Source organism: Erwinia sp. SLM-02 (genome assembly GCF_037450285.1).
In the GTDB taxonomy this organism is placed as follows: Bacteria; Pseudomonadota; Gammaproteobacteria; order Enterobacterales; family Enterobacteriaceae; genus Erwinia.
In genome coordinates, this window is record NZ_JAQISN010000001.1 from 509480 (window position 1) to 567150 (window position 57671).

A 57671-nucleotide genomic window follows, 5' to 3' on the forward strand; every position below is an offset into this window, starting at 1 on the left:
CTCAACTTCTCTGCCAACGACTACCTCGGGCTGAGCCATCACCCGCGCATCATTAACGCCTGGCAGCAGGGCGCGGTGAAGTACGGCGTCGGCGCGGGCGGATCGGGGCATATCACCGGTTTTCGCACGCCGCAGGCGGAGCTGGAGCCGCAGCTGGCCGACTGGCTGGGCTACCCGCGCGCACTGCTTTTTATCTCCGGGTTTGCCGCCAATCAGGCCGTGATAATGGCGCTGGCGGGCAAAGACGATCGCATTCTGGCCGACAGACTGAGCCACGCCTCCCTGCTGGAGGCGGCCAGCCACAGCCCGGCGGCGCTGCGGCGTTTTGCCCACAACCAGCCGGCGGCGCTGGCTACGCGGCTGGAAGGGCTATGCAGCGGTGAAACGCTGGTGGTGACGGAAGGGATTTTCAGTATGGACGGCGACAGCGCGCCGCTGGCGGCGCTGCACCGGCTGGCGCAGCAGCATAACGCCTGGCTGCTGGTGGATGATGCCCACGGCATCGGCGTCTGCGGGGAGCAGGGGCGCGGCAGCTGCTGGCAGCAGGGCGTTCGGCCAGAGCTGCAAATCATCACCTTTGGTAAAGCATTTGGCGTCAGCGGGGCGGCGCTGCTCTGCGACGACAGCACCGCCGAATTTATGCTGCAGTTTGCCCGCCATCTGATTTACAGCACCGCCATGCCGCCCGCGCAGGTCTGCGCGTTACAGGAGGCGCTCCGCTGTGTCCAGCAGGGCGACGACCTGCGCCAGCGCCTGCAGGAGAACATCGCCCGCTTTCGGGCCGGATGCACCGGTCTGCGGTGGGCGATGATGGATTCCGGCAGCGCGATTCAGCCGCTGCGGGTGGGGGAGGAAGGTGCCGCCGTGGATCTGGCTATGCGACTGCGGCTACAGGGGTGCTGGGTCAGTGCGATTCGTCCGCCAACCGTGCCGCCCGGTACGGCACGCCTGCGTATCACCCTGAGCGCGGCGCATTTGCCGGACGATATCGATCGCCTGCTGGAGGTGCTGCATGCAACAGGCGGTTGATAAACAGGCGGTTGCCGTGGCCTTTGGCCGCGCCGCGCCGGGCTATAACCAGCATGCCGAACTGCAGCGGCTGTGCGGGGAACGGCTGATGGCGCTGGCCCGTCACGGCCGCGGGATGCAGGTGCTGGATGCGGGCTGCGGCACGGGCTGGTTCAGCCAGCGCTGGCAGCAAAACGGCCACCGGGTTACCGCGCTGGATCTGTCAGAAGAGATGCTGCGCCAGGCGGAATTATCGGCGGTGGCGTCGGACTACCGGCTGGGGGATATCGAGGCGCTGCCGTTCGCGGACGCCAGCTTCGACCGTTGCTGGAGCAATCTGGCCGTGCAGTGGTGCAGCGATCTGCATCAGGGGCTGAGCGAGCTGCACCGGGTGACCCGCCCCGGGGGACAGGTGCTGTTTTCCACTCTTGAAGCCGGATCGCTGCACGAAATGGCCTCCGCATGGAAAACGCTGGGGGCCGGGGTTCCTCTCAATCCTCAGCTCACCGCCGGGGAGGTAGCTCAGGCCGGAACGGGTATGAATATGCAGCTGCACCGCCTGACGCTGACGCTGGCCTATCCCGATGCCCTGAGTGCGATACGTTCGCTGAAAGGGACCGGGGTGACCCATTTACATCGCGGTCGGGAAAGCACTTTTCTCAACCGGGAACGACGACAGCAGCTTGAGCAGGCGTGGAGCCGCGATGAGCGCGGCTACCTGCTGAGCTGGAAACTGATTTTAGGAGTGATTGAACGTGAGTAAACGCTGGTTTGTCACCGGAACCGATACGGAAATTGGTAAAACTATCGCCAGCTGTGCGCTGCTGCAGGCCGCCAGCGCGGCGGGTTTCCGCAGTGCGGGCTACAAACCGGTTGCGTCAGGCTGTGAAGCCACCGCCGAAGGGTTACGCAATGAGGATGCCCTGCTGCTTCAGCGGTTTTCCAGCGTCGCTTTACGCTACGAGATGGTCAATCCGCTGGCGTTTCTTGAGCCGACCTCGCCGCATATCGTCAGCGCGGAAGAGCAGCGCCCCATCGCCTTCAGCCAGCTTTCTGCCGGGCTGGAGTCGATAGCGCAGCGCGCTGACTGGGTGCTGACCGAGGGGGCCGGTGGCTGGTTTACGCCGCTGTCGGAGGAAAATACCTTTGCCGACTGGGTGGTGGAAGAGCAGCTGCCGGTGATTCTGGTGGTGGGGGTTAAGCTGGGCTGCATCAATCATGCTTTGTTGACCGCGCAGGCGGTTGAGGCCAGCGGACTGCCGCTGGTAGGCTGGATCGCCAACGGCATACAGCCCGCCGGTAAGCGCCACGCTGAATACATGACCACGCTGCGTCGGCTGCTGCCCTCGCCTTTACTGGGCGAGATCCCTCATCTGCCTGATGCAACGCAAAGGGCGCAGCTGGGACAGTATCTGTCGCTGCCCTAGCGGCAGATACCCCGACGCGAAGGCGCGAGAATAGCGCTGAGTAGCTGACGTCGCGCCGCTCAAATCAGGCCGTCAGCCAGGTATTGACCACGCCTTCATCCAGCAGCGCCATCTTACCGTGGGCGACGTTACGCCCGCGGTGCAGCAGCAGGAAGTAATCGGCCACCCGGCGGATAAACGACAGGCGCTGTTCCAGCAGAAGTATCGTCATGCCGAAATCATGGTTCAGCCGGTGGATCAGATTCCCCATTTCCTCTTCCAGCCATGGCGACATGCCTTCGGTGGGATCGTCGAGGATCAGCAGCTTCGGTTCCAGCACCAGCGCACGAGCCAGGGCCAGGTGCTGCTGCTGATCGAGGGGCAGTTCCCCGCTGCGCTGCTGCCGCAGTGAATAGAGCGCCGGAAACAGATCGTAGACCATGGTCGGGATCGCGCGGTGACGCTCCTGTCCGGCACCGGCCAGCAGGGCGATTTGCAGGTTCTCCTCCACACTGAGCTGGGAAAAAATCTGCCTGCCCTGCGGGACATAACCAATGCCCAGCGCGGCGCGGCGCTCCACCGGCTGCAGCAGCAAGTCCTGTGGTGGCAGATTGCCCTCCTGCCAGATCATAGAACCGCTGTTGATTGGCAAATGGCCCATAATGCAGTTAACCAGCGTGGTCTTTCCCATCCCCGGGCGACCAATAATGCCGGTGCAGGTACCGGGGGGAAGATCGAGGTCCACATCCCACAGAATATGGTTTTGCCCATAAAATTGATTGATTGAACGTAAACTCAGCATCTTGCATTCTCCTCCAGTCCGTATCCGATGACACCCGTGCCGCAGGCGATTTAGCTGGCGTCGTTATTAACAAGCAATTAACGGGCCATCTCTTGCGGATGACGAAAAAGGGAGATTAACGTCACGTTAACCGACCTATTTGTCAGAAACGTTAAACAATTTCTCGCGGTAACCAGCAGGCTGCACTTTGATAGTGCTCCCGGCTAATCATTCGTGGTGCAGCTGCTGCCTGAAATAGCATGGGCGGTAATAAGGCGGGCCGCTCTCATTGCTCAAAATTCCTTCGTGCCGTGCCGTATTCCGCATTTTCTTATCTAAAAAGGGTCGGTGAGGGGGTAAAAAAAAAGCAAAAAAAAATATTTAGCCGCGGTAATGAGCGATGGGGACGATTTATACACATCAGACGCTCCAAGCGCTGTAATCAGTTATCCACTATTCCTGTGGATAACCTTGTGCATTAGATTGTGAAAACTTGCGTAAGGCGAGAGCGGGCGCGGCTTCGGCTCTGATTGCTGAGAAACTCGACTTATTGTATAAGCTCAAACAAATCAGCACGTTAACTAAAATCAAGCAGCGTGAAATTCCGGAGAAGAATGGACCTCGCTTTTGATTGACGGAGCTTGACAAATATTAATATGCCAAAAGCCTTGGGGATAACCCCGCAACAGTTTATGCGCAGTCGTTTGCGCGGCGTCCTGCAAAAGTGCGACTTTGCCCGTTGAATTAGCAGTATGCAAAATGACTGTTAATTTATCCAGTGTTTTTAGCTGGAAAATTCGTGATGGCAGAGTAGAATTAGAGTCCGGTTCGCGCATATATCCATCAGGTAGCCTGCAAATGAGCAAAGTCTTTAAACTCAACTCCGATTTTAAACCCTCTGGCGATCAGCCGGAGGCGATCCGCCGTCTGGAAGAGGGGCTGGAAGATGGGCTTGCGCATCAGACGCTGCTCGGCGTCACCGGCTCAGGGAAAACCTTTACCGTTGCCAATGTGATTGCCGATCTCAATCGCCCCACCATGGTGCTGGCACCGAATAAAACCCTGGCGGCGCAGCTGTATGGCGAAATGAAGGAGTTTTTCCCCGATAATGCGGTGGAGTACTTTGTCTCCTATTACGATTATTACCAGCCGGAAGCCTACGTCCCCAGCTCTGATACCTTTATCGAGAAAGACGCCTCGGTTAACGAGCACATCGAGCAGATGCGTCTTTCGGCAACCAAAGCGCTGCTGGAACGGCGTGATGTAATCGTTGTGGCCTCGGTTTCAGCCATTTATGGCCTGGGCGATCCCGATCTCTATCTGAAAATGATGCTGCATCTGACGCGCGGCATGGTCATTGACCAGCGTGCGATCCTCCGGCGGCTGGCCGAACTGCAGTACGCCCGTAATGACCAGGCCTTCCAGCGCGGTACGTTCCGCGTGCGCGGTGAGGTGATTGATATTTTCCCGGCGGAGTCCGACGACTATGCGCTGCGCGTTGAACTGTTTGACGAAGAGGTGGAAAGGCTGTCGATTTTCGACCCGCTGACCGGGCAGATTACCTCGGTGATCCCGCGCTATACCATCTACCCGAAAACCCACTACGTCACGCCGCGCGAGCGCATCCTGCAGGCGATGGAAGAGATCAAAGTGGAACTGGCCGATCGCCGGCAGGTGCTGCTGGCCAACAATAAGCTGCTGGAAGAGCAGCGCATCAGCCAGCGCACCCAGTTCGACCTCGAAATGATGAACGAGCTGGGCTACTGCTCCGGGATTGAAAACTACTCGCGCTATCTTTCCGGGCGCGGCCCGGGCGAAGCGCCGCCGACGCTGTTTGACTATCTGCCCGCCGATGGCCTGCTGGTGATTGATGAGTCACACGTCACCATTCCGCAGATAGGTGGTATGTATCGCGGGGACCGGGCGCGAAAAGAGACGCTGGTAGAATACGGCTTCCGGCTGCCCTCGGCGCTGGATAACCGCCCGATGAAGTTTGAGGAGTTCGAAGCGCTGGCCCCGCAAACAATTTATGTTTCTGCCACCCCGGGCAATTACGAGCTGGAAAAATCCGGCGGTGATGTGATCGACCAGGTGGTCCGCCCGACCGGTCTGCTCGATCCCATCGTGGAAGTGCGCCCGGTTGGCACGCAGGTTGACGATCTGCTGTCGGAAATTCGTCAGCGGGTGGCCATCAACGAAAGGGTGCTGGTGACGGTGCTGACGAAACGGATGGCGGAAGATCTCACCGAATATCTGGAAGAGCACGGTGAGCGTGTGCGCTATCTGCACTCGGATATCGACACCGTTGAGCGCGTCGAAATCATTCGCGACCTGCGCCTCGGTAAGTTTGACGTGCTGGTGGGGATCAACCTGCTGCGAGAGGGGCTGGATATGCCGGAGGTGTCTCTGGTGGCGATTCTGGATGCCGATAAAGAGGGCTTCCTGCGCTCCGAGCGCTCACTGATCCAGACTATCGGTCGTGCGGCGCGTAATCTCAACGGTAAAGCGATTCTTTACGGCGATAAAATCACCCCGTCGATGGAGCGCGCCATCGGTGAAACCGAGCGCCGCCGCGAGAAACAGGATGCCTTTAACAAAGAAAACGGCATCGTGCCGCAGGCGCTGAACAAGAAAATTGCCGACATACTGGAACTGGGGCAGGGGCTGGCGAAAAACAAAGCCAAACCGCGCAGCATGAAGGGCCGCAGTATTGTGGAAGAGGATCCGGGCTACGTCGATCTGTCGCCGCAGGGGCTGCAGAAACGCATCCACGAGCTGGAGGCGCTGATGCAGCAGCACGCGCAGAACCTGGAGTTTGAGGAAGCGGCCGAGGTGCGCGATAAGCTGCATCAGGTGCGGGAACTGTTTATCGCCGCTTCTTAAATCACGACGCGCTGATGCCGGGCGGTTTTGCGCCTGGCTAGTTCATCGCCTGAATGGCGTGTTCCAGCGCGTTGCGCAGCAGCTGGCGGTCGTGTCGATAGCGAATATCGTTGGCCTCCAGCGGTTCCTGTACGATCACCCGGTCGCCGAGCTGCCGGGTATCGCTGACCGGTCCCACCACCAGCGCATCAATAACCCGTTTGCCAATCGCCTTCTCCATGATGGCCAGCTTATCGGCAACGGTCAGCTTCGCCGCCGCCGGGCTGAGCTCTTTACCCAGGTTGCCGATAAACACCATGGTTGCAGGGCTGCGCCGCAGCGCCTGCGCCAGTTCCGGCACCAGCAGCACCGGCATCAGGCTGGTGTAAAAGCTCCCCGGGCCGATCAGGATCAGATCGGCTTCGGCAATGGCTTCCACGGCTTCACGGGTGGCACCCACCACCGGGGACAGCAACAGTTCCTCTGGCTGATGCAGCATCTGATCGATCTCCGTTTCGCCATACACCAGATGCCCCTCTTTATCGACGGCGACAAGATCGACCGGCTGCTCGGACATCGGGATCAAAAACGCGTCAACCTTGAGTAAATTGCGAATAAGGTTGATGGCCTCCAGCGGACGCACGCTGAGATGATCGAGGGATTTCAGCATCAGATTACCGAGGTTGTGCCCCGACAGCTCGCCGTTACCGGCAAAGCGGTACTCAAACATGGCGGAAGCCACGCTCGGCTCAGTGATCAGCTGATTGAGGCAGTTACGCATATCGCCCCAGGCAATGCCGCCCTCCGATTGCCGGATGCGCCCGGTAGAGCCTCCGTTATCGGTGGTAGTGACAATGCCGGTCAGGCGAGAACCCAGAGGAGAAAGAGCGGACATCACACGGCCCAGACCGTGCCCGCCACCCAGAGCCACCACGCGATCGAGGTCGGCTAACGTGCGATTACGCATAGATTTTTTTCATCACGATACAGGAATAATTATGTTTAGCATTTTACGCTAACCGGCGGCGAAAATGCGGAAAAATCGTTATATATCATAATATATACCGAAACTTTGTACTGGAATACATCCTGCTTTAGCGTTAAAATTTTAACCAACTTGGTTTACCGATGTGCGGTAAATCACACTTAGCCCTGATGCCTAAGTCCCTGTCGGATACGGTGTCCTGGCCGCAACCTCGAGTTGCCAGGGTGCAGAAAGAAATGCCTGCATCTCCCGACATTGGAAAGGTGTAGCTGGTGTTAAATTTCACGGATAATTACGCGCGTAGCTTTTACTACCTGCGTTTGTCGATCACCGACGTATGCAATTTTCGTTGCTCATACTGTCTCCCCGACGGCTACCGGCCGCAGGGCGCGAACAATAAAAGCTTCCTTTCGCTGGATGAAATCCGCCGCGTCACCCGGGCGTTTGCCGCTGCCGGCACGGAAAAAGTGCGCCTGACCGGCGGTGAGCCTTCAATGCGCCGCGACTTCACCGATATTATAGCTGCCGTTCGCGAAAACAAAGGCATCCGTCAGCTGGCGGTGACCACCAACGGCTATCGCCTGCAGCGCGACGTTGCCCAATGGCGTGACGCCGGGCTGACCGGTATTAACGTCAGCGTTGACAGCCTCGATCCCCGCCAGTTTCATGCCATCACCGGTCAGGATAAATTTGAAGAGGTGATGCGCGGTATCGACGCCGCGTTTGATGCCGGTTTCAGCAAGGTGAAGGTGAACAGCGTGCTGATGCGCGACGTCAACTACCGTCAGCTTGATGCCTTCCTCACCTGGATCCGCACGCGCCCCATACAGCTGCGCTTCATCGAACTGATGGAAACCGGTGAGGGGGGCGATCTGTTTCGTCAGCAGCACGTCTCCGGCGAATCCATCCGGCAGTATCTGCTCGAACACGGCTGGAGCCTGCAGGCGCGCGCGCGCAGCGACGGTCCGGCGCAGGTGTTTCATCACCCCGACTATCTGGGTGAAATCGGCCTGATCATGCCCTATGAAAAGGATTTCTGTGCCAGCTGCAACCGGCTTCGCGTCTCGGCGGTGGGGAACCTGCATCTGTGTCTGTTTGGTGACGGCGGCGTATCGCTGCGCGATCTGCTGGCGAGTGACGATCAGCAGGACGCCCTGCAGGCGCGTATTGCCAGCAGTCTCAGCCATAAAAAGCAGACGCATTTCCTGCACCAGGGCAACACCGGCATTACACAAAACCTCTCGTTCATCGGCGGTTAATCTAAGGATTTGATTATGGGTAAAGGTACAGCGGAGTTCATCGCGCTTAACGTGGCGATTCTTACCGTGTCGGACAAACACACGTTAGCCAGCGACACCTCGGGTGACTGGCTGAAAGAGGCGGTAAGTGAAGCCGGGCACCAGGTGCTCGATCGCGCCATCGTGCCGGATAACCGCTATCGCATTCGTGCAGTGGTATCCAGCTGGATCGCCAGCGCGGATATGCAGGTGGTGCTGATTAACGGCGGCACCGGCTTCAACAGCAAAAACAGCACCCCGGAAGCGCTGCTGCCGCTGTTTGACCGCGAAATTGAAGGCTTTGGCGAGCTGTTTCGCATGGTCTCATTTGAGGATATCGGCACCTCAACGCTGCAGTCACGGGCGGTGGGCGGTATCGCCAACCAGACCCTGATCCTCGCCGTGCCGGGCTCCACCTCCGCCTGCCAGCTGGCCTGGGAGCGCATCGTTTCGGATCAGCTCGATGCCAGAACGCGCCCGTGTAATTTCGTTTCCCACGTAAAGAAGCCTTGATATGTCCCAGTTAACTCACATTAATGCCGCCGGTGAGGCGCACATGGTGGATGTTTCCACCAAGCAGGAAACCGTGCGCGAAGCTCGCGCTGAAGTCTTCGTGGTGATGCGCCCGGAAACGCTGCAGATGATTATCGACGGCAGCCATCATAAGGGCGACGTGTTCGCCACCGCGCGCATCGCCGGTATTCAGGCGGCAAAACGCACCTGGGAGCTGATCCCACTGTGCCATCCTCTGATGCTGAGCAAGGTAGAGGTTACGCTTGAAGCGCAGCCGGATCGTCACCGGGTGCGCATTGAAACCCTTTGCCGTCTGACCGGCAAAACCGGGGTTGAAATGGAAGCGCTGACCGCCGCCTCGGTGGCCGCGCTGACCATTTATGACATGTGTAAAGCGGTGCAGAAAGATATCAGCATCGAACAGTGCCGTCTGCTCAGTAAAAGCGGCGGTAAATCCGGTGATTTTCAGGCGGTGACCCATGCTTAATATTCTTTTCTTTGCTCAGGTGCGCGAACTGATCGGTACCGATCGTATTGAGCTTCCTGCGGAGTACGCGGATGTAGAATCCCTGCGCGCGGCGCTGGCCGAACGCAGCGATCGCTGGGCGCTGGCGCTGGAATCCGGCAAGCTGCTGGCGGCGGTCAACCAGACGCTGGTTTCACACCAGCACCCGCTGAGCGCCGGTGACGAAGTGGCCTTCTTCCCGCCGGTAACCGGAGGCTGAGATGGAAACGCGGATCCGGGTGAGCGCCGACCCTTTTAATATGGCTGAGGAATACGCCTGGCTTTCCGCCTGCGACAGCGACGGTGCCGTGGTGACCTTTACCGGTAAAGTACGTAATCACAATCTGGGTGATAACGTCAGCGCGCTGTCCCTGGAACATTATCCGGGCATGACTGAAAAAGCGCTGGCGGATATTGTGGCCGAGGCGCGTCAGCGCTGGCCGATGCAGCGGGTGACGGTGATCCACCGCATCGGTGACCTGTTCCCCGGTGATGAGATTGTGCTGGTCGGCGTCAGCGGCGCGCATCGCGGTGCCGCCTTTGACGGCGCGGAGTTTATTATGGACTACCTCAAAACCCGCGCGCCGTTCTGGAAGCGTGAAGCCACCGCCGGGGGCGATCGCTGGGTAGAATCCCGTGAAAGCGATAAGCAGGCCGCCGGGCGCTGGCAGCAAAAGGCGGAGTAAAACTGCTTTATCTGATGGATCTGCGGTGCATCAACCGCTAGTCTGAGCGCATAAATCGGGTTAATCGTAAGGATATCCATGCTTTATCGCGCTCTGAGTCGCCTCTCTTTACTGGCTCTGCTGATCCTGGCAGGCTGTAGCAGCCCGACCTCTAAACAAGCCGATGCGCCGCGTCCCGCCGACGTGAAAACGCAAATCGTCCGCCTGCTTCCTGCCGGTGTCAGCGACCGCCAGGGCTGGGCCGGGGATATCTTCGTGGCGCTTAACGGCCTGGATATTCCGCCGACGGCCGGCAACATCTGCTCGGTGATCGCCGTGGCGGGGCAGGAGTCTAACTTCAACGCCGACGCGCCCGTGGCCGGGCTGCCGAAAATCGCCTGGGCTGAAATTGACCGCCGTGCGGGCCAGCTGCATATCCCGTCATTCCTGGTGCGCACCGCGCTGATGATCGATTCCCCGAACGGTAAAAGCTATGCCGACCGTCTCGATCGCGTTAAAAGCGAGAAAGAACTGAGCGCAATATTTGATGATTTTATCAACATGGTGCCGATGGGGCAGAAGCTGTTCGGCAACCTGAATCCGATCCACACCGGCGGGCCAATGCAGGTGAGCATCGCTTTCGCTGAAGCGCACGCCCGCGGCTATCCCTATACGCCGGACGGATCTATCCGCCGCGAGGTGTTCACCCGACGTGGGGGAGTGTGGTTTGGCACCCAGCACCTGCTGGGCTATCCGGCCGACTATCCGGCCCCGCTTTACCGCTTTGCCGACTATAACGCGGGCTGGTATGCCAGCCGAAACGCCGCTTTCCAGGCGGCTGTTTCTCGCCTGAGCGGTATTAAGCTGGCGCTGGACGGCGATCTGATTAACTACGGTTCGGACAGTGCAGGCGCAACGGAAAAAGCGCTACGTACGCTGGGTAAACGGCTGGACTACAGCGACCGGGCGATCCGCCGCGCGCTGGAAAAAGGCGATGATGCGGATTTCGGCAAAAGCGATTTGTGGCAGGCGGTTTTCGCGCTGGCGGATAAAGACGCCGGGAAAAAGCTGCCGCGCGCCGTGCTGCCGGGCATCAAGCTGGAAAGCCCGAAAATTACCCGCAATCTGACCACGGCCTGGTTCGCCCAGCGGGTGAACAGCCGCTATCAGAGCTGCCTGGCGCGTCAGTAGCAGGTTCAACCCTTGCTCAACGGGGTAACTTTGTCAGACGGGCAGCTGGCACAGAGGGGAGAGTGTGTGCCAGACTGAGAACAGATTAACGGTTTTCTTCATTTACTCTTGAGAGGAGCATCATGGACAGATATCCACGTTCCAGTGATTCGATTGTTCAACGTGCCAGCACCGGCCTGTCGACCTATATGGCGCAGGTTTACGGCTGGATGACCTGCGGCCTGCTGCTGACGGCATTTATTTCCTGGTATGCGGCGAATACGCCGGCGGTGATGCAGCTGGTCTTCGCCAACCGTATTACCTTCTTCGGCCTGATTATCGTGCAGCTGGGTCTGGTGATGGTGCTGTCGATGATGGTACATAAGCTGAGCGGGGCGGTTGCCACCGGCATCTTTATGCTTTATTCGGCGCTAACCGGCCTGACCATGGCCAGTATCTTCCTCGTTTACACCTATTCGTCGATTGCCAGCACCTTCGTGGTCACGGCGGGCATGTTTGGTGCCATGAGCCTGTGGGGTTACACCACCAAACGCGACCTCAGCGGCATGGGCAGCATGCTGTTTATGGCGCTGATTGGGATTGTTCTTGCGTCGCTGGTTAACCTGTGGCTGAAGAGCACCGCACTGATGTGGGCAGTCACCTATATCGGCGTAGTGGTGTTTGTCGGGCTGACCGCTTACGACACCCAGAAGCTGAAAAATATCGGGGAAAGCATCAACGTGGAAGATAAAGAGAATCTGCGTCGTTACTCGATTATGGGCGCGCTGACGCTGTATCTCGATTTTATTAACCTGTTCCTGATGCTGCTGCGGATCTTTGGTAACCGTCGCTGATCCGGATGGCGTGGCGGTCCGGTTTCCCGGACCGCCAGCGTTACGCCGCCAGGTTCTTTTCCCGCAGTGATTTCGCCCGGCTCTCAAGCCACAGATAGAGCACCAGCGCCAGCAGTAGCGGGGCGATGAAGTAGAGCAGACGATAGGCCAGCAGCGCGGCAATAATGGCGCCGTGGCCGACCGGTTCGCCGCGCAGCAGCGCCAGGAATACCGCCTCAAGCACGCCAATCCCCGCAGGAATATGAATAATCACCCCGGCAATGCTGCTGATCAGCAGCACGCCCAGCACCTGCGGGAAATCCACCTTCTGCATCAGCAGCAGCCAGATAATCGCCCCCATCACCAGCCAGTTAGCGCTGGAAACCGTAAACTGCACCAGTGCCATACGCAGCGACGGCAGCGCCAGCCTGTGGCCTTTAATGCTCCAGCGGCGGCGGCGCGAAAACGCGCACAGCGCCAGATACACCACGACAAACAGCAGGAGTCCGATGCCGATGGTGCGTAAGGTTCCCGCTCCGATAAACCAGCCGGCGGGGATTTTCACCCACCCGGCGCTGAACACGATCCCGGAAACCAGCACGTAACCCAGCCAGTTGGTGGCGATGCTGAGGGTGAAAATTCGGGTGATGGTGCTGCTGCTCAACCCCAGCCGGGAGTAGAGGCGATAGCGCATCGCCACCCCGCCAACCCAGGTACTCAGCGTCAGGTTAAAGGCGTAGCAGATAAAGGACACCAGCATTACCTGACGCTTTGCCAGCTTGTGGCCACAGCTGGCGCGGCCTATCAGGTCGTACACGCCATAGGTCAGATAGCTGACGACCACCAGCGCCACGGAGGCCAGGACGGCGGTACGGTTGTAGTTGACGATGGTGTCCCACACTTCGCCCCAGTTAACCTTGCGTGCATAAATCGTCAGCAGGACGATAACGGCGATAAAAAACAGCCAGGTCAGCCCCTTTTTTATCGGTTTCCATAAGCGATGGGATGTCGACATCAGAATTTGGCTCCTTCATTTTCAGTTCCCATGCGGTCCTGAGTTTCCATTTCAGGCTGAACCGGAGCCGGAACCTCGGTCAGTTTAGGCGTATGGGCCGGAAGCCAGCCGGCAATGGCGGGAAAATGTCGCAGGAAGTGGAACACGATGATGCTTTTACTCAGCTGCCACCAGCTGCGCGGCGGCAGTTCGCTCTCCTGCACGCGTCGGCAGTCCTCACGCAGCAGCCGTTCCAGGTTGTCGCGCACCTGCTGATTGAAGTTGCGATCGTGGATCATCAGGTTGGCTTCCAGATTCAGCGACAGGCTCAGCGGATCGAGATTACTGGATCCCACGGTGGCCCACTGCTGATCCTTTACGGCGATTTTGGCATGCAGCGGACGGCGGCAGTATTCGTAAACCTCCACGCCGCCTTCCACCAGATAGTTGTACAGCAGCTCCGCGCCCACTTTTACGATCGGCATATCCGGCTCTCCCTGCACGATCAGCCTCACCCGCACCCCGCGTCGGGCCGCGCTGCGCATCTCGCGCAGCAGCCGATAGCCGGGGAAAAAGTAGGCGTTGGCGATAATCACATCCTGTTTGGCACTGCGCAGCATCTCCAGATAATGCCGTTCAATATCATCACGATGTTCGTCATTATCGCGCCAGACCAGCAGCGCCTGGGCATCGCCGGGCGTACTGTTCTTCGCCGGGCGATGACGGCGGGCGCCCCACCAGCGGTGGGCGGAGCGCGTGCTGCCGATTTCCTGCTGCACGTAGGCAGCAATATCGGCGACGATCGGCCCTTTTACCTCGACGGCATAGTCCTGCTTGGCCTGCGGGCCGTAGCTGGTGTTATGCTCCGCCGAGTAGTTAATGCCGCCGACAAAGGCAATTTCACCGTCGGCCACCACGATCTTACGGTGCAGTCGGCGGAACACGTTGGTGCGCATCCCCAGCACCAGCGGTCGCGGATCGTAATAGACGAAGCGGACCCCCTCTGCGGTCAGGCTGTTAACGAATTCATCGGGCAGGTCTGGCGAGCCATAACCGTCCACCATCATTTCGATATGCACCCCGCGCTTAGCCGCCGCCAGCAGTTCGGCATGCAGCGCCTGGCCCACGTCGTCGTCAAACAAAATAAACGTTTCTAGCAGCAGGCTGTGCTGTGCGCGTTGGATCGCGCCGAAAACGCGGGGGAAAAATTCCTCGCCGTTCTCCAGCAGCCTGATGCGGTTTCCTTCACGCCAGGTTGGATTCATAGATGGATTTCCACCGCCAGCGGCGCGTGATCGGAAAGATGTGACCACGGGCGCAGCGGAATAGTTTGAGGATGGCTGATACCGGCGTTACGCACGTAGATGCGGTCCAGCCGTAACAGCGGAAAGCGTGCAGGGAAAGTTCGCGCCGGTCGCCCGTATCGCTGACTGAACACCTCTTCCAGACCGGCCTGACGTTTCAGGATGTCGTTGGCGCGCTGCCGCCAGTCGTTGAAATCCCCGGCGATCACCACCGGTTCATCGGGCGGCAGTTCATTGACCAGCCGGCAAATCATCGAAAGCTGGTCGCGGCGGTCGGCTTCACGCAGGCCTAGATGCACGCACATGACGTGCAGCGTACCCGCCTTTCCGGGCAGGGCTATCCGGCAGTGCAGGATCCCGCGTTTTTCGGTACCTGCAATGGAAATGTCGCGGTTCTCAAATTGGGTAATCGGCAGACGTGACAGCACGGCATTGCCGTGATCGCCCTCCGGATAGACAGCGTTACGGCCATAGGCGAAATCCTGCCAGATCGAATCCGCGAGAAATTCGTAATGCGGCACGCCGGGCCAGTTTTCCACCTTCAGCGCATGCAAACGGTGATTACCCATCACCTCCTGTAAGAGAACAATATCGGCCCCGGTAGCACGTACTGCATCACGCAGTTCTGGCAGAATAAAACGTCGGTTAAAGGTGGTAAAACCCATATGTGTATTAATCGTCAGGATTTTAAATGAAAATCCTTGCGCATTTTGTGACATAATTACCGCGCTCTCCCTTTCAACTTGTGAAGAGTAAAGTGTAGTCCTTGTCACAAAAGAGTGCTTGATTGCGCTTTTTTTTGCGGATTTGTCCGAAAGTTGAGTTAGTCTGGAGAACTGCGTTACTGGCCTGTGTCAGTAACACGCTTGGGCGGCCAGTCATGGACCGCCGGGAGAAACAAATGAAATGGTCTAACCGTATTCAGATTGTCACTGGGCAAAACTGTTTACACATCGCGCTACACCTGCTGCTGATTGCCGCACTGGTGTGGGGATGGAAGCACCATGCGCTGCTGCAGGTCAGCCTGCTGCTGCTGGCGATGTATGCCAGCGTGTTTGCCGCCATGCTGTTAACGCAGCGCGTGCCGGGTTTACGGCGCATTGGCGATTTCCTTGAAGATGTCACAACCACTTACTATTTCGGTGCAGCGATGTTAGTGCTGCTGGTGCTGTCGCGGGTTATTCACAATAACCTGCTGCTCGGTGCCGTAGGGGTTGTTATGCTGGCCGGTCCGGCGGTCGTTTCGCTACTGGCGAAAGAGCCGGCGCGCTCGCGCCACCGCCAGCGTTAATCCCAGACGGGCCACTCAGGTGGCCCGTTATTTTATCCGGAATTGCCTCTGTTTTCCCTCTGCCACCCCCGCCATTATTTTTCGGATTTCAGTACCAAGAATAACTCCCTGTAGAGCGTGGGGATCTGCTATAATCTGCCGCTTACGCACCGTGGTTTGTGCTCTCATTCAAGCGTCAGGACAATCCTGGCGTCATATTCTCCCCCTGGAAACTACACCGCTTTGCGGTCAGGGCGGATCCGGAGTCAGTCAACTTTATGTCATTTGATTCTCTCGGCCTTAATGCCGATATTCTTCGCGCTGTTGCTGAACAGGGCTACAACGAGCCAACGCCGATTCAGCGTCAGGCAATCCCGGTCGTGCTTTCCGGCCGTGACCTGATGGCCAGCGCCCAAACCGGTACCGGTAAAACCGCCGGTTTCACCCTGCCGCTGCTGCAGCTGCTGAGCAGTGAAAACCCGCACGCCAAGGGCCGTCGCCCAATCCGTGCTCTGATTTTAACTCCAACCCGCGAGCTGGCAGCGCAGGTCGGTGAAAACGTTGCTGAATACAGCAAATACCTGAACATCCGCTCGCTGGTGGTATTTGGCGGCGTGAGCATTAATCCGCAGATGATGAAGCTGCGCGGTGGCGTTGACGTGCTGGTCGCCACGCCGGGACGTCTGCTGGATCTGGAACATCAGAACGCGCTCGACCTGTCCAAGGTTGAAATTCTGGTGCTGGATGAAGCTGACCGTATGCTGGACATGGGCTTTATCCACGATATCCGTCGCGTACTGGCCAAGCTGCCGGCTAAACGCCAGAACCTGCTGTTCTCCGCTACCTTCTCTGACGAGATTAAGACCCTGGCGGAAAAACTGCTGCACAACCCGGAACAGGTGGAAGTGGCTCGCCGCAACACCGCATCCGAACAGGTTACCCAGCACGTTCATTTCGTTGATAAAAAGCGCAAGCGGGAACTGCTGTCGCAGCTGATTGGCAGCGGCAACTGGCAGCAGGTGCTGGTCTTTACCCGCACCAAGCACGGCGCTAACCACCTGGCCGAGCAGCTGAATAAAGATGGCATCACCGCTGCGGCGATCCACGGTAACAAAAGCCAGGGCGCGCGTACCCGTGCGCTGAGCGATTTTAAAGACGGTAAAATCCGCGTGCTGGTCGCTACGGATATTGCCGCGCGCGGTATCGACATCGAAGAGCTGCCGCACGTGGTGAACTACGAGCTGCCAAACGTGCCGGAAGACTACGTACACCGTATTGGTCGTACCGGTCGTGCGGCGGCGGTGGGTGAAGCGCTGTCGCTGGTCTGCGTGGATGAGCACAAACTGCTGCGTGACATTGAGCGCGTGCTGAAACGTGAAATCCCACGTATGGCGGTTGAGGGCTATGAGCCGGATCCAACGATCAAGGCTGAGCCGATCGTTAACGGTCGCCAGCAGCGCGGTGGCGCAGGCGGCGGCGGTGGTCGCGGTCGCGGTGGTGCACCGGGCCAGCGTAGCGGCGGCGGCGGCGGACGCAGCGCCGGTGGTAACCGTAGCGGCAACGGCAACGGTAACAGCAGCGGCAACACCGGTGGCGAGCAGCGTCGTCAGGGTAATGGCGGCGGCGCGGCTAACGGTTCAGGTGCAGCACGCGGTGCGCGCCCGGAAGGCAGCAACGGTGCGCCACGCGTTAACCGTACCCGTCAGCGTCGTGCTAACCCGGGTAATAACGGCTAATTTATTCGGGGGAACCGCCCGGTTCCCCCTTTTACAACCCACAGGTTTACCATGCGCGTGCTACTTGCCCCGATGGAAGGCGTTCTCGATTCGCTGGTGCGTGAACTGCTGACCGACGTCAACGATTACGATCTCTGTATTACCGAATTTTTGCGGGTAGTGGATGCACTGCTGCCGGTGAAGTGTTTTTCTCGCCTCTGCCCTGAACTGGACCACGCCAGCCGGACGCCTTCCGGTACGCGGGTGCGTATTCAGCTGCTGGGCCAGTACCCGCAATGGCTGGCGGAAAACGCCGCACGAGCGGTGGAGCTGGGTTCCTGGGGCGTGGATCTGAACTGTGGCTGTCCGTCAAAGACGGTCAACGGCAGCGGCGGTGGGGCGACGTTGTTAAAAGATCCGGAACTGATTTACCAGGGCGCGAAGGCGATGCGTGCCGCCGTGCCTGCACATCTGCCGGTAACGGTGAAAATTCGCCTCGGCTGGGATTCCGGCGACCGCCAGTTTGAAATCGCCGATGCGGTGCAGCAGGCCGGTGCCACCGAGCTTGCCGTCCACGGCCGAACCAAAGAAGACGGTTACAAAGCCGAGCGCATTAACTGGGCGGCAATTGGTGAAATTCGCCAACGTTTAACGATCCCGGTGATCGCCAACGGCGAAATCTGGGACTGGCAAAGTGCGCAGGACTGTATGGCGGCGACCGGGTGTGATGCGGTGATGATCGGGCGCGGTGCGCTGAACGTTCCCAACCTCAGCCGGGTGATTAAGTACAATGAGCCTCGCATGCCGTGGAACGATGTCGTGGCGCTGCTGAAGAAATACGTGCTGCTGGAAAAGCAGGGCGATACCGGCCTGTACCACGTGGCGCGCATCAAGCAGTGGCTGGGCTATCTGCGTAAGGAATACGAGGAAGCCAGCGGGCTGTTCGCTGAGATTCGCGCGCTGAGCACCTCAAAAGACATCGCGAAAGCCATCGGCAATATTCGCGTCTGAATCAGGTCGAACAGCGGTAATCGTCTGACTTCACTGCGCCAGAAATCACGCTATTTTATCCCGTTAACATGCGCGAGGCGTTTGTTGTTTCACTGCCTGGCCCCGCGCAGGTTATCGCTTAACGCGGCTTACTGGGCAACGTAACCGCCATCCACCAGCAGGGCGGCACCGTTAACAAATGAAGCATCATCGCTGGCAAGGAACGCCACCGCGCTGGCAACCTCCTCCGGGCGGCCCAGCCGACCAGCCGGATGCAGCTTCACCAGCGCCGCTTTTGCCGCGGCACTCTGCGTATCGAGTAACGGGGTATCAATGTAGCCCGGGCAAACGGCATTCACGCGTATTCCCTGTGCGGCATAGTCTATTGCCAGCGTCTGCGTCAGCAGTTTTACGCCACCTTTCGCCGCAGAATAGGCGGTCACGCCATGTTTTCCTACCCAGCTGTGTATTGAGCCACAGTTAACAATAACGCCCGGCTGCTGGTGCGTGAGCCAGTATTCAATCGCGGCTTTATCCAGCAGGAAAACGCCGGTCAGATTGATATCAATCGTTCTCTGCCAGCTATCCACAGAAAGTTTATCCGCGGGGGCATCATCGGCAATCCCCGCGTTGGCAAAAACAATATCCAGCCGGCCAAACCTGGCCACCGCCTGCGCGATCAGCTGCTGATTTTGCTGTGCGTCGGTGACATTGATTTTAAAGAACAGGCTTTGATGGCCTTCGCCGTTAAGGCGCTTTTCCAGCTGTTTTCCCGCCGTCTCGTTCAGGTCGGCAATCACCACGGCGGCACCTTCCGACGCCAGCCGCTGTACGGTCGCTGCGCCAATGCCGCTGGCACCGCCGGTAACAATCGCCACTTTTCCTTTAAATCGCATAGTCAATCTCCTGTAAATATCCTCCCTCAGCCTAGGCGTGAACGGCCGTGAGCGTTTGACATTCGCTGCTGGCAACAAAAAACAGCATTCAGACATAACTTACGGTGAATCTTCACGGGATCTGTTAGCAAGCTAAGGGTATGATATAGCGACTATTACAATCTGTTTTGGCCCAGCTATGTCTGCAATTCCGGCATTAACGAATGCCCAGCTTAATAAACGTATTATCTCCGTCGTGGTTTTTACCTTTTTCTGTTACCTCTCCATTGGCCTGCCGCTGGCGGTGCTGCCCGGCTATGTGCATAACCAGCTGGGCTACAGCTCGTTTATTGCCGGATTAATTATCAGCCTGCAGTACTTCGCCACGCTGATCAGTCGCCCACAGGCCGGTCGCTATGCCGACCTGCTGGGGCCGAAAAAAGTGGTACTGGCCGGGCTGGTGCTGTGCGGTGCCAGCGGCGTGCTCACTATCCTGGCCGTGGTATGGGATGCATCTCCTGTGCTCAGCCTGATAATGCTGGCCGCAGGGCGAGTGGTGTTGGGCTTTGGTGAGAGCCTGACGGCAACCGGCTCGATCCTGTGGGGAATTAACGTGGTGGGCACGGTGCAGAGCGCCCGGGTGATCTCCTGGAACGGCGTGGCGACCTATCTGGCGATGGCGATGGGGGCGCCGCTCGGGGTGATGCTGAACTCGCTGTTTGGTATTCCGGGCTTTGCCGGGCTGATCGTCGTAATGGCCGTTCTTGGATTCTGGATGGCTACACGACGACCGGCGGTGAAAGTACAGGTCGGCGAGCGTACGCCGTTCAGCCAGGTGTTCGGCAAAATATGGGTCTACGGCCTGTGTCTGGGGCTGGGCACGGTCGGCTTCGGCACGATCGCCACCTTTATCACGCTCTATTTCAGCCATCACGGCTGGAGCGGGGCGGCCTTCTCGCTGACCCTGTTCAGCTGCGGATTTATTCTGATGCGTCTGCTGTTTAACAACAGCATCAGTCGCTACGGTGCCATCCGCGTTTCGCTGGTGTCATTTGCCATTGAGTGCATTGGGCTGCTGGTTATCTGGCAGGCCGGCAGCGTGTGGATGGTGGATCTGGGGGCGTTTCTCACCGGCTCCGGCTTCTCACTGATTTTTCCCGCGCTGGGCGTGGAGGCGATTCGGCGGGTGCAGCCGCAAAACCAGGGGTCGGCGCTCGGCCTGTATTCCGCGTTCCTCGACTGCGGGCTGGGGATCACCGGGCCGCTGGCGGGGCTGCTGATTGGTCACTGGGGAATTGATGTTATCTATCTGGTGGCGGCGGGCGTGGTGCTGATTGCGCTGGCGATGATGGTGAACATGCTGATGCGGGGGGAATATCGTTCCCCCCGTCAGAGTCAGTAAATTTCCGGTACGATCATCTCTTCCGGCACCGGGTTACGGCGATACTCATCGTGACGTTCCCGGTGCGGCAGGGTGATGGTTTTCTGCTCTGTGTCTTCATATGGGATCTGGCGCAGCAGGTGGCTGATACAGTTCAGGCGCGCCTTCTTTTTATCCACTCCCTGTACGATCCACCAGGGCGCTTCATCAATGTTGGTGCGCTCCAGCATCTCTTCTTTCGCTTCGGTATACTCTTCCCAGCGACGGCGGCTTTCCAGATCCATCGGGCTGAGCTTCCACTGCTTTAACGGGTCGTGGATGCGGCTGAGGAAGCGCAGCTCCTGCTCTTCATCGGTAATCGAGAACCAGTATTTGACGATCTGAATCCCACTGCGCGTCAGCATTTTTTCAAATTCCGGCACGCTGCGGAAAAACTCTTCCACTTCCTGTTCGTTACAGAAACCCATCACGCGCTCAACGCCCGCGCGGTTATACCAGCTGCGGTCAAACAGCACCATTTCGCCCGCTGCCGGAAGGTGAGCGATGTAGCGCTGAAAATACCACTGGGTACGCTCACGATCGTTGGGAGCGGGCAGGGCGGCAACGCGACAGGTGCGCGGGTTAAGACGCTGAGTGATGCGCTTAATCACGCCGCCTTTCCCGGCGGCATCGCGCCCCTCAAAGATAATCACCAGGCGGTGGCCGGTGCGGGTGACCCAGTCCTGGAGTTTGACCAGTTCACCCTGCAGGCGCAGCAGTTCGCTGAAATAGTGTTTACGCCACGCTTTTTCACCCGGCTCAGGCTCGCGGCCGTCACCAAAACGCAGATCGTCGAGTTCCATCTCCAGCTCTTCGTCGTAGCTGTCGTAGAACTCCTGCAGCAGGCGCTGGTTAATATTCTCAATGGAGAAATCATTGCCTTGCATCGCCATTCTCGCTTACCCCCGGTAAGGTTAAAAAGTAGTCATTGTGCTGTTAAACAGAATTACTCTCCGGTAATACGCAGGTTGTGTGACAAATAAATGACGAAGCCGGCGAATTAATCACCGCCTGGACGTGATGGTAACAAAACTGTCATCTGCATAGGTCAGGATAGGGCATTGCGGCCCTGATTCAGCCTGGTAAAACTATGACCCAACGCCTGCCGCTGGTGCGGCAAAAACCCGACTTTAGTGACGATGTCTCCGGCCTGATTTACGGCTATCAGTTTTTTAACGGCCGCGAGCCTCAAAGCCTGACCGTGCAGCAGTCCTGCGAGGCATGGAACAACCAGAGCAGCGCGGAAGAGAGCTTCCTCTGGCTGCACGTAAATCTTAACCACGCGGCCGCGGCCCGCTGGCTGCAGACGCATTTTTCCGTGGATGAAGAATTTTTTGACGAGATCCAGCACGGTTCGCACAGTACCCGCATTGAGCGGCAAAACGATGCGCTGATGGCGGTACTGAACGACGTCATTTTTGACGCGCGAGCGAGCGGTGAGGAGAGCGCCACGCTGTGGATCTGGTGCCGGGCCGGGCTGGTCGTCAGCGCCCGGTTCAAGCCGGTCAGGCTGGTAGAACGCCTGCAGCAAAAGCTCGTCGCCATGGACTTACGATCGCCAACCGAACTGCTGGCGCAGCTGCTGGCAGAGCAGGAAGACGTGCTCGGCCTAATCGTGCGGCAGTCAAACCAGTACGTCGATCAGATTGAAGAACGGCTGCTCGGCCAGCATATCAAAAGCAACCGTGCGGAACTGGGCAGGCTGCGGCGCACGCTGTTGCGCTTTCAGCGCCTGCTGGCCCCGGAACCGGCGGCGCTGTTTCGCCTGATAAACCGGCCGCCGGGATGGCTTAATCCCAGCGTGGTGCAGGATCTGCGGCAGTTCACCGAAGAGTTTACCGTGGTGCTGAACGACCTGAATGGTCTGACGGAACGCATTCGCCTGCTGCAGGAGGAAGTGGCCGCGCAGCAGCTTGAGCAGAGTAACCGCACGCTGTTTACCCTGACGCTGATCACCGTACTGGCGCTGCCGATTAATCTGGTCGCCGGTTTCTTCGGCATGAACGTGGGGGGGATCCCGCTGTCGGCCAACCCACACGGCTTTTTGCTGCTGGTGATGCTGGTGATGGTCTTTACCTGTGCGGCGGCCTGGCTGGTCATGCGGCGGCGGGATCCACGATAAAAAAAAGGGAAAGGGTGGCATCCTTTCCCGGTGGAAATGCTGGCCGAGACGCATATGCCAGCGATGAGAACAAGATGAGTTCTCCAAAGCCTATTGTTGTCGAGGGCGTTAACGCATGAACGCTAACGCAGGATTAAGCTAATGCGATTAGGCTGGTCGATGCCAGTCATTCCGTGCGTTTTTCAGATTAAAAACCATTTAAATCAGCGGGTAAGATATTACCTACTTCATAGTAGCTAGTTAAATTGCGCGCGATCAAACAGAAGCCGGCGCTATTCTGGGGAGGTTTTAAATTCTTCGGCAGGCGGGTATTTGACAGATAAAAAAACTGCACCTTCATCAGCGGTGTTACCCGCTTTTCAGGTGCAGTCTTTTAAATCAGGAGGCCGGTGAACGGCCCCTGATGCGGATCAGGACTTCGGCGTGCTGTAGATGGGACCCGGCTGGCTCAGACCCTGAATGGTCTGTGCGCTGCTTTCAGCAGGCGCATCGGCCGCTACCGGAGCAGACTGCTCGGCTGCCGGCTGCTCAACCGGCTGCTGTGCAGCGGCGGCGGTCGCATCACCGGTCACGGAGTCCACCACGCTGGCGCCCTGCGGGGTCACTGGCGTCATCGGTTCTTCTTTAGGCAGCGCACCTTCCTGCTCCGGAACGGCGATCGGCGCGGTACCGTCAGCGACACCGTTCACCTTGACCGGCATGCCGGAACGCACTTTTAGCGCGTCTTCAAGACTGGTGGTATCGACGCTGGCGTCGCTCACCACTTTCGTCACGGCGGCAGTCAGGGTCAGTGGAACCGGCTCACGAGACTGGAACTGCTCTTCGGTCTGCGACAGCGGGTTGTGGATCTCGACATAGCGAGAACCGTCCGGCTCGACGGTGGCCTTAATGGGCTGATCGATAAACTGCACGCGCGTGCCGACCGGCACGTTGTCGAACAGCCATTTAATATCGTCAGCGCGCAGACGCACGCAGCCGTGGCTTACGCGCAGGCCGATACCAAAGTTAGCATTGGTGCCGTGAATGGCATATAGACGGCCGATATACAGGGCGTAAAGACCCATCGGGTTATCCGGGCCAGCCGGGAAAACGGCAGGCAGAGACTCACCGCGTGCGGCGTACTCTTCGTGCATTTTCTTGGTCGGAGTCCAGGTCGGGCCGTCTTTTTTACGCTGAACGGAAGTGGTCCAGTTAACCGGCGTATCTTTACCCAGCTCGCCGATACCGATAGGCAGGACGACCACGGTTTTGGTGCCTTTCGGGTAGTAGTACAGACGCATTTCCGCGCTGTTGATCACAATACCTTCGCGCGGGGCGTCGGGCAGGATCAGCTGCTGGGGAATGATCAGTTTGCTACCGGCTTTCGGCAGGTAAACGTCAACGCCCGGATTGGCTTCCATCAGGTTGCTCAGACCCATCTGGTACTGCGCAGCAAAGGCTTCAAGCGGAAGCTTGCTGTCTTCAGGAATAGTGATTTCCAGATTCTGTCCGGTCAGGCGGCTGTTAGCGGCCGGAAGCGGATAAACCACGGCTAAGGCTGAGTGGCTGAACGCCGCTGCGGCCAGAAACAGGGTGACAAATGCACGGATGCTTTTTTTCATATTATTTCAGGTGTAGCGCCATGTAGACTGTTGATAAACGACCCAATACTGGTCAACTGTGACCGGCTGCACATTATATGTTCATAATGGCTTAGGAAGAAACCAGGATTTATCCTTGTTGAACTATCTTTACGAAGAATTGTCTGCAACACCACCAAATCGCGGTGAATTTTCACCCGGCTCTCAGCTGTCACCCTCTTCAGCGATATTTTCCCTCAGTCTTTTCCGAAGAAAACCCAGTGTTACCGATCCAGGGTAGCAGGATGCCCCTAACGAGAAAGTCAACGAAGTGAAAAATCTGTTGCCGGTAAGCACAATAAAGAGTCTGACAGACCGTAGTCCGTCTTTTCATCGACGCCGGGCGGCGGGAGAGCGGGGGCGGAAAAGGCTTCCGCCCCGTGATGATGATTGCCGAAGCCGGTTACTGGCGTTACCGGCCCGGTAGAGGCTTATCACCCCGTGGTAACGCGTTCCTGGCTGGCAGGTTGCACCTGCTGTTCACGATCGGCCGCAAGCTGGCGCATATCATTCCACCACTGCTGCCATTTCTCTGCCACTACCGGCGTAAAGAAGCGCGCAGCGCTGCGTGCCGCCGCTCCGCGCATGGTGCGCAGTTTGCCCGGATGCTCCAGCAGATCGATCAGCGTATCCGCCAGCGCCTGCTCATTGCCGTCCTCGACCAGTACGCCGGCCTTGAAGTTGCCCAGCAGGTCGCGCGGGCCGTAATCAACGTTAAAGCTGACCAGCGGCGTACTGTAGGCCAGAGCTTCCAGGCCAAACAGCGAGAAGCCCTCCTGATCGGAGCACAGCACCGCGCAGCAGGCCTGGCGGTGGATCTCTTCGACATCGGCGGAGAAGCCGTTGATATGGATATTCTGCGTCAGTCCCTTGTCCTGAACCTGTTTGATCAGGCCGGCGCGCAGCGGGCCCACGCCCCAGGTATGCAATTGCGCATCCGGGACCGCCTCCAGCACTTTCTCAAAGACGCGAAGCAGCAGGCCGTGGCGCTTTTCCTCGGAATAGCGGGCCATATACACCACATTTTTACTGGCTTTCTTGGTGAGCTTTTTGGCCGCCTGCGGGTTATCGATGTGATTGGGGATGGTGCGCAGCCGCTGCGCGGGGAACCCGTCGTTGAGCAGCGCCTGCTGCTGCCCGTCGGTTAACACAATCAGCTGGTCGATACTTTTCTCACTGTCCAGTACGCGCGCATAGCCCGCCTTTAGCCTGCCATCGGCCAACAGGTGAGTGGAGTGGAACAGGGTGGTCAGCGTGCCGTTGCAGTGCAGGTGCGGCGCGTGGCGTATAAACTCGCTCCACGGGCGGTTTTTATCCACCAGGAAGTGCCATTCGGTACGCGGATCCAGGCACATAATGGCCATCGCGGCGACAAACGCCGCGTCGCTGCGCCAGCTGATCTTCTCGCCGTTCGGCTGTCCGACTTCAATACTGGACAGCACGCTGCTTTGCTGGCGCTGGGTATAGTGCTTGCGCAGCACGATGCGCTGGCGGCTGTCGACATAATCTTCAAAGCTCAGTTCGCCTTCGCGCCCCGGCAGCGCATACTGCAATACGCGCAGCGGGGCATCTTTCGCCCCCGTTGAGCGCAGCAGCACGCCCTGCGGGATCGCCGCCAGCGGAGCGAGTTTTTTACTGTCGCACAGCGGTGACAGCCACTGATAAATGCTCATGACCTGAGTTTCTGGTGGCAGCTTACCGCTTGCCCTGAACGCATCGGCGGTATCTTCCAGCGCCGGGTTAAATGACGAAATCAGAATGGTAGGGACCACGCCGAGATGCTCTTTAAACAGTCGCGCGCGGCGCATCGTGGCCACTTCAATACCGTTACCGACGTTGCGCAGGTTTTCACACAGGAACAGCACGCGCGGCTCACCGGATTTGCGAGGACCGCCGCGCGCGGCCTGTGCCTTCGCCGCTACCGAGGCCTTCACAGCGGCCGCCTGTTCATGAGCGGGCTGGCGCAGATAGTTATGATAGGCGACGTAGCCTGAAAGGTAATGTTCAACATCATCAATCCTCACTCGGAAGCTGTGGTGGCGAATAAAGAAGCTGCCAACGATGCGCTCGGGGTTTTTAAAGAACATCGCCAGCTCTGGCCAGAAGAAACCGTTCAGCAGATAGCGGGCGCGGAACTCCAGCGCCTCGTAAAATTTATTCAGATCGAAGTCGAACAGCAGATGGGCGTGACGTTCGTCGGCGGCCATCCTCACGATCATCTTCTGCGCCGCCATCATTAGCTCCAGCAGCGTCGGGAAGGTGGTGATGCGGGTCAGCACAAAATTAAGATAGTCGCGAACGTTATCCAGTCCGAACCTGAAATAGCGCTCTTCCGGGCGGTAAAGCGTCAGTTCGTTAACGCAGTAGCTCAACCAGTGGTCGTGCGCCTGCCAGTGCTTATTTTCAATAAAGTAGTCAAACGCGCGCTCGACGATTTCCAGCCAGCGCGGATTGCGCGTAATGCCGTACAGCCGCATCAGCGCAAAGGCCGCTTCGCCATCGTAATAAATGATGCGGTGTTCCGCCTTCACGGACAGGCTGGGGTAATTCAGCACGTGTACAAACGACTTCTTATTGGTCTGCATAAAGCCGATGCCGTTAGCCAGCCTCTCCATCTGGTCAACATAACGACGATCGCCGGTCAGTTCGGTGTATTTCGCCATTGCCAGGATACAGACGGCGTTGCCGCCCAGTTTGATTTCATTGCCGGTATCGACGAGGAAGTCGGCATCGCTGCCGTCCGGCAGTTTGCGCGTGTGGATCAGCTTGCCGGTGAGGTAGCGCAGTGAGCGCTCAACCGCTTCTATCTGCTGCGGCTGCTGGCTTTTCTCCCAGCCTTCCAGCAGGGCATAGGTGGAGCTGGCGTGGCGCAGGGCGTTGTAGGAGTCGATAGGGCGGTCAAAGCAGGGGAACCAGCCGTAGTAAAACTCACCGGAAGATTTCACCTGTTCGGCCAGGAAGCTGGTGGCGCTGTCAATCACCTGCGGAAGCGCCTCGCCGGGCCAGTTGTCGATGCGGCGATAGCCCGCGTTCAGCCCGCGATTTTCCAGCGGCCAGGCTCCGGTGCCGTCGGTAAACACGCCGCTGGTGGTAAAGCACCAGAGGGTTTCATCGTCACGCTGCGGCCACTGCAGCGGCTGGCCGAAACGCTGGCGGCCGTAGCTCGCCAGGTTAATCACGTTCGGGGTCGCCAGGTTTTTATTGCCTTCATATAACACGGCATTGGCGCACAGTTCCTGAGGCAGCATGGCGAGCGTGAACTGGCTGTCCAGCGACAGCCCACAGCCAAAGTAGTTACGTTTGGTCTTGCCGAATTCACGCTGTAAATCTTCCCAGGTTACCGCACGGACCTGATCTACCACGTCAACCCGCAGCCAGAGCGGCTTGCGGCTTTGTTTTTTATTCCATTTTTGCAGCGCTTCCGCACCTTCACTCCAGGCCTGTTCAAAACTGTTGCCGCTGGCGATATGGACATGTGCACGTTTATTACCGTGACAGAGACTGAAAAAGAGTACCCAGCCGGGGTGACCTTCCGGCAGTGCTGTTGTCGTCACACTTTCGGCAGAAACACGGGCTGCCTGCAAGAGTTTGCTTAATGACATCTCATCTCCTCCAGAGACTAATTAACGCTCTCTGAGCGCTTCTTTTGCTCGGTTAAACGGTTTAAACAGGTAATCCATCACGGTTTTTTCGCCGGTTTTAATATCCACCGACGCGATCATTCCCGGAGAAATGGAGAAGCGTTTGCCATTTTTATTCTGCAAATAGTCGACATCCGTGCGGATAAATACGCGGTAGTAATAAATCTCAGGCTTCACTTCGTCCTGAATGGTATCCGGAGAAATCGTCTCAACCACGCCGTGCAGCCCGCCGTAAATGGCATAGTCGTAGGCGCTGATTTTGACCAGCGCATTCTGGCCGGGATGGATAAACGCAATATCGCGCGGCGACAGGCGGGCTTCGATCAGCAGACGATCGTCAACCGGCACAATCTCCATCAGATCGCCGTTAGGGGGGATAACGCCGCCGATGGTATTCACTTTGATATTTTTGACGATGCCGCGTACCGGCGAGCGGACGGTCAGGCGATCGACCGAATCAGAACGGCCTTTGATGACTTCCGCCAGCGAATCGGCTTCGGCGTTGGCTTTGGCCATCTCTTCCCGCGCCTGCACATAGTATTGCGAACGCAGGTCGGTCATTTTCAGGTCGAGATCCGCCTTCTGGCGGCGCAGGCGCAGCACCTCCACGTTACTGGCAGCACCCGTGGTGGCCAGCCGTTCGGTGATCTGCAGCTCGCGTTTTACCAGGTCCAGCGCTTCATTGATCTGCGTTTCAGATCCGGTCAACTGGGCGCGACGGGTGTTATACAGCCGGGTTTCCGTGGCTCTCAGTGACTCAAACTTATCCAGCTCGGCCGGGAAGGTCAGCGGCAGGTCGTTCACTTCCGCCGTCAGACGCGAGGCTGAAGCCAGTGCCGCACGGTAGCGTGCTGCGCTTTCACCGACGTTAGATTCGGATCGGGTCGGGTCCATCCACGCCACGATCTGGCCGGCTTCCACTTTGGAGCCTTCACGCACGTTCAGGCCGCCGAGGATCCCGCCGTCCAGCGACTGCAGTACCTGCTCACGGGTGCTGGGGATCACCTTACCGGCACCGTTAGACACTTCATCCAGCGTGCCAAACCACGCCCAGACGGCAATCACGGCCAGCATCAGCGCGGTGATCCACACAATCCGGGTGGAACTCGACAGTTTGACTTCATCACTTTCACTGTTATCGATGTCGTCCGCCAGGGTAATACTGGCACCGTTATAGACCGGCTGTACCGGAGATTTGGCACCATCGAGGGTGATCGGCAGATCAGGCAAATTTGTTTTCATCGCTGACCTCCAGGGTGCGTTTTTTCTCTTCGGCGCGATTCATCGCTTTATCCTTGGGTGCGTCCATCACCAGCGCACCATCTTTGAGTACCAGCACGCGTTCGGCCAGCTCCAGCACCGCGGCGCGGTGGGTGGCAATAATCAGCGTGCGACCGGCCAGCCAGCCGCTAAGACGTTGCAGGAAGTCGCGTTCGGTATGTTCATCCAGGGAGGCGGTCGGTTCATCGAGCAGGACAATATTCGGGTCACGCAGCAGCATACGTGCCAGCAGGATTGACTGACGCTGCCCGCCGGACAGGCCCAGCCCGCCTTCCATAATCTGGTGTTCCAGACCCAACGGCAGGCGTTTGATAAAGTCGGCCGCCCCGCACACTTCCAGCACCGCGAAGATATCTTCGTCGCGCGCATGTGGTGCGCCCATGGTCAGGTTGTCGCGCAGAGTACCGTGGAACATGCGGGCGTTCTGGGTCAGCAGGCCGATGTTGCGTCGCAGGTCGGCGACGTCGATATGCGGCAGGCTGAGGTTATCCAGCCGCAGCTCGCCGTCTGCCAGCTCTACGCCACCGGACAGCGCCTGCAGGAAGGTGGACTTGCCGGCACCGTTGCGGCCCAGCACGGCAATGCGTTCGCCGCGGCGAATATCCAGCTTGTTCACCCGCAGTGGGATCTGAGTGGACTCCAGGTCATAACGGAACACCGCCGAGCGAATATAGTAGTCACCGTAGAGCGTGGCGCAGTGTACGCGCGCCTCATCACCGCCGTTTTCGACCGGCAGCTGCATGATGTTATCCAGACCGTCCTTCGCCGCTTTCACCTGCTGCCAGCGTGCCAGCACGCCGCACAGGCTGGTCATCGGGGCGATCATGCGCGAAGAGAGCATCGACGCTGCCACCACCGCACCGGTGGTGATATCACCGTCGATCACCAGCGGTGCGCCGATCATCACCACGGTGGCATACACCAGGCTCTGCACGGTCATTCCCCAGCTGATTAATCCCTGACTCAGGCGGCGGGTGGCCATGCCGGACTGCGCGGTGATCTGAATGTAGCTGTTCCACTGCTGCTGGAAGCGCTGCTCGGCCTGCATCAGTTTGATATCTTCCAGACCCTGCAGACTTTCCACCAGGATAGCGTTGCGCAGGGTGGTTTCCATCGAGGCCTGGCGTGCCAGTCGGGCGAGCTTTTTCTGTAACAGCAGGCCGGGCACCAGCATCAGTACGGTAGCCACCGGCGCTATCCAGGACAGGTAAGGCGAAATCACGATCAATACGCCCATAAACAGCAGGAAGAACGGCATATCGACGATAGCAGACACGGTGGTTGAGGTGACCATTTCACGCACCTGTTCCAGTTCACGTACCTGGGAAATAAAGCTGCCGGTGGAGCGGGGGATAGCGCTGTTACGTAGGCGCAGCGCGTGGCCGAACACCCGATCGGAAACGCGCAGGTCGGCGCGTTTGCCAAGAATATCGGTCACGTGCCCGCGGGCGATACGCATGATGAACGAGAAGATAATGGCGATCATCACGCCGCCAAACAGTACGTACAGCGTTGGATAGGACTGCGCCGGGATCACCCGGTCATACACCTGCATCGAGAAGATAATTCCGGACAGCGCCATCACGTTGATGATCAGCGAGGCCAGCATGACGTACCAGTACGGACGGATATCGCGCATCACCAGATCGCGCAGCCAGTTCGGCGTGTATTCCGCCAGATAGCGGTCGGCGCGGATGTCTTTTACCGCGGCAACCGGACGGAAGGCGGCAATATGGCTGATGTCCGGCAGCAGCTCGGAGAAAGAGAGCTGCGTGACCAGCTGGGCGTCGCTGATAAAGCTGACCCCGATACCGTCTTTGCCGTCGTAGGTTTCAATAATGCCCACCTGGCCATCATTCAGCTGGATCACCAGCGGCAGCCGCCAGCTGGTGATCTCGCTGTCTTCCGTATTGAGTAGTCGGCCGGACAGCCCGGCCTGACGGCCGAGGTTCTGAATAACTGCCGCCAGCGGTTTATCCCGCTGCCAGCTGGCGGCGGCCTGCAGACCGCCGGGAGAAAATTCCAGACGATAGTGTCTGGCGATGTGGCCAATGGCAGTCACCCAGTCGTGAAGATGGCTTTTCTCATTATTATTCTCGCCGTTATCGGGTTCGAGAGGTTCCTGGTGCAGCTGACTCATGGTTGGATCTCCACCTGCTGGATTTTCTGATTATCCAGGGCAAAAGCACTGCGGATATGCCCCGTGCTGTACAGACAGTCCAGCTGCAGAGTACGCAACTGAGCGATGGTCTGCTGCTCGGTAAAACGGGACTGATAAATTTCCTGCTCGGCGTTCAGCACGTCGAGCAGTTGTCGGGTGCCAAGCTGCAGGTACTGCTGTTGGTACAGCTCACGGGTTTTTTCACCGAGCGCCTGCTGACGGGCCTGAATGGCTAAGGTGGTGCTGAGGCTCATCGACTCGTTCTGCGAGGCGCTGAGCTGCTGTCGCGCGTCCAGACGCGCCGATTGCACCATGGCATTGGCCGCTTCAAGGGTATGCACGGCGGCGTTACGCTGCGCATCCAGCCCACCGCCCTGATACAGCGGCATCTGCACCCGGACATAGGCCGAGTACTGAGTGCGGTCCAGTGTCTGATGGTTGGCGTAACGATCGTTAAGATAGTGGGTAACTTCCGGCTCCAGGGAGATGGTCGGCATCCGCTGGGCATCGGCATAATCCAGCTGGGCCTGGGCCTGATTGGCCTGCGCCCACGCGGCAAGAACGGAAGGGATTAAGCGATCGTCAACCTGGGTCACTTCACAGGCTTTCGTCAGCTTCGCCGGGAAGTCGTTGGTGACTTTATTCACCGCTTTCCAGCCGAGATAGGTGGCCAGCGTTGCACGCCAGCGATCGAGGTTGGCGCGATACTGCATCAGCGTCGCGCGTGCGCCTTCAATACGGGTGTTGGTCTGTACCACGTCCGACAGCGAGCTGGCTCCCTGATCGTTACGCTCGCGGGCCAGGCCGCCAATGGTGTTCAACGAGTCCAGCTGCGCCTGCGCGATAGCAACCAGCTCCTGATATCCCTGAACCTGTACTAATGCAGCGGCTGTATCATGAGCAACCTTGTCGATGCTCACCAATACCTGGGCCTGCTGTTGTGCCACGCCGGCATTCGCAGAACGCACAGAGCTGGAGACTTTACCGAAGTCATACAGCATCTGGGAAAGCGAAAGGACCAGCGACGGGCTGTAACCGTGTCCACTGTACGTGTTGGTAATACCGTTATTCATTCCACCGCTTATTTGCGGGTAGTACTTTGAACGGGCGTAATTCACCTGTTCGGACTGCTCAAACAATTTTCCGACCTGTTGACTGATTGCCGGATGCCACTGCACCGCGCGCTGCACGGCCTTGCTGATATCCAGCGGCTGGTTGGTATTTTCGATAATGAGTTCGGTGACTTCGCCGTTCAGGCTGGGTAATTCTTGTTGGGTAACCAGATGTTGCGCGCTGATGCGCGAAGGGGCGTCCTCATCCAGCTCTTCGGCCTGCGCCGGAGCCAGCGGAAACAAAACACCGGTCAGCATAAGTAAGCCTGCCGTACTGCGTTTTAGGCGATGAATCATAGAAATACGTTTTCCTGTTCGCTGTTGCTGCTCTCTTACATGCTTCACCCGTCTGCGGGGTTTTACTGTTGTAACATTTAACAATCCGCGTACTCCTTCAGGCAAACCGTAACAGGAAACGGGGGTGCGGCAGCCCTCGGCTACACTACCCCCGTTAGTAAATAACGTTACATTTTTTGGCACATCCCTGTGCCACTGAAAAATCCCTAAAACATTAGTTACACGGAAGTATTGTGCTGTTGCAGCAATTCGTCCAGGGTAACGGTCACATTTTCGAGAGTAATCAGTTCAGTTGAGTCGTACTGCGTTCCTGCACCGTCACGGTCAATCGACACCACGGTATTGCCGTCGTTGGTATGTTCTACCGAGACATAGTTACCGATGGTGGCGGCAGAACCGTCCCAGCCCTGCAGCAGTTCACTGACATCGATGTGGTCTTCGCCGACGGTGAAGTCGGTCCAGGTATCATCACCGTTGCCGCCGGTGGCATCCGCATTATCCAGCAGGTGGTAAACCACCGTGTCTGCCCCGTCACCCAGAGTGAAGGTGTCGTTGTAGGCACTGCCGGAAACAGAGTCATCTTCGCTGGTGCCAGTGACCGTTGGTGCCAGGTCAATGGTCAGCGAGTTCAGCGTGATTGAACCGTCGGTTTCGACCAGCGAGTACGAGAACACTTCTTTAGAAGTGATATCGGCCGCGGTGATGCCTTCGTTCAATTCATAGCTGTACGTACCGTCAGCGCTGATGGTCAGCGTGCCGTACAGGCCATCCACGGTGGTCGACGCCGTACCGTCATCCGTCAGGCTGATACCATCAATATTCAGCGTTGCGCCGGTATGAGTGGTGGTATCGCCATCGTGCACGTTGCCGTGAACGGTGCCGGAAGCTTCAGCATCGGTATCGAAGGATTCCACCGCCATCAGCGCACTGAACGTATTCACACCGTTGTGCAGCGTGATGGTCAGCGTTGATGATGTCGTCACGTTATGCGAATCAACTACCTGATAGGTAAAGGACGTTGTTGCTGGCAACGAGTTCACTTTCAGGTTGGCTGCCAGGGTGAAGGTGTAATCCCCCGCCGCATTGACAAGCAGCGTGCCGTACGCATTGGTAAAGGTAGTGTTACCCGTTGAGCCGACTGCGCCACCGTTTACAGTAGAGACATGCGTACCTGTAGGAATTTCACCGATAGTGGAGCTGGTGTCATTGGCTAACAGGTGGCCTGTCGTACTGGTGCTGTTAGTAAGCACAGTGGTGGTCAGGTCGGTTGCTGCGTTTACAGTCAGGGTGTTGGTGGTGATTGCTGCGACACCGGTCGTGTTCAGCGCAATAACGTAGGAACCCGCCGTGCTAATGGTGAAGGTATGAGAACCCGAGCTGGTTCCTCCCAGGCCGAGAAGTAGCTGATACAGCTGGCCACTCTGAACCCGGGTTAATGAACCATCGGTATTCACATGATACAGATACGCCGAAACGGTTGAAGCGGCCTGAACCCCGGTAACAGAACCTGTTACGGTCAAGCTTCGGGTTTCATTCGCACCCACGGTCAGTTGCACATACGGAGTACTACCCAGAAGGGTAATATTCAGCAGATTCGCCCCAAGACCCACAGTCAGTAATGCAGTCGAACTGCTAGGAGCGACAGTCGCGGACTGCACGGATCCTGTGTGCGTCAGGAAGTCCACTTCCCCGGTATCCGGCGTTGCCGTCACGATGATCGCTGCTTTCACCGACGACGCCGTTGATGGGTTATTCGCGTTATCGGTCAGAGTAACCGACAGCTGCGTACCATTGGTTTGCGGCGTGGTCAGATTAACGGTAAAGGAACCATTTTCTCCAACCTTCACGTTTGCCGGGCTGATGGTATTGCCGTTGGCATCTTTCACCGACACGGTTGAGCCTGGCTCACCGGTACCGGTAATCACCGTACCCGCTGTGTTGATAGACAGTCCGGTTGGAGCATCCGGTGGCGTAGTGTCGTGTGCAGTAACCGGTGCAGTTGGCGATGGGTTGCCCGCTGGGTCGGTCTGCTGGACGGTCAGCGCCTGGCCGTTGGTCTGCGCGGAAGTCAGCGTTACGGTGAAGTTACCGTCTTCTCCAACGACTGCTCCTGCAACGCTGATCACGTTGTTATTTGCATCGCGGACGGTAATGCTCGCACCAGGTTCGCCAGTACCCGTAATGGTCAGGCCGTTAATTGCCACGTCCAGATCCCCTACCTGCACCGGAGGCGTGGTATCGCCCGCGTCGACGGTGGTTGGGTCTGAAGGGTTACCCGCTTCATCGGTCTGGATGACACTCAGCGTCTGACCATTCGTCTGAGCTGTGGTGAGGATGACCAGGAAGTTGCCATCTTCGCCAACAGTCGCACCCGCCACACTGATCACGTTGCCATTAGCATCGCGAACGGTGATGGAGGCACCCGGCTCGCCGGTACCGCTGATACTCAGGCCATTTTCTGCCACGTTCAGATCGTCAACCTGTGCCGGAGGCGTGGTATCACCCGCGTCAACGGTGGCCGGATCGGACGGATTACCCGCTTCATCGGTCTGGATGACGGAGAGGGTTTCGCCGTTGGTCTGAGGCGTGCTCAGGTTCACGGTGAAGTTACCGTCTTCGCCCACCACGGCACCCGCGAGGCTGATGATGTTGCCGTCAGCATCACGAACGGTGATGGAGGCACCCGGTTCGCCGGTACCACTGATGCTCAGGCCATTTTCCGCCACTTCCAGATCGTCGACCTGTGCCGGAGGTGTGGTATCGCCCGCGTCAACGGTGGCCGGATCGGACGGATTACCCGCTTCATCGGTCTGGATAACGCTCAGAGTCTGACCGTTAGTTTGTGCTGCATTCAGCAGAACGGTGAAGTTACCGTCTTCGCCTACTACGGCACCCGGGAGGCTGAGCAGATTGCCATCAGCATCACGAACGGTAATAGTTGCACCCGGCTCGCCGGTACCGCTGATGCTCAGGCCATTTTCTGCCACGTTCAGATCGTCAACCTGTGCCGGAGGCGTGGTATCGCCCGCGTCAACGGTGGTCGGATCGGACGGGTTGCCTGCTTCATCGGTCTGGATAACGGAGAGGGTTTCGCCGTTGGTCTGAGGCGTGCTCAGGTTCACGGTGAAGTTACCGTCTTCGCCCACCACGGCACCCGGGAGGCTGATGACGTTGCCGTCAGCATCACGAACGGTGATGGAGGCACCCGGTTCGCCGGTACCTGTAATACTCAGACCATCTTCCGCCACGTTCAGATCGTCAACCTGTGCCGGAGGCGTGGTATCGCCCGCGTCAACGGTGGCCGGATCCGACGGGTTACCCGCTTGATCGGTCTGAACGACGGAGAGGGTTTCACCGTTGATCTGAGCTGGGTTCAGATTCACGACAAAGTTACCGTCTTCCCCCACGACTGCGCCAGGGAGGCTGATAATGGTACCGTCAGCATCACGAACGGTGATGGAAGCGCCCGGTTCACCGGTGCCGATAATAGTCAGACCGTCATTGGATACGATCAGATCGTCAACCTGCGCCGGAGGCGTGGTATCGCCCGCGTCAACGGTGGCCGGATCGGACGGGTTGCCTGCTTCATCGGTCTGGATAACGGAGAGGGTTTCGCCGTTGGTCTGAGGCGTGCTCAGGTTCACGGTGAAGTTACCGTCTTCGCCCACCACGGCACCCGGGAGGCTGATGACGTTGCCGTCAGCATCACGAACGGTGATGGAGGCACCCGGTTCGCCGGTACCTGTAATACTCAGACCATCATCCGCCACGTTCAGATCGTCAACCTGCGCCGGAGGCGTGGTATCGCCCGCGTCAACGGTGGCCGGATCGGACGGATTACCTGCTTCATCAGTCTGAATGACGGACAGCGTTTCGCCGTTGGTCTGTGGAACATTCAGATTCACGGTGAAGTTACCGTCTTCGCCCACCACGGCACCCGGGAGGCTGATGACGTTGCCGTCAGCATCGCGAACGGTGATAGAGGCACCTGGTTCGCCGGTACCTGTGATACTCAGACCATCTTCCGCCACGTTCAGATCGTCAACCTGCGCCGGAGGCGTGGTATCGCCCGCGTCAACGGTTCCCGGAAGCGATTCATTACCTGCCGGATCGGTCAGAGTAACGTTCAGGGTTTCGCCGTTGGTCTGAGGTGTAGTCAGAGTTACGGTGAAGTTACCGTCTTCGCCTACTACGGTACCCGGAACGCTGATCACGTTGTTGTTAGCGTCATAGACGGTAACAGCAGCGCCAGGTTCACCTGTACCGGTAATGGTCAGGCCGTCTTCCGCAACAGCAAGTCCTTCCGGAGCATCTGGTGCATCAACGTCGGCATCCGCATCCGCATCGGCGTCGGCATCCGCATCCGCATCGGCATCGGCATCCGCATCGGCGTCAGCATCCGCATCGGCGTCCGCATCAGCATCGGCATCGGCGTCCGCATCAGCATCGGCGTCAGCATCCGCGTCGGCATCCGCATCGGCATCCGCATCGGCATCGGCATCCGCATCCGCATCCGCATCCGCATCCGCATCCGCATCGGCATCCGCATCGGCATCGGCATCGGCATCGGCGTCGGCATCGGCATCGGCATCGGCATCGGCGTCGGCATCGGCATCGGCATCGGCATCGGCATCGGCATCCGCATCTGCGTCAGCATCGGCATCCGCATCCGCATCCGCATCCGCATCCGCATCCGCATCCGCATCCGCATCCGCATCCGCGTCAGCATCGGCATCGGCATCCGCATCGGCATCAGCATCCGCATCGGCGTCAGCATCGGCATCGGCATCGGCGTCCGCATCGGCGTCCGCATCGGCATCCGCATCCGCATCGGCGTCAGCATCGGCGTCCGCATCCGCATCCGCATCCGCATCCGCATCCGCATCGGCATCGGCGTCGGCATCCGCATCCGCATCCGCGTCGGCATCGGCATCGGCATCGGCATCCGCATCGGCATCCGCATCGGCATCAGCATCCGCATCGGCATCCGCATCGGCATCCGCATCCGCGTCAGCATCCGCGTCCGCATCGGCGTCAGCATCCGCATCGGCATCGGCATCCGCATCCGCATCCGCATCCGCATCGGCATCCGCGTCGGCATCGGCATCAGCATCGGCATCCGCATCGGCGTCAGCATCCGCATCGGCATCCGCATCGGCATCCGCATCCGCGTCGGCATCGGCATCCGCATCGGCATCCGCGTCCGCATCCGCATCGGCATCGGCATCGGCATCGGCATCCGCATCCGCATCGGCATCCGCATCCGCATCGGCATCCGCATCCGCATCGGCGTCGGCATCGGCGTCAGCATCCGCATCGGCATCGGCGTCGGCGTCGGCATCCGCATCCGCATCGGCATCGGCGTCGGCGTCGGCATCCGCATCCGCATCGGCGTCGGCATCGGCGTCAGCATCCGCATCCGCATCGGCGTCGGCATCCGCATCCGCATCCGCATCGGCATCGGCATCGGCGTCAGCGTCGGCATCCGCATCCGCATCCGCATCGGCATCTGCATCGGCGTCGGCATCCGCATCCGCATCCGCATCCGCATCCGCATCCGCATCCGCATCGGCGTCAGCATCGGCATCCGCATCGGCGTCCGCATCCGCATCCGCATCCGCGTCGGCGTCAGCATCCGCATCGGCATCGGCATCGGCATCGGCATCCGCATCCGCATCCGCATCCGCATCGGCGTCAGCATCCGCATCCGCATCCGCATCCGCATCCGCATCCGCATCCGCATCCGCATCCGCATCCGCATCCGCATCCGCATCCGCATCGGCATCGGCATCCGCATCGGCATCCGCATCGGCATCCGCATCGGCGTCAGCATCGGCATCGGCGTCGGCATCCGCATCGGCATCGGCATCGGCGTCAGCATCCGCATCGGCATCGGCATCGGCGTCGGCATCGGCATCCGCATCGGCATCCGCATCCGCATCGGCATCCGCATCGGCATCCGCATCCGCATCCGCATCCGCATCGGCATCCGCATCCGCATCGGCATCGGCGTCAGCATCGGCATCGGCATCGGCATCGGCGTCCGCATCCGCATCCGCATCAGCGTCGGCATCCGCATCGGCGTCGGCGTCAGCATCCGCATCCGCATCCGCGTCGGCATCGGCATCCGCATCGGCATCCGCGTCAGCATCAGCATCAGCGTCGGCATCGGCATCGGCATCGGCATCGGCATCCGCATCCGCATCGGCATCCGCATCAGCATCGGCATCAGCATCCGCATCGGCATCGGCATCCGCATCCGCATCGGCGTCGGCGTCAGCATCGGCATCCGCATCGGCGTCCGCATCGGCATCCGCATCGGCATCCGCATCCGCGTCGGCATCCGCATCGGCGTCGGCGTCGGCATCCGCGTCGGCATCGGCATCCGCATCGGCATCCGCATCGGCGTCAGCATCCGCATCGGCATCGGCATCGGCATCGGCATCCGCGTCCGCATCGGCATCGGCATCCGCATCGGCATCCGCATCGGCATCCGCATCCGCGTCCGCATCGGCATCCGCATCGGCGTCGGCATCAGCGTCCGCATCGGCATCGGCGTCGGCATCCGCATCGGCGTCGGCATCCGCATCCGCATCCGCATCCGCATCGGCATCCGCATCCGCGTCAGCATCCGCATCCGCATCGGCATCGGCATCGGCATCCGCATCCGCATCGGCATCGGCGTCGGCATCAGCATCGGCGTCGGCATCCGCATCCGCATCGGCATCCGCATCGGCATCCGCATCGGCATCCGCATCCGCATCGGCATCCGCATCGGCATCGGCGTCGGCATCGGCATCCGCATCGGCGTCGGCATCGGCATCGGCATCGGCATCGGCATCCGCGTCAGCATCGGCATCCGCGTCGGCATCGGCGTCAGCATCCGCATCGGCATCCGCATCGGCATCCGCGTCGGCGTCAGCATCCGCATCCGCATCGGCATCCGCGTCAGCATCGGCATCCGCGTCAGCATCGGCATCCGCATCAGCATCCGCATCGGCGTCAGCGTCAGCATCCGCATCGGCATCGGCATCGGCATCCGCATCGGCATCAGCGTCGGCATCCGCATCCGCATCGGCGTCAGCATCCGCGTCGGCATCGGCATCGGCATCCGCATCCGCATCGGCGTCGGCATCCGCATCGGCGTCGGCATCGGCATCCGCATCGGCATCAGCGTCGGCATCGGCATCCGCATCGGCGTCCGCATCCGCATCGGCATCGGCATCCGCATCCGCATCGGCGTCAGCATCGGCATCGGCATCGGCATCCGCATCCGCATCCGCATCCGCATCCGCGTCAGCATCGGCATCCGCATCGGCATCGGCGTCGGCATCCGCATCGGCGTCGGCGTCCGCATCGGCATCGGCATCGGCATCGGCATCCGCATCCGCATCGGCGTCCGCATCCGCATCCGCATCCGCATCGGCATCGGCATCGGCGTCAGCATCCGCATCCGCATCCGCATCGGCATCCGCATCGGCGTCCGCATCCGCATCGGCGTCAGCATCCGCATCCGCATCCGCGTCCGCATCGGCATCGGCATCGGCATCGGCATCCGCATCGGCATCGGCATCGGCATCCGCGTCAGCATCCGCATCGGCGTCAGCATCGGCATCGGCATCCGCATCGGCATCCGCATCGGCATCGGCATCGGCATCCGCATCGGCGTCCGCATCGGCATCCGCATCGGCGTCGGCATCCGCATCGGCATCGGCATCGGCGTCCGCGTCAGCATCCGCATCCGCATCCGCGTCGGCGTCGGCATCGGCATCGGCATCCGCATCAGCATCCGCATCGGCGTCAGCATCGGCATCCGCATCCGCATCGGCATCCGCATCCGCATCGGCGTCGGCATCGGCGTCAGCATCCGCGTCGGCGTCGGCATCCGCATCGGCGTCTGCATCGGCATCCGCATCGGCGTCCGCATCCGCATCCGCATCCGCATCCGCATCCGCATCCGCATCCGCATCGGCATCCGCATCCGCATCCGCATCCGCATCCGCGTCGGCATCGGCATCGGCGTCAGCATCGGCATCGGCGTCAGCATCCGCATCGGCATCCGCATCGGCATCCGCATCGGCGTCGGCATCCGCATCCGCATCGGCGTCAGCATCCGCATCCGCGTCAGCATCCGCATCGGCGTCAGCGTCGGCATCGGCGTCGGCATCCGCATCGGCGTCGGCATCCGCGTCGGCATCCGCATCGGCATCGGCATCGGCGTCGGCATCGGCATCGGCATCCGCATCGGCATCGGCATCGGCATCCGCATCCGCATCGGCATCGGCATCGGCGTCCGCATCCGCATCCGCATCCGCATCCGCATCCGCATCCGCATCCGCATCCGCATCGGCATCGGCGTCCGCATCGGCATCCGCATCGGCATCGGCGTCAGCATCTGCATCCGCATCGGCATCGGCGTCGGCGTCGGCATCCGCATCGGCGTCAGCATCGGCATCGGCGTCAGCATCCGCATCGGCATCCGCATCGGCGTCAGAGTCACTGTCGGAGTCTGAGTCGCTGTCGGAATCGGAGTCACTGTCGGAATCGGAGTCGCTGTCGGAGTCTGAATCGCTGTCGGAATCTGAATCACTGTCGGAATCTGAATCGCTGTCGGAATCTGAATCGCTGTCGGAGTCTGAGTCGCTGTCGGAGTCTGAATCGCTGTCGGAATCGGAGTCACTGTCGGAATCTGAATCGGAGTCAGCGTCCGCATCCGCATCACTGTCGGAGTCGGAGTCAGAGTCACTGTCGGAATCTGAATCGCTGTCGTCGCTGTTGTTCTTATCGTCGTCGCTTTCGCCCAGGAACATCGCTCCTAAGCCAAGCAGGCCGGCGCCAGCAAATGCCAGCCCGGCCGCATAACTTGGTTCCGCACCGCCCAGCAATAAGCCGTCGATATCGGCAATAGATTCAAAATGGAAACCGGTGGCGGGATCCTGCACCCACCACAGGGCGCCCTGACTATCTTCCAGGACTAAATCACTCGTGTGGCCCTGTGCATCAGCCACATAGAAATTCTGGAGTACGACCTTTTCGCCAGAGTGTAGCGTAACGATCAAATCATTCCCGGAGCGTGTTGTTGCAGCGATGTCGCTGCGCTCCAGTTGTAGCTTTACTACGCTAGGCCTGGTCAGATTAACCTGCTCAGCTGATACGCTGGAGGTTGCTCCGCCGTCCTTTACGGTTACAGCTATGTTATTCATAAACTTGCACTCCCATGAGGATTGAGCATTTGGCGAGGCCTTAAAAATCGCCAAATCGTTTACTAATTTGATACGTACTTAATAGAAGTTGTAGCAAGCACCTTTGGAGCTTATTCCCTTCTTATTTCAACTGCTTACTGCTTCTGGCGCGGAAGTTTTATGCGGGCCTTATTAGAGTTGCATTTCAGCGGGGCAGGTCTGGTACCTGGCTATCGGATCTTTTTTTGTTTTTATGGTTTACGCATTCAATCAGGCATAAATCCGATATTAAACAATAAGTCATCTGACAAACGGGCAAGACGATGCCCCCCTGAATAAGGGGCATAAAAAGTGTTTTATTATCCAGTTGATTACTCTGGATTATTATTGTCAGAGGTGACTTTATGGTAATGATATAATTTATATCACTATCAGCTGTGCACCCCATGATGGCAGGGGGACCTGTCCTTCCTGCAAAACTGAAATATCAAATCCATTCACGGCACCACAGCCCTTTATTATTCGTCGGGTGCAGATTCTTTAACCCGTAATAAAATAAGGCTGATAAAAAAATAGTTTGCCATAGCTCACAGAATTTCCGGGTGCCCTGAAATATATCCTGCTGGGCTTCACACATTCGTTAACCGCAGTGGCGAGAATAACCAACCAGCAATAACCGAGACGTAAGACGAACCTGAGTCCAGGGATCCGTGATTCACCCTGTGGTGACGCGTCAACGCGATCGCTCGGGTTAATGTGCCGTTCGGATTAAAAAGGGAAAAAAGGGTCAGTGACATTCTCTGTGCGATTGAATGTGTACGGAAGCGATTGTCGGGATCGATCGCAGAGCCAGTGGTGGAAGGCAAAATGATCATCGCTGTTGAGCATTGATTGGAAAGTAGAGTACCTGCCATAGCATGAGTGAGGCCAGGGACTAACCGATAGTCAACACGATGTACTTTCATACTGCAGTCCTTAACACCATCAAAAGGTTAAAGCTCTTCATCATTGGCTGCGCATCACACAATTTGAAATCATCTCCGCGAACTGAGAACCCCGATCTCTAACTAAATTGGAGCTTAGTGTGTTAATTCAGTTAATTGAAATCGGTTTGAATGCGCGTGTATCTGATTTTTGATAGGCTGATCCTATTGAATGGTTTCGGATGTAAACAACCGTCTATCTTAAATTAAGATAAGTCTCACTTAATGGCATTACCAGTGACGGTGTTTTGTCACATACTGATAACATCATGAATTAGAATGCTTTTTTTTCATTAGCGTTTTTTATGTATGATGGGGTTGCGTCGATTTGAATGCGATTATTCTTAGTCTGGCGATGATTGGTAAGGTTTTCTGTTGTTTTAAAATGTAATTATTGATTTCTTTTTATGCTTCCGCAGCGTGAAAAATGTGATTTATTCGTAAAATCATTAAAAAATTTATCGTTTTTTTTATTCAAAAGTGTGATCTGTATCACACTAAATTGCCGTTTAATGTAAAAATGCTGATAAATCAACGTTCCTTACCGCTTTTTCTCTGCAGACTCATTAATCCCCATAGACTATATCTGTAAAGGTTAAGAAATATTTTTTCATTATTTCTATGCTTTTTTATGTGACTGATTCTTAAAGAGTGCAAATGGTCATCAGATAATGTTAACAATGGTGGGCGGCGATTAATCAATGACATAACGGCTTTGACGGCAGTGCGAAATCCGCACCGCCTGCTACCGGAGAGAGGGAAAGGGAAGAGGCGTGTCTCTCAAAGGACTAAGGGGTCATTTGCCGCGCTTATAGCGGCGGAAAGCAAAGCGGGCTCCCCAGACTAAAGCAATCGCCAGCACCAGCCAGAACAGCTGCTTGAGGTGATGATCGAGCGCGTGCAGCCACGGTGCAATAACCTGGCCACCCAGATAGCCGAGTGTGACAAACAACGTTGCCCATAGCACTGCACCAACCACGTTGAGCATCAGAAAGGTCGTCGGGCGCAGGCGGCTGGCTCCGATGATGATAGGCCCGACAATGCGCAGGCCGTACATAAAGCGGACGCCGATGACGAAGAGCACGGGCCGCTTGCGGATCAGCCGGTTCGCCGAGGCAATTTTATCCTCGTGCTTTTTAAACCGTTTGAGGATGCTGGTGCCGTAGTATCGCCCGAGGAAAAACAGCGCGGTATCCCCCAGAATGCCGCCGCAGGCCGTAACCAGCAGCACCCAGCCATAGCGCAACAGCCCTTCATGAGCGGCGACACCACCCAGTATGGTAAACGTTTCCCCCTCTGCCAGGCAGCCAATAAAAAGCGCCCAATAGCCATATTCCGTAATCAGCGTATTCACATCACCAGGCAAAATTGCTCTCCTTAACATCGTTCAAGTCAGCTAAGTTTAGCGTTTTGTGATCGATCCCGCAGCCTGTGGAAACTCCCGGTATTTATTTTCGAAGAGAAATTAGGGCATTAGCCCATCGGCGTGGCTGAGCAAAAAGCAAACGATTCAGGGGCGCGTATACTGATTGTGTTGCCGCTACAGATTGAATCCACCGGCGGCCAGACGTAGTGAGGAGTGAAGATATGAACCACGTATGGGGACTTCTTGCGCATCCTGACCGTGAGATGCGGGATATCAAGCGAGAGAACGAAACGCTCTCTCATCATTACACTCATCATGTTTTACTGATGGCGCTGATCCCGGTGATCTGTGCATTTATTGGTACCACTCAGATCGGCTGGGATATCGGTGTGGGCCAGACCATTCCGCTGTCTCTTTTCAGTGCTTTTGCGCTGGCGGTGGTGTTTTATGCGGTCATCCTGGCCGGGGTTGCCGTTATGGGGCGGGTGATCTGGTGGATGGCGCGTGACTATCCGCAGCGTCCTCGTCTTGCCAGCTGTATGGTCTTCGCCGGATACATTGCCACGCCGCTGTTTCTCAGCGGGCTGGTCGCGCTTTACCCGCTGGTCTGGCTGTGCGTGCTGATCGGTGCGCTGGCGCTGGTGTACACCGGCTATCTGCTCTACGTCGGTATACCTCTGTTTCTGAATATCGATCGCGACGAAAGTCTGCGCATTTCCGGTTCTACGCTGGCCATCGGTATCCTGGTTCTGGAAGTGCTGCTGGCGATCACGGTCCTGATGTGGGGCTACGGATACCGCCTGTTTTAACCCCCTGTGCCACCGGGAAACCGGTGGCGTTCTGGAAATGCCTGGAAACGAATAATCCATAGGAAATTACCCGGATTACAGCGTATTATGCGCGAGCCAGCCCTCGCAACTTTTCCGTTTCTGCGGGTGGCGGCGTGTGGTTACCACACCTGAATCACTAGCCGTTAAGTTCTGAACTGATGCCTGCAAAAATCCGCTTATCTTTTTTGAGTTTGGCCCTGCTGTTTTCCGGCCCGCTACTCGTTAATCAGGCCGCTGCCCGTACACCTCAATCTGAATCCGCGCCCGCGGCGCAGCCGGAAATTGCCTCCGGCAGTGCGATGATTGTCGATATGGATACCCATAAAGTTATTTACGCCAACCATCCTGACCTGGTGCGGCCGATTGCCTCAATCACCAAGCTGATGACGGTGATGGTGGTACTGGATGCGCATCTGCCGATGGATGAGATCCTGAGCGTGGATATCAGTCAGACCCCTGAAATGCGTGGGATTTATTCGCGCGTGCGGCTCAATAGCGAAATAAGCCGTAAGAACATGATGCTGCTGGCGCTGATGTCCTCGGAAAACCGAGCGGCAGCGAGTCTGGCACATCATTATCCCGGCGGATACGATGCCTTTATCCGCGCAATGAACGCGAAAGCGCGCTCGCTGGGGATGACGAATACGCGTTATGTGGAGCCAACCGGGCTTTCAATCCATAACGTGTCAACCGCGCGTGACCTGACCAAACTGCTGATCGCCAGTAAGCGCTACCCGCTGCTGGGCGAGCTGAGTACGACTCGTGAAGATATGGCCACCTTTAGCCATCCGAATTACACGCTGCCGTTCCGCAACACCAATCATCTGGTGTATCGCCCGGACTGGAATATTCAGCTGACCAAAACCGGCTTCACCAATCAGGCCGGGCACTGCCTGGTCATGCGCACGGTGATCGGCAAGCGACCGGTTTCACTGGTGGTGCTGGATGCATTCGGTAAGTACACGCACTTTGCCGATGCCAACCGCCTGCGCAGCTGGGTCGAAACAGGGAAAATCTCCCCGGTGCCTGCCGCCGCGCTCAGCTATAAAAAGCAGAAGGCCGCTCAGGTGGCCAGCAATGCCGTCGCTGACGACAGCGCGGTGGAGTAACCCGCTCGCAGCGTGCCGGCAGGTTTAACTCTCCGGCACGTCTGTGGCATCAGGCTTAAGCGCCCGCTGCATCAGCAACGTATCCCGCCATTCGCCGTGTTTGAATCCTACATTGCGGAAATTACCGACCGTTTCGAAGCCCATTTTTTTATGCAGGTTAAGAGAACCGGCATTACGTTCGCCGTTGCCGACAATCGCCAGCATTTGCCGCCACGGCCCCTGCTGACAGCGGGCAATCAGCGACGTCATCAGCACGCTGCCAATGCCTTTGCCACCCGCATCGGGTGCCAGATAAATTGAATCTTCAATGGTGTAGCGATAGGCAGGGCGGGGGCGATACTGCGTGGCGTAGCAGTAGCCCACCACTTCATTATCAACCAGCGCAACCAGCCAGGGCAGGCCGAAGGAGCGAACTTTACGAAAACGCTCGGTCATTTCATTCACATCGGGCGGCGTTTCTTCAAATGATCCACAGCCGTGCAGGACATGCCAGCCGTAAATGCGGGTGATAATATCGAAATCGGCTTCTTCTGCGTCGCGGATGCGAACGGCGGATGCGGGGCTAACCATGACTGTTCCTTGTGGGTTTTCTTTCTAATCTGCCATGCGGCTCACGGTAAAACACCATAGATTATTCTTATGACTGAGACTTTTTTTTTCTATCGCAAATCTTATAGTGCGGCCCGCGGCAAAGGCATAAACTATGCCGCGATATTCATCCGGCACCGACCGGTGCCCTCTATTTTTTATCAGGAACTTCGTTCATGTCAGGCATGTTAACTTTTCTTCGGGTGTGTCTGCTGGCACTGGTGGCGCTGTCGCCGCAGTGGGTACAGGCGGCCGACAGCGACAGCGCTCAGCAAAATGCTGATGCGCCGATCAAGGTCAATGCTGCCGTTGAGTTGCCTAAGATGCAGAAGGTGCTCGACAAAATAAAACAGCAGGTATCCAGTGAAACCAACGATACCCGCCTGAACGCGCTTAATGACCTCGCACTGGAGCTGTCCGGTGATGCCGACGCCCTGATTCAGGGGATTATTCCTCAGCGAGCGCAGCTGCAGGCCCAGCTGGCGGTGCTTGGCCCGGCGCCGCTGGCGGACAGCGGCGTGAAGGAAACCAGCGAAGTCACAACCAAGCGCAGCAAGCTGGAAAGCCAGAAAAGCAAGACCGATGACCAGATCAAGCAGGCGGAAGCGATCAAATCCGGCGCAATCAATCTTTCCACGCAGATTGTTAACCTGCGTCGTGATGCGCTGAAAACGCAGCTGGCACTGAACGCCGGCAGTATTTTTGGTCCACGCTTCTGGGCGCCGCTGTCGAATATCCAGAGCGACGACAGCGACAAAATTAGCGACTTTATTGATGAACTGAAGACGGCGGCTCTGCTCTCTTTCCAGCCCGGCTGGATGTTCGGCACGATTGGCTGGATCCTGGCGGCGGGACTCGTGGCGACGCTTGGGCGCCGTTATCTGGAAGAGTTTCTGGCCTGGGTGGGCATCCATCATTTGCCAGAAGGGCGTCTGCGCCGCAGCTTCCTGGCTGCCGCCACGGCGTTAACCACGCTGGGCGCGGTGGTGCTGGCGTTTAACTTCCTCGATCTGGCCTTCACCCGCCATGATGAAGTTGTGGATGATGTGCGGGTCTTCGCCGACAAACTGGTCGGGCTGAGTATTTTCTGCGGCCTGATTGCCGGTCTGGGCCGCGCTTTCCTCTCCACCCGCCGCCCGTCATGGCGGCTGCCGCAGATTTCCAATGAAGTGGCGCTGGCGTTAAAGCCGTATCCGCCATTAACCGCCGCGCTGGTGTTTATCTTCCAGACGGTCGAGAATTTCAACAGCAGCGCCAATACCAGCGTTGCCACGACAATTTTTGCTAACGGCATGACCGCGCTGCTGATTGGCGCGACCGCACTGTCGATCAGCATTCGTACCAACCGCGTGCGTCGCCGGATGATTCAGGAAGGCCATCAGCCGGAGGCGAGATCGACGCTGGTCGGGCTGATTCAGATGGCGCTGACGCTGATTGGCTTTGCCATCATGGTTGCGCTGGTGATTGGCTATATCACCCTGGCCCGATTCCTCGCCTATGAACTGATCTGGATGGGGATTGTATTCGGCCTGTTCTACATCTTCAGCCAGCTGGTAACGGATGCCAGCGAAAGCCTGTTCTCCACAAACAACGCTTCCGGCAAGCGCATTCAGGCTTCGCTCAACGTTGATGAACGCCACCTTGGCCAGGTTGCAGCGCTGCTCGGTGCGATTGGCAAAACTCTGCTGCTGCTGGCGGCGGCAATGGCATTGCTGAACGGTACATTCGGCAGCGCAACGCCGATTGAACTGGTACAGAAGGCGATCGAGTTCTGGGGCGGAAAAGGGCTGGAGTCGATGAACATCGTTCCGGCCCATGTGGTCAATGCGCTGGTGTGCCTGGCGGTGGGGATCTGGGTACTTCGCTCGGTTAAGCGCTGGCTGGAAAATGAGTTCCTGCCGAAAACCACCATGGATAAGGGGATGCGCGTTTCGCTGATCACTCTGTTCAGCAACATCGGTTTCGTGCTGGTGATCCTCATGACGCTGTCGATTATGGGCGTGCAGTGGAACAAGCTGGCCTGGATCGTCAGCGCCCTGTCGGTCGGTATCGGTTTCGGCCTGCAGGAGATTGTGAAGAACTTTATCTCCGGTCTGATCCTGTTAACAGAACGTCCGGTTAAGGTGGGCGATCTGGTCAGTATCAGCGGCATAGAAGGGGATATTCGCCGCATTAACGTGCGTGCCACCGAGATCCAGCTGAGCGATAAGTCCACGGTGATCGTGCCGAACTCGCAGCTGATTTCGCAGAACGTGCGTAACGCCACCATGGGCAACGCGCAGGGGGTGGCGACCATCACGCTGACCTTCCCGCTGGATATCGATCCGCAGCAGGTGCGCCAGCTGCTGCTGGACGTTTACAATGATAACGAGCGGATTCTGGAAACGCCGGAGCCATCAGTATCGTTTAAAGATCTGACCTCGACCGGTATTGTCCTGTCGGTCACCGGTAACGTTGCCAGCCCGCGCCAGGTGAGCGGGGCGAAAAGCGATCTGCTGTTCGATATTCTGACCCGACTGCGCAAGGAAGGCGTGGCGCTTTCTGCTCCGCAGACGATGATTATTGAACGTAAAGACGGGAAGGTGGTATTGCAGGATGCGCCGGAGTAAATCCGTCAGGGCCGCCAGCGGATGATTGCCGGCGGCCCGGCCGGCTAGCTGACGTTTTCCGGCATCTGATTTATCCAGCTGACCAGCTGATGTACCTTGGTGCTGTTTGAGCCTTTAAACAGCACGGTATCCCCGGCCTGCAGTGCCTCCAGCAGCAGGGGCTTCAGCTCTTCCGGGACATCGACCCACGCGCCTTTTTTTCCTTCATCCAGCAGTTCCCAGCACTGTTTATAGCTTGAACCCGCCAGGAAAATCTGGTCGATCGCGCTGGCATTCAGCAGCGGTGCCAGTTCGGTATGATAGTTCTCGGAACCGGAGCCAAGTTCGGCCATTTCGCCCAGTACGGCAATCCGGCGTCCGCTGCAGTTCTGCCCGCTGATCCGCTCAATAGCCGCCTGCATCGATCCCGGGTTCGCGTTATAGGCATCATCAATCATCGTCAACGGCACCCCGTTAACGCTGACCTGTTTTTCTTCACCGCGCCCGGCCAGGGCGGCAAACTGACCGATCTTCTCAATGGCCGGTTCCAGCGGATAGCCGAGGGCTTCCACCGCAGCCAGCGTTGCCAGGCTGTTCAGCGCCATATGCTTCCCACCCGCGGCCAGGGTGTAGCGCAGGGTGCGGTCGCCAATCTGCGCGGTAACCTGCTGCTTCTGCGCGTCGTAGTCGACCAGACGGTACTGACAGTCGGGATGCGTGCCGTAATTAACGATATTCTGCTGCCTGGCTTCGGCGGCCTGGCTGACCGTCTCCCACTCCAGCATATCGCGGTTTAAAATCGCCACGCCGCCGGGTGCCATGCCGACAAAAATGGCGCTTTTGGTGAGCGCAACGTCGTGTACGGTGGTGTTTTCACCGAGATGTGCAGGCTGGATATTCGTAAAAATTGCTACTTCCGGGCGCACCATTCTTGAGCTGACCGCCATTCTGCCAATGGCCATTTCCAGCACGATATGGGCGCTGTCCCACGGCATGGAGGCGATATTCCACGCCACGCCGCGCGGCAGGTTGGCGTTGTTGTTGCTCTTGCAGGTTGGCCCCCAGGCGGAAAGCGCATCGGCGACCATGGCCACGCAGGTGGTTTTACCGGCGCTGCCGGTGATGCCCAGCACCCGGCCTTTCATTTTATCGCGGGCATAGCGTCCCATCGCCAGAATGGCATCGGTGTTATCGGCTACCTTAAGCAGCGGGATGCTGTCAGACAGGATTTTATCCGGTTCTGTAGTGATCAGGCAGGAAGGTGGCGGAGAAAGTCTCAACGCCACGCTCGCCAGCAGGCCGGTTTTATCATCTTCCGTGCGGATAACCGCCATATTTCCGGGCTGCAGAGCGGGAGCGAAAATAGAGACGCCGGTGGCGGTCCAGCCTTCTGCCGGAGGAATAACCCAGCTTCCCTTTGTAGCTTTTTCTACGTCTTGTACGGTCCAGTAATTCTTATTGCTGGTAAGGCTGTTATTATTTGAAGCAGTAATGTTTTCTTCTGCTACTACGCCCATATTTCCTCCGCCAGTCAGTTGGCATAATTACAGTTATCGCAGGATACAATTGACTATTAGCGCAAAAGTGGAAAAAAACAATGTTTTGGGGCACATCGGAAAGGAGAAATAACATGAATATGATCGGGCGCACCGGGGCGAAAAAAATTCCGCCCCGGAACGGGAGGTTATTTGTGGCAGTCGCAGCTGCCCCAGTGTTTTTCCCTCGTGGTTTTACCGATACCCGGGTTAAAGGTATTCGTCGGATCGAGCTGCTGATAAAACGCTTTCAGCTGCGGTTTTGCCTTGTATAGATGACCCACGTTGTGTTCCGCCGGATATTCCGCGCCGCGTTCGGCCAGCAGGGCCAGCATTTTTTCCTTGAGCGCGTGGGTATCCACCCCTTTTTTCACAATATAGTCCTGATGGAAAACGTGGCACAGGAAGTGGCCGTAATAAAGGCGGTGGGTCAGCGCATCGTCAAATTCGGCCGGCAGCCGCTCGAACCATTCGCGATCGTTGCGGCGCAGAGCGATATCCAGCGCCAGAATATCTTCCACATCGTCGTGATGCACGGCGTGATAGCGCACGGCCGCACCGGCAGCGGCGAAGCGATGCAGAAACGCGTGCGCCCCCTCTTTACCTTCACATTCGAAGAATGCGCCTTCGGCATGGTGGAAAAACTCCTGTAGATACGCACGTGCTTCGGCCACCCCATCGCCGGACATTTTCAGCATCAGGTGATGTTCATAACGCTCGCGATACTGCTTCATACGGGCAGGCAGATGCGAGGGCAGCAGGGCGGTCAGCTTTTGCAGTACGCGGTCGGTAAAGTGGGGCTTAAACCACTTAATGCGCGACAGCCAGGCATCAACGCGGCCTTTCATGGTAAAGAACATCGGCATTTTATCGGTGCCGAGTTTGTCGATCATCACAAAGGTGTCTTTACCGTAGACTTCGGCAATATCAAAAATGTCGCGGTGCATATACTCACCGGCAACCGGCAGGTTGCTGAAGTTGGCCAGCATATGGCGGCGCAGCTGGTCCAGTACGTCGGGATTGTTGGTGCCGATATAAAATACCTGCTGGGCGGTTTCGCTGGCAAAGGTATCGAGGCGAACGGCAAACAGCGCCAGCTTCCCCGCGCAGCCGGAGGCTTCGAACAGGCGGCGCGCGTCGGCATTAAAGCGCGAAGGCGTGTCCGCTTCCACATCGCGGACCCGCTCGGCGTAGTCGTGATCCGAGGCGTGGCGCTGGTCGTGCAGCACGTCGCCCTGCTGCCAGGTATCGTCATCCAGGCGGGTGAGGATCTGCTCCGGCGTGGTGCCCAGATTAATGCCCAGATGGTTAACCAGCTTCAGCACGCCGTCGGCATCGATCTGCGCATACAGCGCCATTTCGGTATAGGCGGGGCCGCGCTTCACCAGCGACCCGCCGGAGTTGTTACAAATCCCCCCCAGCACCGAGGCACCAATGCAGGAGGATCCAATCACCGAGTGCGGCTCGCGGCCCAGCGGCTTCAGCTCTTTTTCCAGCTGATACAGCGTGCTGCCGGGGAACGCCAGCACCTGTTTCCCCTCATCCAGCAGGCGGATTTTATCCATTCGCAGCGTGCTGATAATGACGATATCGCGGGGATAGTCATTGCCGTTGGGGGTGGAGCCTTCGGTCAGTCCGGTGTTCGCCGCCTGCATCAGAATGATCGCATCCGCCGCCACGCAGGCCTGCAGGATCCGCCACTGTTCCAGCAGTGAACCCGGGAAGACCACCGCCAGCGCTTCGCCCTCGCCGGAGCGGAAGCCTTTACGATAGCGCTCGGTTTGCGCGGGGTCGGTGAGCAGATGGTTGCGGCCGACGATGCGGCCCAGTTCAGAAATCAGTTTTTGTCCTGCCGGGAGAGAAGTGTGCATGTCATATCCTTGTCAGAATCACCTCCCTACTTTAGCACCGCTGCGGGCGCAATAAAGCTGTTGTTATCACGCGATATTCGTCGATACCTCACTGGCTGCTATCCTCAAGGTGTGACAAACTGATTCAATGTTGTTAACCGTTCGTCATAAAACGCATACGCCTTAGCCACCTGAGAGATGATCATCTGATGAAATGGATTTGTTCCGTCAGCTTTGCTGCCGCGCTGGCGCTGCAGCCAGCCCTTGCCGATGACCTGTTTGGTCCCCATGAACTCACACCTGCCGCACGCGATGCGTTCGTCACCGACCTGCTGAAAAAGATGACCCTTGACGAAAAAATCGGCCAGCTGCGGTTGATTAGCGTGGGGCCGGATAATCCGAAAGAAGCCATCCGTGAGATGATCAAGAACGAGCAGGTGGGGGCTATTTTTAACACTGTGACCCGACATGATATCCGCCAGATGCAGGATCAGGTGATGCAGCTCAGCCGCCTGAAGATCCCGCTGTTTTTCGCCTATGACGTGATCCACGGCCAGCGGACACAGTTCCCGATCCCGCTGGCGCTGGCCTCCAGCTGGGATACCGACGCGGTGGCAACGGTCGGGCGGATTTCAGCGTATGAAGCCGCCGATGACGGCCTGAATATGACCTGGGCACCGATGGTGGATGTCACCCGCGAACCTCGCTGGGGCCGCGGCTCTGAGGGCTTCGGTGAAGATACCTTTTTAACGGCGGAAATGGGCCGCGTGCTGGTCACCGCCATGCAGGGAAAAAGCCCGGCGGACCGCTACTCGGTGATGACCAGCGTCAAGCACTTTGCCGCCTATGGGGCGGTAGAGGGCGGCCGCGATTACAACACCGTGGACATGAGCCCGCAGCGGCTGTTTCAGGACTATCTGCCGCCGTATAAAGCGGCGCTGGATGCCGGCAGCGGCGGGGTGATGGTGGCGCTGAATTCGCTGAACGGCGTACCGGCCAGCGCCGATGGCTGGTTGCTGAAAGACGTTCTGCGCGATGAGTGGAAGTTTAAAGGCATCACCATCAGCGATCACGGCGCGATCAAAGAGCTGATCAAACACGGCGTGGCCAGCGACCCGCAGGATGCGGTGCGCGTGGCGATCAAATCCGGCGTGAACATGAGTATGAGCGATGAGTACTACAGCAAATACCTGCCGGGGCTGGTCAAAAGCGGTGCGGTGACCGAACAGGAAATTGATGATGCGGCTCGCCACGTACTGAATGTGAAATATGATATGGGGCTGTTTAACGATCCTTACAGCCACTTAGGCCCGGCCGACCAGGATCCGCCGGATACCAACGCCGAAAGCCGCCTGCATCGCAGCGACGCCCGCGACGTAGCGCGCAAAAGTATGGTGCTGCTGAAAAACCGCCAGGATACGCTGCCGTTGAAAAACAGCGGCAGCATCGCGCTGATTGGGCCGCTGGCCGACAGCCAGATTGATATTATGGGCAGCTGGTCCGCAGCGGGCGTGGCGAAGCAGTCGGTTACCCTGCTACAGGGGATGAAAAATGCCACTGCCGGTAAGGCCAACCTGCTGTATGCCAAAGGGGCGAACGTCACCGACAGTAAAGGCATCCAGGACTTCCTCAACCTTTACGAACCGGCGATGACGGTCGACAGCCGTTCACCACAGCAGATGCTGGATGAAGCCGTGGAAATGGCGAAAAAAGCCGATGTCGTGGTACTGGCGATCGGTGAAGCGCGCGGTATGGCACATGAAGCCTCCAGCCGCAGCGATCTGACGCTGCCGGAAAGCCAGCGTAAACTGATTGATGCGGTAAAAGCCACCGGCAAGCCGCTGGTCATGGTGCTGATGAACGGCCGTGCCCTGGCGATAGTGAAAGAGAGCCAGCAGGCAGATGCGCTGCTGGAAAGCTGGTACAGCGGCACCGAAGGCGGTAACGCGATTGCCGATGTGCTGTTTGGCGACTACAACCCGTCAGGTAAGCTGCCGATGTCCTTCCCGCGTTCGGTTGGACAGCTGCCGATTTACTACAACCACCTGAATACCGGGCGGCCGTATAATTTTGAGAAGCCGAACAAATACACCTCGCACTATTATGATGAGGCCAACGGCCCGCTCTATCCGTTCGGCTACGGCTTAAGCTACACCACCTTTACCCTGTCGCCGGTGAAGCTCTCTTCTTCTTCGATGCCCCGCGATGGCCGGATTGACGCCAGCGTCACGGTAACCAACAGCGGTAAGCGTGACGGTGCGACGGTGGTGCAGCTCTATCTGCACGATGAGGTGGCCAGCATCAGCCGGCCGGTGAAAGAGCTGAAGGGCTTTAAGCGCGTGATGCTGAAGGCCGGTGAGTCGCAGACCGTCACGTTCCCGATCGATGTCAGCGCGCTGAAGTTCTGGAACGCTAAGATGCAGCACGTGGCCGAGCCGGGTAAATTCAGCGTGATGATCGGGCTGGATTCCGCCCGCACTCAGAATGCGGAATTTGATTATCGTTGAGGATGGGGGGCAGGGCAGCCTGCCCCGTATTTGCAGTCAGGAAAGGTATGTCGGGCATACGAGACAGAATTCAGCAGCAGGTTTTTCGCCTTAACGGCCTGTCGCTGAATGAATTTGATATTTCGCAGCCGCCGGGCGATCCCGGTCTTTACGGGCCGGACAGCGTTATCTGGCGGGTGCATGGCGATTTCTCCTCAATGCTGTGCGGTGGCATTTCGGCGCTGCTGTTGCAGATGCTGCATCCGCTGGCGCTGGCGGGCGTCTGGGATCACTCCACCTTCCGCCAGGATATGATGGGCAGACTGCGGCGAACCAGCCAGTTTATTGCCGTCACCACCTTCGGCAACCATCGCGATGCGCAGATCCTGATCGACAGGGTGAAGCGCATCCATCTGCATATTACCGGTACGGATGCGCACGGCGTTCCCTATTCCGCTGCCGATCCGGCGCTGCTGACCTGGGTACACGTTGCCGAAACCCGCTGTTTTCTTGCCGCCCACCTGCGCTACAAGAATCCGCAGCTCAGCCTGGCGGAGCAGGATCGCTACTATGCGGAAGCGGCCCGGGTTGCGGAAGCGCTGGGGGCTGAGCAGGTGCCGAAAAGCGTCGCCGCCGTTGAAGCCTATCTTGACCGGATGCGGCCGCAGCTGCGCTGCGATGAACGCACGCGTGAAGTGCTGTCGCTGTTGATGAACGCGCCGGCACCCAGCTGGCAGGCGCGTCCGGCGATGCAGGCCATGCTGCAGGCCGGTATCGCACTGCTGCCCGACTGGGCGCTGCACGACTTTGGTTTACACTACTCGCCGTTACGACACCGCCTGATTAACGGGCGGATTTATCTGATTGCCGGGCTGTTGCGCTGGGCGATCCGCAAGGGGGCTTACCAGCGGGCCATGGCGCGCATGGGGCGCTGACCTGTACGGTTTTTGAGATAAATACCCTTGTTCTGACATAGCACAACCCGTCATCCTGCTCTATTCTCCGGGAAAAAGGATCCCTCCAGACAACGTCGAGGCGTTATGACAGAGCCCTATCAGATTGCTGAAGTGACCAATCAACAGCATACGCTGGTTGCATTGGTCGAACAGGATGACCGCACCGCCTATTTCTACATCTGGCCGGCGGAGGCTTTTCGCAGCCAGTTTGCCGTGCGCGGCTGCTGGCTGCGCAATCTGCTGCCCGCGCCGGTCCAGGAAGATACGATCGCCATGGAACAGGGCCGCGCACCGCTGCTGAGCGCGGAGTTCTGCCGCACGCTGCTGGCGGAACCGATGCTCGACCCCGCCGGATTGCAGATTATCTGGGAACCGAGCGACGACGGGGCGGCCCTGTGGTATCAGGGACAGCTGTTGGCGGTCATCCCCGGCTGGAGCCTGTATCAGGAAAAGCAGGTGAGCTTTTCCGCCGGCTGCATCAAGGCCAACCGGCTGACCGCTCCGCTCGGTTCGGCATCCACTAATCCGCACTATGCCCGGGCGCAGCAGCACCGGCAGTTCTGGCGCGACTGGCAGGAAGGCCAGGGCTGGGAGCCGTTCCAGTTGAAGATGCTGGCGTGCTACAGCGAACAGTTTGGCGAGTCTCTCAAGTATTACGCCATCGATCGCGGCAATTGGCCGCCGATGGCTATTTCCCAGCATTATCATGAGGGTAACTGGTACTTTCTGACGCTGGGCATGAGCATTCGCCCGATGCCGTGGGTCGATCATCTTTACAACGATCTGGCCCCGCAGTATCGCCGAACCGAGCTGGCAATGGCCATTGACGCTGAAGTCATGACCGAGGAAAACGCGGTGCAGATGGCCAGTGCGCTGGCTGGTTTTGCCCATCTCCCCTGGGATCGTATTAGCTGGCTGGGCGAAGGGCATACGCTGACATCCTCCATGGCCCCGGTGGGGTTCGAGGGTTTTATTCTTTCCGGTGCGCTGGGCCGCGAAGCCGGGCAGTTTCCACTGCCGCGTTTTGACGACGAGAAGGTGAATCTGCTGTGGGCGGCACCGGTGACGCAGCTGGAGCGCGAATTCTCTCAGGCGGAGGAAAACGGCGGCTATGAGCTGGTTGCGCGGCTGTTGCAGTACGGCGCAGGGCATATTTTTCGTGCCCGGCAGCAGGTGGTTGAAGCCAGCGAGTAATCTTTTGTGCGCTGGCCGCGACAAACGGCGGCGGTTGTGCGGAAATTCAGGCAGTGCGCACTATTCTGTACAGTATAATGCCGCCCGGATATGCCAGAATAGCTGGGATATGACCTGAGGAGTTCGCATGGCAGCTATTGAAGTTATCCTTGTCGATCGTGAAGATCGCGCCACCGGCAAAATGGAGAAGCTTGAGGT

Annotated in this window: 40 protein-coding genes and 1 riboswitch (2 of these 41 running past the window's edge); of the genes, 23 read left to right on the plus strand and 17 right to left on the minus strand. The window is 58.2% G+C overall.

Annotation, left to right across the window (positions count from 1 at the left end):
* The 3 genes in view from bioF to bioD are tightly spaced (each overlapping or abutting the next) and all read left to right on the plus strand, a layout consistent with a single transcriptional unit that may run on beyond the window.
* Positions 1-1029 carry the 3' portion of an 8-amino-7-oxononanoate synthase gene (bioF, locus tag PGH32_RS02545; RefSeq protein WP_337893097.1) on the plus strand. It extends 123 nt beyond the left edge of the window, so only the last 1029 of its 1152 coding nucleotides appear in the window; its start codon lies off the left edge, out of view; it ends in the stop codon at positions 1027-1029.
* A complete protein-coding gene (gene bioC, locus PGH32_RS02550; protein WP_337893098.1) occupies positions 1013-1771 on the plus strand; it encodes a malonyl-ACP O-methyltransferase BioC in 759 nt (252 codons plus the stop codon). Before bioF ends, bioC begins: the two co-directional genes overlap by 17 nt.
* Complete coding sequence (bioD, locus tag PGH32_RS02555; protein WP_337893099.1) at positions 1764-2435, plus strand: dethiobiotin synthase; 672 nt, start codon at positions 1764-1766, stop codon at positions 2433-2435. Before bioC ends, bioD begins: the two co-directional genes overlap by 8 nt.
* A 64-nt stretch (positions 2436-2499) precedes the next feature.
* On the opposite strand, the gene PGH32_RS02560 is transcribed toward bioD, so the two are convergent.
* A complete protein-coding gene (locus PGH32_RS02560) occupies positions 2500-3216 on the minus strand; it encodes an ABC transporter ATP-binding protein (protein WP_337893100.1) in 717 nt (238 codons plus the stop codon).
* 837 nt (positions 3217-4053) lie between these two features.
* On the opposite strand from PGH32_RS02560, the gene uvrB reads away from it, so the two are divergent.
* Positions 4054-6078, plus strand: a complete 2025-nt coding sequence (gene uvrB, locus PGH32_RS02565; RefSeq protein WP_314427355.1) for an excinuclease ABC subunit UvrB — start codon at positions 4054-4056, stop codon at positions 6076-6078.
* Between the two features lie 37 nt (positions 6079-6115).
* On the opposite strand, the gene yvcK is transcribed toward uvrB, so the two are convergent.
* Positions 6116-7024, minus strand: coding sequence for a uridine diphosphate-N-acetylglucosamine-binding protein YvcK (gene yvcK, locus PGH32_RS02570; protein WP_337893101.1), 909 nt, complete (start codon positions 7022-7024; stop codon positions 6116-6118).
* Between the two features lie 164 nt (positions 7025-7188).
* Positions 7189-7324: riboswitch (molybdenum cofactor riboswitch) on the plus strand.
* On the opposite strand from yvcK, the gene moaA reads away from it, so the two are divergent.
* The 7 genes from moaA (at position 7315) to PGH32_RS02605 (ending at position 12026) form a co-directional block, all read left to right on the plus strand.
* Positions 7315-8301, plus strand: a complete 987-nt coding sequence (gene moaA / locus PGH32_RS02575; protein WP_314427361.1) for a GTP 3',8-cyclase MoaA — start codon at positions 7315-7317, stop codon at positions 8299-8301. Its footprint overlaps the riboswitch before it by 10 nt.
* Positions 8302-8316: 15 nt before the next feature.
* The gene (moaB, locus tag PGH32_RS02580; protein ID WP_314427363.1) at positions 8317-8832 is read left to right on the plus strand and encodes a molybdenum cofactor biosynthesis protein B; all 516 of its coding nucleotides are present in this window, start codon (positions 8317-8319) and stop codon (positions 8830-8832) included.
* Position 8833: 1 nt separating this feature from the next.
* On the plus strand, positions 8834-9319 hold the full coding sequence (gene moaC / locus PGH32_RS02585; RefSeq protein WP_337893102.1) for a cyclic pyranopterin monophosphate synthase MoaC: 486 nt from the start codon (positions 8834-8836) through the stop codon (positions 9317-9319).
* The gene (moaD, locus tag PGH32_RS02590) at positions 9312-9557 is read left to right on the plus strand and encodes a molybdopterin synthase sulfur carrier subunit (RefSeq protein ID WP_314427370.1); all 246 of its coding nucleotides are present in this window, start codon (positions 9312-9314) and stop codon (positions 9555-9557) included. Before moaC ends, moaD begins: the two co-directional genes overlap by 8 nt.
* A gap of 1 nt (position 9558) precedes the next feature.
* Positions 9559-10023, plus strand: coding sequence for a molybdopterin synthase catalytic subunit MoaE (gene moaE / locus PGH32_RS02595; protein ID WP_314427373.1), 465 nt, complete (start codon positions 9559-9561; stop codon positions 10021-10023).
* 78 nt (positions 10024-10101) lie between these two features.
* A complete protein-coding gene (locus tag PGH32_RS02600) occupies positions 10102-11193 on the plus strand; it encodes a DUF1615 domain-containing protein (RefSeq protein WP_314427375.1) in 1092 nt (363 codons plus the stop codon).
* 122 nt (positions 11194-11315) lie between these two features.
* Positions 11316-12026: a Bax inhibitor-1/YccA family protein gene (locus PGH32_RS02605; RefSeq protein WP_314427377.1), complete on the plus strand. Its 711-nt coding sequence runs from the start codon at positions 11316-11318 to the stop codon at positions 12024-12026.
* A gap of 40 nt (positions 12027-12066) precedes the next feature.
* On the opposite strand, the gene PGH32_RS02610 is transcribed toward PGH32_RS02605, so the two are convergent.
* The 3 genes from PGH32_RS02610 to PGH32_RS02620 are packed head-to-tail and all read right to left on the minus strand — an operon-like array spanning position 12067 to position 15022.
* Entirely contained in the window at positions 12067-13020 is a 954-nt protein-coding gene (locus PGH32_RS02610) for a lysylphosphatidylglycerol synthase domain-containing protein (RefSeq protein WP_314427379.1), read from the minus strand.
* The gene (clsB, locus tag PGH32_RS02615) at positions 13020-14264 is read right to left on the minus strand and encodes a cardiolipin synthase ClsB (RefSeq protein ID WP_314427381.1); all 1245 of its coding nucleotides are present in this window, start codon (positions 14262-14264) and stop codon (positions 13020-13022) included. The genes PGH32_RS02610 and clsB overlap by 1 nt, the downstream gene beginning before the upstream one ends.
* Complete coding sequence (locus tag PGH32_RS02620; protein WP_314427384.1) at positions 14261-15022, minus strand: endonuclease/exonuclease/phosphatase family protein; 762 nt, start codon at positions 15020-15022, stop codon at positions 14261-14263. The genes clsB and PGH32_RS02620 overlap by 4 nt, the downstream gene beginning before the upstream one ends.
* A 182-nt stretch (positions 15023-15204) precedes the next feature.
* Between PGH32_RS02620 and PGH32_RS02625 the strand changes: the two genes are divergently transcribed.
* The 3 genes from PGH32_RS02625 to dusC all read left to right on the plus strand — a co-directional run bounded on the left by PGH32_RS02625 (position 15205) and on the right by dusC (position 18299).
* Positions 15205-15594 carry a YbhQ family protein gene (locus PGH32_RS02625; protein WP_105591138.1) on the plus strand — a complete coding sequence of 130 codons (390 nt, stop codon included), beginning with the start codon at positions 15205-15207 and terminating at the stop codon, positions 15592-15594.
* Positions 15595-15851: 257 nt separating this feature from the next.
* Positions 15852-17309 carry an ATP-dependent RNA helicase RhlE gene (gene rhlE / locus PGH32_RS02630; protein WP_337893103.1) on the plus strand — a complete coding sequence of 486 codons (1458 nt, stop codon included), beginning with the start codon at positions 15852-15854 and terminating at the stop codon, positions 17307-17309.
* A 51-nt stretch (positions 17310-17360) separates the two neighbouring features.
* Positions 17361-18299: a tRNA dihydrouridine(16) synthase DusC gene (gene dusC / locus PGH32_RS02635; protein ID WP_337893104.1), complete on the plus strand. Its 939-nt coding sequence runs from the start codon at positions 17361-17363 to the stop codon at positions 18297-18299.
* A 128-nt stretch (positions 18300-18427) separates the two neighbouring features.
* Here dusC and PGH32_RS02640 read toward each other — a convergent pair whose 3' ends face one another.
* On the minus strand, positions 18428-19174 hold the full coding sequence (locus PGH32_RS02640; RefSeq protein WP_337893105.1) for an SDR family NAD(P)-dependent oxidoreductase: 747 nt from the start codon (positions 19172-19174) through the stop codon (positions 18428-18430).
* A 178-nt stretch (positions 19175-19352) separates the two neighbouring features.
* On the opposite strand from PGH32_RS02640, the gene PGH32_RS02645 reads away from it, so the two are divergent.
* Positions 19353-20555: an MFS transporter gene (locus PGH32_RS02645; protein WP_314427397.1), complete on the plus strand. Its 1203-nt coding sequence runs from the start codon at positions 19353-19355 to the stop codon at positions 20553-20555.
* Here PGH32_RS02645 and ppk2 read toward each other — a convergent pair.
* The gene (gene ppk2, locus PGH32_RS02650; protein ID WP_314427400.1) at positions 20549-21466 is read right to left on the minus strand and encodes a polyphosphate kinase 2; all 918 of its coding nucleotides are present in this window, start codon (positions 21464-21466) and stop codon (positions 20549-20551) included. The genes PGH32_RS02645 and ppk2 overlap by 7 nt on opposite strands.
* Before the next feature lie 197 nt (positions 21467-21663).
* On the opposite strand from ppk2, the gene PGH32_RS02655 reads away from it, so the two are divergent.
* The gene (locus PGH32_RS02655; RefSeq protein WP_314427403.1) at positions 21664-22695 is read left to right on the plus strand and encodes a transporter; all 1032 of its coding nucleotides are present in this window, start codon (positions 21664-21666) and stop codon (positions 22693-22695) included.
* Positions 22696-23105: 410 nt separating this feature from the next.
* Here the strand turns inward: PGH32_RS02655 and PGH32_RS02660 are convergent, their stop codons facing one another.
* The 7 genes from PGH32_RS02660 to PGH32_RS02690 all read right to left on the minus strand — a co-directional run bounded on the left by PGH32_RS02660 (position 23106) and on the right by PGH32_RS02690 (position 44337).
* Positions 23106-24296: a L,D-transpeptidase family protein gene (locus tag PGH32_RS02660; protein WP_337893106.1), complete on the minus strand. Its 1191-nt coding sequence runs from the start codon at positions 24294-24296 to the stop codon at positions 23106-23108.
* Positions 24297-24748: 452 nt separating this feature from the next.
* Positions 24749-27916: a glycosyltransferase gene (locus PGH32_RS02665; RefSeq protein ID WP_337893107.1), complete on the minus strand. Its 3168-nt coding sequence runs from the start codon at positions 27914-27916 to the stop codon at positions 24749-24751.
* Between the two features lie 21 nt (positions 27917-27937).
* Entirely contained in the window at positions 27938-29197 is a 1260-nt protein-coding gene (locus PGH32_RS02670) for an HlyD family type I secretion periplasmic adaptor subunit (protein WP_314427412.1), read from the minus strand.
* Entirely contained in the window at positions 29178-31376 is a 2199-nt protein-coding gene (locus PGH32_RS02675) for a type I secretion system permease/ATPase (protein WP_314427415.1), read from the minus strand. The genes PGH32_RS02670 and PGH32_RS02675 overlap by 20 nt, the downstream gene beginning before the upstream one ends.
* Positions 31373-32806 carry a TolC family outer membrane protein gene (locus tag PGH32_RS02680; protein WP_443112733.1) on the minus strand — a complete coding sequence of 478 codons (1434 nt, stop codon included), beginning with the start codon at positions 32804-32806 and terminating at the stop codon, positions 31373-31375. The genes PGH32_RS02675 and PGH32_RS02680 overlap by 4 nt, the downstream gene beginning before the upstream one ends.
* A gap of 218 nt (positions 32807-33024) precedes the next feature.
* Positions 33025-42009: an Ig-like domain-containing protein gene (locus PGH32_RS02685; protein WP_337893108.1), complete on the minus strand. Its 8985-nt coding sequence runs from the start codon at positions 42007-42009 to the stop codon at positions 33025-33027.
* A gap of 1758 nt (positions 42010-43767) precedes the next feature.
* A complete protein-coding gene (locus PGH32_RS02690; RefSeq protein WP_314420015.1) occupies positions 43768-44337 on the minus strand; it encodes a DedA family protein in 570 nt (189 codons plus the stop codon).
* Between the two features lie 221 nt (positions 44338-44558).
* Between PGH32_RS02690 and PGH32_RS02695 the strand changes: the two genes are divergently transcribed.
* Together PGH32_RS02695 and pbpG are read left to right on the plus strand one after the other, a co-directional pair.
* Entirely contained in the window at positions 44559-45146 is a 588-nt protein-coding gene (locus tag PGH32_RS02695) for a Yip1 family protein (RefSeq protein WP_337893109.1), read from the plus strand.
* A 179-nt stretch (positions 45147-45325) separates the two neighbouring features.
* The gene (gene pbpG / locus PGH32_RS02700) at positions 45326-46276 is read left to right on the plus strand and encodes a D-alanyl-D-alanine endopeptidase (RefSeq protein WP_337893110.1); all 951 of its coding nucleotides are present in this window, start codon (positions 45326-45328) and stop codon (positions 46274-46276) included.
* Between the two features lie 24 nt (positions 46277-46300).
* Here pbpG and PGH32_RS02705 read toward each other — a convergent pair whose 3' ends face one another.
* Positions 46301-46846, minus strand: a complete 546-nt coding sequence (locus tag PGH32_RS02705) for a GNAT family N-acetyltransferase (protein ID WP_337893111.1) — start codon at positions 46844-46846, stop codon at positions 46301-46303.
* 194 nt (positions 46847-47040) lie between these two features.
* On the opposite strand from PGH32_RS02705, the gene PGH32_RS02710 reads away from it, so the two are divergent.
* A complete protein-coding gene (locus tag PGH32_RS02710; RefSeq protein ID WP_337893112.1) occupies positions 47041-49473 on the plus strand; it encodes a DUF3772 domain-containing protein in 2433 nt (810 codons plus the stop codon).
* 44 nt (positions 49474-49517) lie between these two features.
* Here PGH32_RS02710 and PGH32_RS02715 read toward each other — a convergent pair whose 3' ends face one another.
* Both PGH32_RS02715 and dld read right to left on the minus strand, forming a co-directional pair.
* Complete coding sequence (locus PGH32_RS02715) at positions 49518-50969, minus strand: UDP-N-acetylmuramoyl-tripeptide--D-alanyl-D-alanine ligase (protein WP_314420008.1); 1452 nt, start codon at positions 50967-50969, stop codon at positions 49518-49520.
* Positions 50970-51136: 167 nt separating this feature from the next.
* Positions 51137-52858: a D-lactate dehydrogenase gene (gene dld / locus PGH32_RS02720; protein ID WP_337893113.1), complete on the minus strand. Its 1722-nt coding sequence runs from the start codon at positions 52856-52858 to the stop codon at positions 51137-51139.
* Between the two features lie 188 nt (positions 52859-53046).
* On the opposite strand from dld, the gene bglX reads away from it, so the two are divergent.
* The 4 genes from bglX to idi all read left to right on the plus strand — a co-directional run.
* The gene (bglX, locus tag PGH32_RS02725) at positions 53047-55344 is read left to right on the plus strand and encodes a beta-glucosidase BglX (RefSeq protein ID WP_337893114.1); all 2298 of its coding nucleotides are present in this window, start codon (positions 53047-53049) and stop codon (positions 55342-55344) included.
* Positions 55345-55391: 47 nt separating this feature from the next.
* A complete protein-coding gene (locus PGH32_RS02730; RefSeq protein ID WP_337893115.1) occupies positions 55392-56258 on the plus strand; it encodes an oxygenase MpaB family protein in 867 nt (288 codons plus the stop codon).
* Positions 56259-56363: 105 nt separating this feature from the next.
* Entirely contained in the window at positions 56364-57473 is a 1110-nt protein-coding gene (locus PGH32_RS02735) for a suppressor of fused domain protein (protein WP_337893116.1), read from the plus strand.
* Between the two features lie 127 nt (positions 57474-57600).
* Positions 57601-57671 carry the start of an isopentenyl-diphosphate Delta-isomerase gene (gene idi, locus PGH32_RS02740; protein WP_337893117.1) on the plus strand. It continues 487 nt past the right edge of the window, so the window shows 71 of its 558 coding nt (coding positions 1-71); the start codon lies at positions 57601-57603; the stop codon falls past the right edge of the window.

What these genes read in the sequence shown, in the direction of transcription:
- bioC (WP_337893098.1), top strand. Translation starts at nt 1,013, where the DNA reads ATGCAACAGGCGGTTGATAAACAGGCGGTTGCCGTGGCCTTTGGCCGC.
- PGH32_RS02560 (WP_337893100.1), bottom strand. Translation starts at nt 3,216, where the DNA reads ATGCTGAGTTTACGTTCAATCAATCAATTTTATGGGCAAAACCATATT.
- uvrB (WP_314427355.1), top strand. Translation starts at nt 4,054, where the DNA reads ATGAGCAAAGTCTTTAAACTCAACTCCGATTTTAAACCCTCTGGCGAT.
- yvcK (WP_337893101.1), bottom strand. Translation starts at nt 7,024, where the DNA reads ATGCGTAATCGCACGTTAGCCGACCTCGATCGCGTGGTGGCTCTGGGT.
- moaB (WP_314427363.1), top strand. Translation starts at nt 8,317, where the DNA reads ATGGGTAAAGGTACAGCGGAGTTCATCGCGCTTAACGTGGCGATTCTT.
- moaC (WP_337893102.1), top strand. Translation starts at nt 8,834, where the DNA reads ATGTCCCAGTTAACTCACATTAATGCCGCCGGTGAGGCGCACATGGTG.
- moaD (WP_314427370.1), top strand. Translation starts at nt 9,312, where the DNA reads ATGCTTAATATTCTTTTCTTTGCTCAGGTGCGCGAACTGATCGGTACC.
- moaE (WP_314427373.1), top strand. Translation starts at nt 9,559, where the DNA reads ATGGAAACGCGGATCCGGGTGAGCGCCGACCCTTTTAATATGGCTGAG.
- PGH32_RS02600 (WP_314427375.1), top strand. Translation starts at nt 10,102, where the DNA reads ATGCTTTATCGCGCTCTGAGTCGCCTCTCTTTACTGGCTCTGCTGATC.
- PGH32_RS02605 (WP_314427377.1), top strand. Translation starts at nt 11,316, where the DNA reads ATGGACAGATATCCACGTTCCAGTGATTCGATTGTTCAACGTGCCAGC.
- PGH32_RS02610 (WP_314427379.1), bottom strand. Translation starts at nt 13,020, where the DNA reads ATGTCGACATCCCATCGCTTATGGAAACCGATAAAAAAGGGGCTGACC.
- clsB (WP_314427381.1), bottom strand. Translation starts at nt 14,264, where the DNA reads ATGAATCCAACCTGGCGTGAAGGAAACCGCATCAGGCTGCTGGAGAAC.
- PGH32_RS02620 (WP_314427384.1), bottom strand. Translation starts at nt 15,022, where the DNA reads ATGTCACAAAATGCGCAAGGATTTTCATTTAAAATCCTGACGATTAAT.
- PGH32_RS02625 (WP_105591138.1), top strand. Translation starts at nt 15,205, where the DNA reads ATGAAATGGTCTAACCGTATTCAGATTGTCACTGGGCAAAACTGTTTA.
- rhlE (WP_337893103.1), top strand. Translation starts at nt 15,852, where the DNA reads ATGTCATTTGATTCTCTCGGCCTTAATGCCGATATTCTTCGCGCTGTT.
- dusC (WP_337893104.1), top strand. Translation starts at nt 17,361, where the DNA reads ATGCGCGTGCTACTTGCCCCGATGGAAGGCGTTCTCGATTCGCTGGTG.
- PGH32_RS02640 (WP_337893105.1), bottom strand. Translation starts at nt 19,174, where the DNA reads ATGCGATTTAAAGGAAAAGTGGCGATTGTTACCGGCGGTGCCAGCGGC.
- PGH32_RS02645 (WP_314427397.1), top strand. Translation starts at nt 19,353, where the DNA reads ATGTCTGCAATTCCGGCATTAACGAATGCCCAGCTTAATAAACGTATT.
- ppk2 (WP_314427400.1), bottom strand. Translation starts at nt 21,466, where the DNA reads ATGGCGATGCAAGGCAATGATTTCTCCATTGAGAATATTAACCAGCGC.
- PGH32_RS02655 (WP_314427403.1), top strand. Translation starts at nt 21,664, where the DNA reads ATGACCCAACGCCTGCCGCTGGTGCGGCAAAAACCCGACTTTAGTGAC.
- PGH32_RS02660 (WP_337893106.1), bottom strand. Translation starts at nt 24,296, where the DNA reads ATGAAAAAAAGCATCCGTGCATTTGTCACCCTGTTTCTGGCCGCAGCG.
- PGH32_RS02665 (WP_337893107.1), bottom strand. Translation starts at nt 27,916, where the DNA reads ATGTCATTAAGCAAACTCTTGCAGGCAGCCCGTGTTTCTGCCGAAAGT.
- PGH32_RS02670 (WP_314427412.1), bottom strand. Translation starts at nt 29,197, where the DNA reads ATGAAAACAAATTTGCCTGATCTGCCGATCACCCTCGATGGTGCCAAA.
- PGH32_RS02675 (WP_314427415.1), bottom strand. Translation starts at nt 31,376, where the DNA reads ATGAGTCAGCTGCACCAGGAACCTCTCGAACCCGATAACGGCGAGAAT.
- PGH32_RS02680 (WP_443112733.1), bottom strand. Translation starts at nt 32,806, where the DNA reads ATGATTCATCGCCTAAAACGCAGTACGGCAGGCTTACTTATGCTGACC.
- PGH32_RS02685 (WP_337893108.1), bottom strand. Translation starts at nt 42,009, where the DNA reads ATGAATAACATAGCTGTAACCGTAAAGGACGGCGGAGCAACCTCCAGC.
- PGH32_RS02695 (WP_337893109.1), top strand. Translation starts at nt 44,559, where the DNA reads ATGAACCACGTATGGGGACTTCTTGCGCATCCTGACCGTGAGATGCGG.
- pbpG (WP_337893110.1), top strand. Translation starts at nt 45,326, where the DNA reads ATGCCTGCAAAAATCCGCTTATCTTTTTTGAGTTTGGCCCTGCTGTTT.
- PGH32_RS02705 (WP_337893111.1), bottom strand. Translation starts at nt 46,846, where the DNA reads ATGGTTAGCCCCGCATCCGCCGTTCGCATCCGCGACGCAGAAGAAGCC.
- PGH32_RS02710 (WP_337893112.1), top strand. Translation starts at nt 47,041, where the DNA reads ATGTCAGGCATGTTAACTTTTCTTCGGGTGTGTCTGCTGGCACTGGTG.
- PGH32_RS02715 (WP_314420008.1), bottom strand. Translation starts at nt 50,969, where the DNA reads ATGGGCGTAGTAGCAGAAGAAAACATTACTGCTTCAAATAATAACAGC.
- dld (WP_337893113.1), bottom strand. Translation starts at nt 52,858, where the DNA reads ATGCACACTTCTCTCCCGGCAGGACAAAAACTGATTTCTGAACTGGGC.
- bglX (WP_337893114.1), top strand. Translation starts at nt 53,047, where the DNA reads ATGAAATGGATTTGTTCCGTCAGCTTTGCTGCCGCGCTGGCGCTGCAG.
- PGH32_RS02730 (WP_337893115.1), top strand. Translation starts at nt 55,392, where the DNA reads ATGTCGGGCATACGAGACAGAATTCAGCAGCAGGTTTTTCGCCTTAAC.
- PGH32_RS02735 (WP_337893116.1), top strand. Translation starts at nt 56,364, where the DNA reads ATGACAGAGCCCTATCAGATTGCTGAAGTGACCAATCAACAGCATACG.